At 69.3% G+C, this 55,264-nt stretch carries 55 protein-coding genes (2 of these 55 running past the window's edge); 32 read left to right on the plus strand and 23 right to left on the minus strand.

What is annotated here, in order from left to right:
- Both ACSG06_RS07860 and ACSG06_RS07865 read right to left on the minus strand, forming a co-directional pair.
- Window positions 1-527, minus strand: partial view of an NAD(P)/FAD-dependent oxidoreductase gene (locus ACSG06_RS07860; protein WP_440989710.1) — the 5' portion only. It extends 841 nt beyond the left edge of the window; only the first 527 of its 1,368 coding nucleotides appear in the window; its start codon is at window positions 525-527; its stop codon lies beyond the left edge, outside the window.
- Between the two features lie 60 nt (window positions 528-587).
- A complete protein-coding gene (locus ACSG06_RS07865) occupies window positions 588-1,388 on the minus strand; it encodes a mechanosensitive ion channel family protein (protein ID WP_440989711.1) in 801 nt (266 codons plus the stop codon).
- Window positions 1,389-1,704: 316 nt separating this feature from the next.
- On the opposite strand from ACSG06_RS07865, the gene ACSG06_RS07870 reads away from it, so the two are divergent.
- The 9 genes from ACSG06_RS07870 to hisD all read left to right on the plus strand — a co-directional run bounded on the left by ACSG06_RS07870 (window position 1,705) and on the right by hisD (window position 12,297).
- Window positions 1,705-3,681 (plus strand): ABC transporter ATP-binding protein, encoded by a 1,977-nt coding sequence (locus ACSG06_RS07870; protein WP_440989712.1) that lies wholly within the window; start codon window positions 1,705-1,707, stop codon window positions 3,679-3,681.
- Between the two features lie 156 nt (window positions 3,682-3,837).
- Complete coding sequence (locus ACSG06_RS07875; RefSeq protein WP_440989713.1) at window positions 3,838-4,482, plus strand: SRPBCC family protein; 645 nt, start codon at window positions 3,838-3,840, stop codon at window positions 4,480-4,482.
- Window positions 4,479-5,021 carry a (2Fe-2S)-binding protein gene (locus ACSG06_RS07880; RefSeq protein ID WP_440989714.1) on the plus strand — a complete coding sequence of 181 codons (543 nt, stop codon included), beginning with the start codon at window positions 4,479-4,481 and terminating at the stop codon, window positions 5,019-5,021. The genes ACSG06_RS07875 and ACSG06_RS07880 overlap by 4 nt, the downstream gene beginning before the upstream one ends.
- Before the next feature lie 11 nt (window positions 5,022-5,032).
- Window positions 5,033-7,489: a xanthine dehydrogenase family protein molybdopterin-binding subunit gene (locus ACSG06_RS07885; protein ID WP_440990301.1), complete on the plus strand. Its 2,457-nt coding sequence runs from the start codon at window positions 5,033-5,035 to the stop codon at window positions 7,487-7,489.
- Complete coding sequence (locus ACSG06_RS07890; RefSeq protein ID WP_440989715.1) at window positions 7,489-8,379, plus strand: FAD binding domain-containing protein; 891 nt, start codon at window positions 7,489-7,491, stop codon at window positions 8,377-8,379. The genes ACSG06_RS07885 and ACSG06_RS07890 overlap by 1 nt, the downstream gene beginning before the upstream one ends.
- 62 nt (window positions 8,380-8,441) lie before the next feature.
- Window positions 8,442-9,389 (plus strand): AAA family ATPase, encoded by a 948-nt coding sequence (locus ACSG06_RS07895; protein ID WP_440989716.1) that lies wholly within the window; start codon window positions 8,442-8,444, stop codon window positions 9,387-9,389.
- On the plus strand, window positions 9,386-10,702 hold the full coding sequence (locus ACSG06_RS07900) for a VWA domain-containing protein (protein ID WP_440989717.1): 1,317 nt from the start codon (window positions 9,386-9,388) through the stop codon (window positions 10,700-10,702). Before ACSG06_RS07895 ends, ACSG06_RS07900 begins: the two co-directional genes overlap by 4 nt.
- A gap of 71 nt (window positions 10,703-10,773) precedes the next feature.
- On the plus strand, window positions 10,774-10,983 hold the full coding sequence (locus tag ACSG06_RS07905) for a hypothetical protein (RefSeq protein WP_440989718.1): 210 nt from the start codon (window positions 10,774-10,776) through the stop codon (window positions 10,981-10,983).
- A gap of 42 nt (window positions 10,984-11,025) precedes the next feature.
- Window positions 11,026-12,297, plus strand: a complete 1,272-nt coding sequence (gene hisD, locus ACSG06_RS07910; protein ID WP_440989719.1) for a histidinol dehydrogenase — start codon at window positions 11,026-11,028, stop codon at window positions 12,295-12,297.
- A gap of 3 nt (window positions 12,298-12,300) precedes the next feature.
- Here the strand turns inward: hisD and ACSG06_RS07915 are convergent, their stop codons facing one another.
- Window positions 12,301-13,443 carry a PAS domain-containing protein gene (locus ACSG06_RS07915; protein WP_440989720.1) on the minus strand — a complete coding sequence of 381 codons (1,143 nt, stop codon included), beginning with the start codon at window positions 13,441-13,443 and terminating at the stop codon, window positions 12,301-12,303.
- 96 nt (window positions 13,444-13,539) lie between these two features.
- On the opposite strand from ACSG06_RS07915, the gene ACSG06_RS07920 reads away from it, so the two are divergent.
- Window positions 13,540-13,905: a HesB/IscA family protein gene (locus tag ACSG06_RS07920; RefSeq protein ID WP_440989721.1), complete on the plus strand. Its 366-nt coding sequence runs from the start codon at window positions 13,540-13,542 to the stop codon at window positions 13,903-13,905.
- Between the two features lie 249 nt (window positions 13,906-14,154).
- Here ACSG06_RS07920 and ACSG06_RS07925 read toward each other — a convergent pair whose 3' ends face one another.
- Genes ACSG06_RS07925 through ACSG06_RS07950 form a run of 6 tightly spaced genes read right to left on the minus strand, consistent with a single transcriptional unit; the run spans window position 14,155 to window position 20,493 of the window.
- A complete protein-coding gene (locus tag ACSG06_RS07925; protein WP_440989722.1) occupies window positions 14,155-14,355 on the minus strand; it encodes a dodecin in 201 nt (66 codons plus the stop codon).
- Between the two features lie 35 nt (window positions 14,356-14,390).
- A complete protein-coding gene (locus ACSG06_RS07930) occupies window positions 14,391-15,071 on the minus strand; it encodes a DUF2238 domain-containing protein (RefSeq protein ID WP_440989723.1) in 681 nt (226 codons plus the stop codon).
- Window positions 15,068-15,775, minus strand: coding sequence for a hypothetical protein (locus ACSG06_RS07935; protein WP_440989724.1), 708 nt, complete (start codon window positions 15,773-15,775; stop codon window positions 15,068-15,070). The genes ACSG06_RS07930 and ACSG06_RS07935 overlap by 4 nt, the downstream gene beginning before the upstream one ends.
- A gap of 49 nt (window positions 15,776-15,824) precedes the next feature.
- Window positions 15,825-16,790: a metal-dependent hydrolase gene (locus ACSG06_RS07940; protein ID WP_440989725.1), complete on the minus strand. Its 966-nt coding sequence runs from the start codon at window positions 16,788-16,790 to the stop codon at window positions 15,825-15,827.
- A gap of 58 nt (window positions 16,791-16,848) precedes the next feature.
- Complete coding sequence (locus tag ACSG06_RS07945; RefSeq protein ID WP_440989726.1) at window positions 16,849-17,430, minus strand: mechanosensitive ion channel family protein; 582 nt, start codon at window positions 17,428-17,430, stop codon at window positions 16,849-16,851.
- Window positions 17,431-17,490: 60 nt separating this feature from the next.
- Window positions 17,491-20,493, minus strand: coding sequence for an FAD-binding and (Fe-S)-binding domain-containing protein (locus ACSG06_RS07950; RefSeq protein ID WP_440989727.1), 3,003 nt, complete (start codon window positions 20,491-20,493; stop codon window positions 17,491-17,493).
- An 83-nt stretch (window positions 20,494-20,576) separates the two neighbouring features.
- On the opposite strand from ACSG06_RS07950, the gene ACSG06_RS07955 reads away from it, so the two are divergent.
- Window positions 20,577-21,758, plus strand: coding sequence for a pyridoxal-phosphate-dependent aminotransferase family protein (locus tag ACSG06_RS07955; RefSeq protein ID WP_440989728.1), 1,182 nt, complete (start codon window positions 20,577-20,579; stop codon window positions 21,756-21,758).
- Between the two features lie 27 nt (window positions 21,759-21,785).
- On the opposite strand, the gene ACSG06_RS07960 is transcribed toward ACSG06_RS07955, so the two are convergent.
- Window positions 21,786-22,109 carry a DUF7116 family protein gene (locus ACSG06_RS07960; protein WP_440989729.1) on the minus strand — a complete coding sequence of 108 codons (324 nt, stop codon included), beginning with the start codon at window positions 22,107-22,109 and terminating at the stop codon, window positions 21,786-21,788.
- A gap of 165 nt (window positions 22,110-22,274) precedes the next feature.
- Window positions 22,275-22,529, minus strand: a complete 255-nt coding sequence (locus ACSG06_RS07965) for a DUF5816 domain-containing protein (protein WP_440989730.1) — start codon at window positions 22,527-22,529, stop codon at window positions 22,275-22,277.
- A gap of 82 nt (window positions 22,530-22,611) precedes the next feature.
- Here ACSG06_RS07965 and ACSG06_RS07970 point away from each other — a divergent pair, with 82 nt between their 5' ends.
- The 4 genes from ACSG06_RS07970 to ACSG06_RS07985 all read left to right on the plus strand — a co-directional run bounded on the left by ACSG06_RS07970 (window position 22,612) and on the right by ACSG06_RS07985 (window position 27,336).
- Window positions 22,612-23,976, plus strand: coding sequence for a bifunctional metallophosphatase/5'-nucleotidase (locus ACSG06_RS07970; protein WP_440989731.1), 1,365 nt, complete (start codon window positions 22,612-22,614; stop codon window positions 23,974-23,976).
- A gap of 77 nt (window positions 23,977-24,053) precedes the next feature.
- Complete coding sequence (locus ACSG06_RS07975) at window positions 24,054-25,463, plus strand: bifunctional metallophosphatase/5'-nucleotidase (RefSeq protein ID WP_440989732.1); 1,410 nt, start codon at window positions 24,054-24,056, stop codon at window positions 25,461-25,463.
- 70 nt (window positions 25,464-25,533) lie between these two features.
- Window positions 25,534-26,895, plus strand: coding sequence for a bifunctional metallophosphatase/5'-nucleotidase (locus ACSG06_RS07980; RefSeq protein ID WP_440989733.1), 1,362 nt, complete (start codon window positions 25,534-25,536; stop codon window positions 26,893-26,895).
- A gap of 36 nt (window positions 26,896-26,931) precedes the next feature.
- Window positions 26,932-27,336 (plus strand): universal stress protein, encoded by a 405-nt coding sequence (locus tag ACSG06_RS07985; RefSeq protein ID WP_440989734.1) that lies wholly within the window; start codon window positions 26,932-26,934, stop codon window positions 27,334-27,336.
- Here the strand turns inward: ACSG06_RS07985 and ACSG06_RS07990 are convergent, their stop codons facing one another.
- Entirely contained in the window at window positions 27,337-28,389 is a 1,053-nt protein-coding gene (locus tag ACSG06_RS07990) for a mechanosensitive ion channel family protein (RefSeq protein ID WP_440989735.1), read from the minus strand.
- 95 nt (window positions 28,390-28,484) lie between these two features.
- Between ACSG06_RS07990 and ACSG06_RS07995 the strand changes: the two genes are divergently transcribed.
- Together ACSG06_RS07995 and trmB are read left to right on the plus strand one after the other, a co-directional pair.
- Window positions 28,485-29,228, plus strand: coding sequence for a proteasome assembly chaperone family protein (locus tag ACSG06_RS07995; protein ID WP_440989736.1), 744 nt, complete (start codon window positions 28,485-28,487; stop codon window positions 29,226-29,228).
- 83 nt (window positions 29,229-29,311) lie between these two features.
- Window positions 29,312-30,370, plus strand: coding sequence for an HTH-type sugar sensing transcriptional regulator TrmB (gene trmB / locus ACSG06_RS08000; protein ID WP_440989737.1), 1,059 nt, complete (start codon window positions 29,312-29,314; stop codon window positions 30,368-30,370).
- A gap of 1 nt (window position 30,371) precedes the next feature.
- On the opposite strand, the gene ACSG06_RS08005 is transcribed toward trmB, so the two are convergent.
- Window positions 30,372-31,223, minus strand: a complete 852-nt coding sequence (locus tag ACSG06_RS08005; protein WP_440989738.1) for an eIF2B alpha/beta/delta subunit family protein — start codon at window positions 31,221-31,223, stop codon at window positions 30,372-30,374.
- A gap of 95 nt (window positions 31,224-31,318) precedes the next feature.
- On the opposite strand from ACSG06_RS08005, the gene ACSG06_RS08010 reads away from it, so the two are divergent.
- Window positions 31,319-31,621: a DUF7969 family protein gene (locus tag ACSG06_RS08010; RefSeq protein WP_440989739.1), complete on the plus strand. Its 303-nt coding sequence runs from the start codon at window positions 31,319-31,321 to the stop codon at window positions 31,619-31,621.
- A 58-nt stretch (window positions 31,622-31,679) separates the two neighbouring features.
- Window positions 31,680-31,907: a hypothetical protein gene (locus ACSG06_RS08015; RefSeq protein WP_440989740.1), complete on the plus strand. Its 228-nt coding sequence runs from the start codon at window positions 31,680-31,682 to the stop codon at window positions 31,905-31,907.
- A 192-nt stretch (window positions 31,908-32,099) separates the two neighbouring features.
- Here ACSG06_RS08015 and ACSG06_RS08020 read toward each other — a convergent pair whose 3' ends face one another.
- The 3 genes from ACSG06_RS08020 to ACSG06_RS08030 form a co-directional block, all read right to left on the minus strand.
- Window positions 32,100-33,608, minus strand: coding sequence for an RtcB family protein (locus ACSG06_RS08020; RefSeq protein WP_440989741.1), 1,509 nt, complete (start codon window positions 33,606-33,608; stop codon window positions 32,100-32,102).
- A gap of 93 nt (window positions 33,609-33,701) precedes the next feature.
- Window positions 33,702-34,118 (minus strand): archease, encoded by a 417-nt coding sequence (locus tag ACSG06_RS08025; protein ID WP_440989742.1) that lies wholly within the window; start codon window positions 34,116-34,118, stop codon window positions 33,702-33,704.
- A gap of 10 nt (window positions 34,119-34,128) precedes the next feature.
- On the minus strand, window positions 34,129-35,112 hold the full coding sequence (locus tag ACSG06_RS08030) for a DUF502 domain-containing protein (protein ID WP_440989743.1): 984 nt from the start codon (window positions 35,110-35,112) through the stop codon (window positions 34,129-34,131).
- Between the two features lie 105 nt (window positions 35,113-35,217).
- On the opposite strand from ACSG06_RS08030, the gene ACSG06_RS08035 reads away from it, so the two are divergent.
- The 6 genes from ACSG06_RS08035 (at window position 35,218) to ACSG06_RS08060 (ending at window position 41,521) form a co-directional block, all read left to right on the plus strand.
- Complete coding sequence (locus ACSG06_RS08035) at window positions 35,218-35,703, plus strand: GNAT family N-acetyltransferase (RefSeq protein WP_440989744.1); 486 nt, start codon at window positions 35,218-35,220, stop codon at window positions 35,701-35,703.
- A 63-nt stretch (window positions 35,704-35,766) separates the two neighbouring features.
- The gene (priS, locus tag ACSG06_RS08040; protein ID WP_440989745.1) at window positions 35,767-36,939 is read left to right on the plus strand and encodes a DNA primase small subunit PriS; all 1,173 of its coding nucleotides are present in this window, start codon (window positions 35,767-35,769) and stop codon (window positions 36,937-36,939) included.
- Window positions 36,936-37,946: a hypothetical protein gene (locus tag ACSG06_RS08045; RefSeq protein WP_440989746.1), complete on the plus strand. Its 1,011-nt coding sequence runs from the start codon at window positions 36,936-36,938 to the stop codon at window positions 37,944-37,946. The genes priS and ACSG06_RS08045 overlap by 4 nt, the downstream gene beginning before the upstream one ends.
- A gap of 70 nt (window positions 37,947-38,016) precedes the next feature.
- Entirely contained in the window at window positions 38,017-38,514 is a 498-nt protein-coding gene (locus ACSG06_RS08050; RefSeq protein ID WP_440989747.1) for an MOSC domain-containing protein, read from the plus strand.
- Window positions 38,515-38,563: 49 nt separating this feature from the next.
- On the plus strand, window positions 38,564-39,022 hold the full coding sequence (gene bcp, locus ACSG06_RS08055; RefSeq protein ID WP_440989748.1) for a thioredoxin-dependent thiol peroxidase: 459 nt from the start codon (window positions 38,564-38,566) through the stop codon (window positions 39,020-39,022).
- A gap of 99 nt (window positions 39,023-39,121) precedes the next feature.
- Window positions 39,122-41,521 carry an amino acid permease gene (locus tag ACSG06_RS08060; protein WP_440989749.1) on the plus strand — a complete coding sequence of 800 codons (2,400 nt, stop codon included), beginning with the start codon at window positions 39,122-39,124 and terminating at the stop codon, window positions 41,519-41,521.
- A gap of 59 nt (window positions 41,522-41,580) precedes the next feature.
- Here ACSG06_RS08060 and ACSG06_RS08065 read toward each other — a convergent pair whose 3' ends face one another.
- Window positions 41,581-43,845, minus strand: a complete 2,265-nt coding sequence (locus tag ACSG06_RS08065) for a CDC48 family AAA ATPase (RefSeq protein WP_440989750.1) — start codon at window positions 43,843-43,845, stop codon at window positions 41,581-41,583.
- The gene (locus tag ACSG06_RS08070) at window positions 43,842-44,084 is read right to left on the minus strand and encodes a DUF7127 family protein (protein ID WP_440989751.1); all 243 of its coding nucleotides are present in this window, start codon (window positions 44,082-44,084) and stop codon (window positions 43,842-43,844) included. The genes ACSG06_RS08065 and ACSG06_RS08070 overlap by 4 nt, the downstream gene beginning before the upstream one ends.
- Window positions 44,085-44,232: 148 nt before the next feature.
- Between ACSG06_RS08070 and ACSG06_RS08075 the strand changes: the two genes are divergently transcribed.
- A complete protein-coding gene (locus tag ACSG06_RS08075; RefSeq protein WP_440989752.1) occupies window positions 44,233-45,006 on the plus strand; it encodes an alpha/beta fold hydrolase in 774 nt (257 codons plus the stop codon).
- Between the two features lie 3 nt (window positions 45,007-45,009).
- Here the strand turns inward: ACSG06_RS08075 and panB are convergent, their stop codons facing one another.
- The gene (gene panB, locus ACSG06_RS08080) at window positions 45,010-45,822 is read right to left on the minus strand and encodes a 3-methyl-2-oxobutanoate hydroxymethyltransferase (protein WP_440989753.1); all 813 of its coding nucleotides are present in this window, start codon (window positions 45,820-45,822) and stop codon (window positions 45,010-45,012) included.
- A gap of 348 nt (window positions 45,823-46,170) precedes the next feature.
- Here panB and ACSG06_RS08085 point away from each other — a divergent pair, with 348 nt between their 5' ends.
- Complete coding sequence (locus ACSG06_RS08085; RefSeq protein WP_440990302.1) at window positions 46,171-46,347, plus strand: DUF5822 domain-containing protein; 177 nt, start codon at window positions 46,171-46,173, stop codon at window positions 46,345-46,347.
- A gap of 11 nt (window positions 46,348-46,358) precedes the next feature.
- Here the strand turns inward: ACSG06_RS08085 and ACSG06_RS08090 are convergent, their stop codons facing one another.
- Window positions 46,359-46,883: an HAD family hydrolase gene (locus ACSG06_RS08090; RefSeq protein WP_440989754.1), complete on the minus strand. Its 525-nt coding sequence runs from the start codon at window positions 46,881-46,883 to the stop codon at window positions 46,359-46,361.
- 106 nt (window positions 46,884-46,989) lie between these two features.
- Here ACSG06_RS08090 and ACSG06_RS08095 point away from each other — a divergent pair, with 106 nt between their 5' ends.
- Together ACSG06_RS08095 and ACSG06_RS08100 are read left to right on the plus strand one after the other, a co-directional pair.
- Window positions 46,990-47,328: a cupin domain-containing protein gene (locus ACSG06_RS08095; protein WP_440989755.1), complete on the plus strand. Its 339-nt coding sequence runs from the start codon at window positions 46,990-46,992 to the stop codon at window positions 47,326-47,328.
- Between the two features lie 67 nt (window positions 47,329-47,395).
- Entirely contained in the window at window positions 47,396-47,977 is a 582-nt protein-coding gene (locus tag ACSG06_RS08100) for an MBL fold metallo-hydrolase (RefSeq protein ID WP_440989756.1), read from the plus strand.
- Here the strand turns inward: ACSG06_RS08100 and ACSG06_RS08105 are convergent.
- The gene (locus ACSG06_RS08105) at window positions 47,974-50,082 is read right to left on the minus strand and encodes a bacterio-opsin activator domain-containing protein (protein ID WP_440989757.1); all 2,109 of its coding nucleotides are present in this window, start codon (window positions 50,080-50,082) and stop codon (window positions 47,974-47,976) included. The two genes, ACSG06_RS08100 and ACSG06_RS08105, sit on opposite strands and share 4 nt — an antisense overlap.
- A gap of 234 nt (window positions 50,083-50,316) precedes the next feature.
- Between ACSG06_RS08105 and ACSG06_RS08110 the strand changes: the two genes are divergently transcribed.
- Entirely contained in the window at window positions 50,317-50,634 is a 318-nt protein-coding gene (locus tag ACSG06_RS08110) for a DUF7344 domain-containing protein (protein WP_440989758.1), read from the plus strand.
- 35 nt (window positions 50,635-50,669) lie between these two features.
- Here the strand turns inward: ACSG06_RS08110 and ACSG06_RS08115 are convergent, their stop codons facing one another.
- Both ACSG06_RS08115 and ACSG06_RS08120 read right to left on the minus strand, forming a co-directional pair.
- The gene (locus ACSG06_RS08115; protein WP_440989759.1) at window positions 50,670-51,473 is read right to left on the minus strand and encodes an ATPase; all 804 of its coding nucleotides are present in this window, start codon (window positions 51,471-51,473) and stop codon (window positions 50,670-50,672) included.
- Window positions 51,470-51,736 carry a DUF5827 family protein gene (locus ACSG06_RS08120; RefSeq protein ID WP_440989760.1) on the minus strand — a complete coding sequence of 89 codons (267 nt, stop codon included), beginning with the start codon at window positions 51,734-51,736 and terminating at the stop codon, window positions 51,470-51,472. The genes ACSG06_RS08115 and ACSG06_RS08120 overlap by 4 nt, the downstream gene beginning before the upstream one ends.
- Window positions 51,737-52,232: 496 nt before the next feature.
- Between ACSG06_RS08120 and ACSG06_RS08125 the strand changes: the two genes are divergently transcribed.
- Entirely contained in the window at window positions 52,233-53,960 is a 1,728-nt protein-coding gene (locus ACSG06_RS08125; protein ID WP_440989761.1) for a sensor histidine kinase, read from the plus strand.
- Window positions 53,961-54,070: 110 nt separating this feature from the next.
- Window positions 54,071-55,264, plus strand: partial view of a histidine kinase N-terminal 7TM domain-containing protein gene (locus tag ACSG06_RS08130; protein ID WP_440989762.1) — the 5' portion only. Its footprint extends 516 nt past the window's final position; 1,194 of the gene's 1,710 nt are visible here — the first part of the coding sequence; its start codon is at window positions 54,071-54,073; its stop codon lies beyond the right edge, outside the window.

Here is a 55,264-nt window from a genome sequence, read left to right on the forward strand (position 1 = left end):
CTGGAACCGGCTTCGGTCTCCACCTCGGCACCGGTGACCCTGCCGCCGGGCCGGTCGAGGCGGTAGTCGGTGACACGTGTCTCGGGCCGGACGGTGACGCCGTCGAGGTCGGCGACCCGCGAGCGGAGCAGCTGCTCGTACAGCGGCCGCGTCGCCGCGAAGTGCGGCAACGGGGTCGGGCCCGCCGCCAGGAAGTCACCCTCCGCGAAGAACGCGAGGTCGGTGGCGCTGTCGATCTCCAGGCCGCCGGCCGCCTGCAGGTCGGCACCGTACCCGGGGAACAGCGATTCGAGCGTGGCTCGCCCGGCCTCCAGCAGGACGTGGATGTGACGTGATTGCGGCACGCCTCGACGGGGGACTGGTCCCGTCGGGAGCTCGTCACGTTCGACGACCGTGACCGAGTCGAACGCGTCGGCGAGGACGCGGGCTGCGAGCAGCCCGGCCATGCCACCGCCGAGGACGACGGCGCGCCCGCTCCGTGCAGCTGGCCGGGTCGCGTCGTACTGTGGCGCGGTCGTCAACGTCATGGGTCGATGCGACAGGGTGCCCGGGGGCGGAGCAGCGGCCCGACGGCCGGTGTTGCGCGGTCAGTCCTCGCCGTCGTCCTCGCCGCCGTTGGTGACCTGGTCGGCGCCGCCGTCGGTCGCCTGGCCACCACCGCCGCCGCCGCTGCCGCTGCCGCCGGCGGGCATCGGGGCGGGACTCTGGCCGAGCCAGCCACCGATGTTGTTCGCGACGTAGTCCTTGCCGCCCCAGCCGAACGCGATGCCGAGGGCCAGCGCGATGCCGGCGGCGACGCCCCACGCTGCGGCCTGGGCGAACGTGTACAGGATGGCCACGTCGACACCCATCGTGTCGAGCCCGATCACGATGGCGATGAAGTAGAGGAAGATGCGGGCGCCGTCGGCGAAGAAGTCGGTGTACCGCGTCTCGGTGACCGTCTGGGTCCGGGCGATGGCGTCAGCGAGGAAGTCCGCGAGGACGAACCCGACGACGATGATCAGCAGGCCGACGACGAACGCCGGCAGGTACGAGACCGCGAGGCTGATCCACTCCGAGAGCAGCTCCACGGCGAGGACGTCGGCCGCCGCGAGGATGGCGAGCGCGTAGACGAACCACGCCCCGAGCCGGCCGAACGACCGCGAGACGGCGCGTTCGGTGCCGCCGAGCATCCGTCCGAGCGGCGTCGCGAGCACCAGCCGGTCGAGCTCGATACGGTCGGCGACCCGCGAGATGACCCGGAAGACGAACCTGCCGATGACCCAGCCGACGAGCAGGATGAGGAGCGCGCCGACTAGCCGTGGCGTGAACTCGACGACGCCTGCGAGGGTGTTCTCGAACGCCTCCTGGATGCTGGCCTGAAGTACGATGACTGGTTGTAGTGCCATGGGTAATGAGACGCGAATCGAGCGATTAGTTATAAAGGGATTAGCTCCAGTAAGCTCGGTGCCACGTTCGGTAACACCGTCTGACCGGAGCCGTCGGTCCCGACCGCGGCGACCAGTTCGGTCGCGATACCCTGGAAAGCCGGGGTTATCGCAAACCGGCGACCTCGAGGACGCGAACGGCCGAGCGCTAACCGAAGGTCAGTGCAGTCAGATGGCCGGTAAGCTACGTTCCACGGGCGGTTCGGGGCCGTGTCCCGGTCGGTGGCCCCCGTGACGACCGCACGGTACTTGCTCGTCGGTCGCCTACTCGGTTCGAATGGCGAGCGAGGAGGACGGTGAACGGCCGGCGTTCGCCACCGAGGGGTCGATGTGGCAGCTCTACGGCGAGTACGGCCGGGAGAACGTCCACCTCGCCGTCCTCGGGACGCTGATGGCGCTGCTCGCACGCGGCACCGGCCTCCTCCCGCCGCTGCTGCTGGGGCTGGCCATCGACGCGGTGCTGCTGGGGACGCGACCGTTCGCCCTCCCGGCTGTTCCGGACAGCCTCGTCCCGGCGACGGCCTCGGGGCAGCTCTGGCTCGTGGTGGGGCTGCTCGTCGGGGCGACGCTCCTCGGTGCCGTCGCCTCCTACGCGGGGAGCTACGGCTGGAACCGGTTCGCACAGAACGTCCAGCACCGACTCCGGGTCGACGCCTACGAGCGGCTGCAGGCGCTCGACCGGGCCTTCTTCGACCGGTCTCGTACCGGCGAGCTGCTCTCCGTGCTGAACAACGACGTGAACCAGCTGGAGTCGTTCCTGACCGACGGCGTCAACTCGACGATCCGGCTGCTCGCGCTGGTCGGCGGGGTCGGCCTCGTCCTCGTCCTGCTGAACCCGTGGCTCGCGGCGGTCTCGCTGGTCGCGGTACCGGTGCTGGTGGTGTTCACCGCGGTGTTCGTCCGCCGGGTGCAGCCGAAGTACGCCCGGATGCGTGCCAGCGTCGGCGATCTGAACGCCAGACTCGAGAACAACGTCGCGGGCATCGACGTCATCAAGACCGAGAGCGCCGAGGCCCACGAGGCAGAGCGCGTGCGGGAGGCGTCGTTCGCCTACTACGAGACCAACTGGGACGCCATCAAGACGCGGATCACCTTCTTTCCGGGGCTGTCGCTCGTCTCCGGACTGAGCTTCGCGCTGACGTTCGCCGTCGGCGCGTTCTGGGTGCTCGACGGCCCACCGGCGCCCGCCTCCGGCGTGGTGTCGCCCGGCGAGTTCGTCACGTTCATGCTGTACACCCAGCAGTTCGTCTGGCCGCTCGCGCAGTTCGGCCAGATCGTCAACAGCTACCAGCGCGCCAGGGCCTCCAGCGACCGGGTGTACGGGCTGTTGCAGGCGGAGGGGGCGGTCGCCGACGCGCCGGACGCAGTGGACCTGACCGACGTCGAGGGCGGCATCGAGTACGCGGACGTGACGTTCGGCTACGGTGGCCTCGACTATCCGGCCGACGACCACGACGAAGGTCCGAGCGATGGCGCTGACACCGGACCGGTCGCACCGGAGCCGGTGCTGCAGGGCGTCTCCTTCGACGTCCCGCCGGGCGGCACCGTCGGCATCGTCGGGCCGACGGGGAGCGGGAAGTCGACGCTCGTCAAACTGCTCGTCCGGCTGTACGACCCCGACGAGGGGACGGTGCGCGTGGACGACCACGACGTGCGAGACGTCACCAGGACGAGTCTCCGGCGCGCGGTCGGCTACGTCTCTCAGGAGCCGTTCCTGTTCTACGGGACGGTCCGCGAGAACATCGCCTACGGCACCTTCGACGCGACCGACGAGGAGATAGAGACTGCGGCGCGGCAGGCCGCCGCACACGAGTTCATCGAGAACCTGCCCGACGGCTACGACACGCTCGTCGGGGAACGCGGGGTGCGACTCTCCGGTGGGCAGCGCCAGCGCGTCGCCCTCGCCCGGACGTTCCTCAAGGATCCCGCCATCCTCGTGCTCGACGAGGCGACGAGCCACGTCGACACCGAGACCGAGGCCATCATCCAGCGGAGCCTGCGGGAGCTGGCGGCCGACCGCACGACGGTCGCCATCGCCCACCGGCTCTCGACGGTGAAGGAGGCCGACGAGATACTCGTACTGGAGGGCGGCCGCATCGTCGAGCGCGGCACGCACGAGACGCTGCTCGACGACGACGGCCTCTACGCGAACCTCTGGCGGGTACAGGCCGGTGACTTCGACGAACTACCCGAGTCCTTCTTCGAGGCGGCCATCGCGCGCCGGGCGGCCGTCGAGGGCGGCGAGTCGGACTGAACCGGTTGGCCCTGCGACGGAACCCACCGTAGGCTGCCGGTAACTACCGGGGATTGTTGGATGTCGTCTAGTACCATGGTAACTGTTTTACTGTCACGGACTATCATTTCACACGGCACAGCCTGTCATGGACTGGCACGAGGTGACCACACATACATGGAATTCAGCGGGACATTCGAACTCGAAGATACAACAGTAGACGAGGTATGGCTCGCGCTCTCGGACCCGGTACTCGTCCAGGAATCGTTGCCGGGCTGTACCTTCCTATTGCACGTCGAGGACGACGAGGTCGACTTCGACGAACTGCGCGAGCGGGCGGCGGGCCTGGAGCGGGAGCTCACCAACGACCCCGAGGTCATCGCGGAACGGGCGTTCCGGGAGGGGGAGCGCTACGCCGCCCTGATGCAGGTGAGTGTCGGCCCGGTCAATCCGACGTTCGAGACGGTCGTCGAGATAGACGAGCGCGACCGACCACGGATGCACGCCTCGGGCGAGGGGAGCTCGGGCGACAGCTCCTTCGAGATGTCGTCGTCGATGGCGCTCTCGGAGACCGACGACGGCGACGGCGTCGTGGTCGAGTGGGAGACGGAGGCCGACGTGTTCGGGAAGGTCGCGGGGATGGGACAGCGCGTCATCAACCCCGTCGCCAACCGCATCGTCAAGCGCTTCTTCTCCGCGGTGCAGGAGAAACTCCACGACCTCGGCGTGGAGGACGTATCGTCGTCCGACGAGGACGAGAGTGACGGCCGGAGCCTGGTCGACCGCGTGCTGGGCCGGTCGAAATCGACTGATTCTGAATGACTGAACACGACATCACACTCACGGTCAACGGGGTAGAGCACGACCTGACGGTCGAATCACGGACGCTCCTGGTCCACGCGCTACGCGACGAACTCGGCTACACCGGCACGAACATCGGCTGCGAGAGCAGCATCTGTGGGACCTGCACGGTCCACATGGACGGTGAATCCGTCAAGTCCTGTACCGCGCTGGCGGTGCAGGCCGACGGGGCGGAGATACGCACCGTCGAGGACCTCGGCACGCGCCACGACTTCCACCCGATACAGGAGGGGTTCCAGGAGGAGCAGGGCCTCCAGTGTGGCTACTGCACGCCCGGCATGATGATGACGGCACTCGACATCCTGGAGGAGAACCCGAATCCGACACGCGAGGAGATCCGGGAGGGACTCGAGGGGAACCTCTGTCGCTGCACGGGCTACCAGAACATCGTCAACGCCGTCCAGAACGCCGCCGAGCAGCTGCAGCCAGCGGCGGTCGCGGACGGCGGTGATGCGGACGACGACCCGACGCCGGCGACCGACGGAGGTGAGGAGCTGTGACCGTCGAGTCGATGGACCCGAAGGACGTCGACGCGGCGGACATCCTCGGCTCGGCCATCGAGCGCCGGGAGGACCCCGCGCTGCTGACGGGCAACGCGGAGTACACCGACGACATCCAGATCGACGGGATGCTCCACATGGCCGTCGTCCGTAGCCAGTACGGCCACGCGAACATCCTGGACGTGGACACCAGCGAGGCGGAGGCGATGGACGGTGTCCACGGCGTCTACACCTACGAGGACCTGACCAGCGACGAGACACCGGGAGCGGGCTCGTTCGCCCTGCCGACGGCGTGGCTGCTGGACAGTCTCAAGCAGGTACCACACCAGCTCCTGGCGACGGACAAGGTGCGCCATCAGGGCGATGGCATCGCGGTCGTCGTCGCCGAGGACCGCTACACGGCGCGGGACGCGGCCGGCGCGGTCGACGTGGAGTACGAGCGCCTCGACGCGGTCGTCCACCCCAGCGAGGCGTTCTCCGACGACGCAGAGCAGATACACGACGATGCGGAGGGGAACGTCGCGTTCGACTGGGAGATCGGCGACGCCGAGAAGACCGCCGACGCCTTCGCCGACGCCCCGCACACCGCGAGCATCGACCTGGAGAACCAGCTGCTCATCGCGAACGCGATGGAGCCACGCGCCGCGGTCGCCGACTACAACCCCGGCACGGACGAGCTGGACGTGGCGATGACCACGCAGAACCCGCACGTCCACCGGCTGCTCATGGCGGGCGTCATCGGGCACCCCGAGCACAAGCTGAGCGTGCGAGCGCCGGACGTCGGCGGCGGCTTCGGGAGCAAGATACACCACTACGCCGACGAGGCACTGGTCGCCTGGTGCTCGATGATGCACGAGGCACCGGTGAAGTGGGTCGCGACGCGCTCGGAGACGTACCTCACCGACGCACCCGGTCGGGGCCACGAGACCAAGGGCGAGATCGCGATGGACGACGACGGCAACATCGTCGGCCTCCGCGTGGACACGCAGGCGAACCTCGGCGCGTACCTCTCGACGTTCGCACCCTCGGTGCCGACGTACCTGTACGGCACCCTGCTCTCCGGCCAGTACGACATCCCGGCCATCTACTGCCACGTCAAGGGGGCGTTCACGAACGTCCCACCGGTCGACGCCTATCGGGGCGCGGGACGGCCCGAGGCGTCGTTCCTCGTCGAACGGCTCGTCCACCTCGGCGCGAAGGAGATGGACATGGACACCGTCGAGTTCCGCAAGCAGAACTTCGTCCCCGACGACGCGTTCCCCTACGAGACACAGGTCGCCGTCGTCTACGACAGCGGCGAGTACAACAAGCCGATGGACGAGGCCCTGGAGATGCTCGACTACGAGAACTTCCGCGAGCGCCAGGAGCAGGCCCGCGACGAGGGGAAGTACCTCGGCGTCGGCTTCTCCTGCTACATCGAGGCCTGTGGGCTGGCACCCTCGGAGCTCGCGGGCCAGCTCGGCGCACAGGCCGGGCTCTGGGAGTCCAGCCTCGTCCGGATGCACCCCTCGGGCACGGTGACGGCGTACTGCGGGACCTCCGGCCACGGCCAGGGTCACGGGACGACGTACTCCCAGATTGTCGCGAACGAGCTCGGCGTCCCCTACGACGACGTGGAGGTCGTCGAGGGCGACACCGACGAGATTCCGCAGGGGATGGGCACGTACGGCTCGCGCAGCGCCGCCGTCGGGGGCAGCTCGCTCGTCAAGAGCGCCCAGAAGGTCGTCGAGAAGGGCAAGCAGATCGCCGCCCACCAGCTGGAGGCCGACCCCGAGGACATCGAGTTCGAGAACGGCCAGTACAGCGTCGCCGGTGCGCCGGACCGGAGCCTGTCGATGGCCGACGTCGCCGGGGCGGCCTACCTCGCTCACGACATCCCGGACGATATGGAGCCCGGGCTGGAGGCGACCAGCTTCTACGACCCGGAGAACTTCGTGTTCCCGTTCGGCACGCACGCCGCCATCGTCGAGGTCGACCCCGACTCCGGCGAGATAGAGATCGAGCGCTACGTCGCCGTCGACGACGTGGGCAACCAGATCAACCCGAAGATCGTCGAGGGCCAGATCCACGGCGGCATCGCCCAGGGCGTCGGGCAGGCGCTCTACGAGGGCGCGGAGTACGACGAGAACGCGACCCTCCTCACGGGGTCGATGCAGGACTACGCGGTGCCGAAGGCCGAGCACGTCCCCGAGATGGAGACCGAGTCGACCGTGACGCCGAGCCCGCACAACCCGCTCGGCGTGAAGGGCGTCGGCGAGGCCGGCACCATCGCCGCGCCGCAGGCCATCGTCAACGCCGTCGCGGACGCGCTGGAGCCGTTCGGCGTCGACCACATCGACATGCCGATGGACGCCGAGTCGGTCTGGAGTGCGGTCCAGGCCAACGCCACCGCCGACGGCGGCACGGAGTCGGGCGACGGGAGCGGAACGGACCCCGACACCGCCGCGGACGACGGGGGTGAGCGCTGATGTTCCCCGACGAGTTCGACTACTACGAGGCGACGAGCGTCTCGGAGGCCATCGACCTCATGGAGGAGCACGCCGGCGCGGAGACAGAACTGCTCGCCGGCGGACACAGCCTGCTCCCGGCGATGAAGTCCGGGCTCTCCAGCCCCGACGTGCTCATCGACATCGGCGACGTGGACGAGCTCCACGGCGTCAGCGCAGACGGCGACACGCTCCGCATCGGCGCGATGACCACCTACAGCGACTTCATCGGCGACGACGCGTCCGCGGAGCACGCGCCGGCGCTCTACCACGCCGTCCGGCAGGTCGGCGACACGCAGGTCCGCAACCGCGGGACGCTCGGGGGCAACCTCGCCCACGCCGACCCCGCCTCGGACCTGCCCGGCGCGGCGCTGGCCTCGGACGCGACCATCGTCGTGACCGGCCCGGACCGCGAGCGCCGCATCTCGGCGGACGACTTCTTCTTCGGGATGTACGCGACAGACATCGGACCGGCGGAGCTCGTCACGCAGGTCGAGGTGCCGTCGGCGGCCGACGCCGTCGGCGCGTACGCCAAGAAGCCGTCGCCGTCGTCCGGTTACGCGATGGTCGGCGTCTGCGTGCAGGCCATCGTCGACGGCGGCACCGTCACGACGGTCCGTGTCGGCGCGAACGGCGTCATGGACCACGGCGTCCGGCTGGAGGGCGTCGAGGACGAACTCGCCGGCGAATCGCTCGACGACGACACCATCGAGGCCGCGGCTGGCCGGGCCAGCGAGGGGCTCGACACCGCGATGATGATGTCCGATCTGCAGGCGTCGGCGGAGTTCCGCGAACAGCTCGTCGGCACCTACACGAAGCGCGCGCTCGACCGGGTGCTCGACCGGGCCGCGACGCCCGCCGCAGCCGACTGAACCGCACGTCCCGCCGGGGACGTTTTCGTGCTACAGCCGTTACTCCACCCAGAGACGACGACATGAGCGAGACAGACGGATTCGACGACGTGACCGAGGCCGACATCCGCGCGGCCTTCGACGAGCAGTCGTACGTCGCGGACGACGACATCGTGACGACGGTCCTGCTCGCCCTGCGGCTCGGCCGCCCGTTGCTCATCGAGGGCGAACCCGGCGCGGGCAAGACCGAGCTGGCGAAGGTGCTGGCCGGCGGCTTCGACGCCGACCTCGTCCGCCTGCAGTGCTACGAGGGCCTCGCCGCCGAGAACGCGCTGTACGAGTGGAACTACACGAAGCAACTGCTCGCCGTGCAGGCCGGCGAGGGCGGCGTCGACGGCGGCGGCACGGACGCCGACGACGGCCCAGACGAGTCCGTCTTCTCCGAACCCTACCTGCTCGAACGGCCGCTCCTGAAGGCACTCCGTGGCGAAGGCCGTCGCGTCCTCCTCGTCGACGAGGTCGACCGGGCCGACGAGGCGTTCGAGGCGCTGCTGCTGGAGGTGCTCTCGGACTTCCAGGTCTCGGTGCCCGAGCTCGGCACCATCGCCGCGAGCACGCCGCCGATCGTCGTCGTCACGTCGAACCGGACACGGCCGCTGAGCGACGCGCTCAAGCGTCGCTGCCTCTACCTGCACGTCTCGCCGCCGAGCTTCGAGAAGGAGCGAGAGATCCTCTCACGCAAGGTTCCAGAGCTGCACGACGCCGTCGCCGCCGAACTCTGTGGCATCGTGGGCCGTCTCCGCGAGGAACCCCTCAGGAAGCCGCCGGGTGCGGCCGAGACCATCGACTGGGCGCGTGCGGTCGCCACGCTCAGGGAGAACGGCGGCCCCGATTCGCTCTCCCGCGACGAGGTCCGGCGGACCCTCGGCGCGGTGCTGAAGGAGGTCGAGGACGTCGAGCGCGTGGACGACGACCTGCTCGACTCGCTCGTCGAGGCGGCACGGGCCGCGCGGGAGGCCGCCGAGTCGTGAGCGACGACACAGCGGAGCCCCGCGAGCCGGTCGACGGCGAGACCGTCGCTCGCGCCACCGACCACGTTCGCGACGAGCTGGTCAGGTTCGCCCGCGCGCTCCGACGAGCCGGGGCATCGGTGCCCGCGAACGCGGCGACGACGGCCGCCCGGTCGCTCGTCGTGGTCGGGTTCGCCGACGAGGACCGCGCCAGGGCGGCGATCCGGGCGACACTCGTCACCGACCCGCGCGACGCCGACGCGTTCGACCGCATGTTCCCCGAGTTCTGGCGACGGCTCACCGCCGGGCTGGGCGAGACCGGGCCGGCGGAGCGGTGGGACGACCCGCCGGAGGGTGCTCTGGCACCGCTCGGCGGCGAACCGGGCGACGGCGAGGAGCCCGAGATGGCCGACGAGACCGCGGCGGAGCCCGACGACGACAGCGAGCGCGGCGGCGCGTGGCGTTCCGCGTCGCTCGCGTCGCACGTCGAGGACGATGACGACGACCCCCTGGCCGTCTCGCGGTACAGTCCGACCGGCTCGCCCTCGCCCGTCGAGGGGGTCCCGCCGCTCGCCCCGCACGACGAGCTCGACAGCGCGGTGGACGAATTGACGGCCGCACTCGCCACCCTCCGGGGACGGGCGTGGGACACAGCCGGCGACCGCCGAGCCGACGCGCGCCGCGCGCTCCGGGCCAGCGTCGGCACCGGCGGCACGGTCGTCTCGCTCCCGACCCGGGACCGGAAGCGGAGCGAGGTCCGGGCGACCTGGCTGGTCGACGTGAGCCGGTCCGTGCTGGACACGATGGACCGGGGGTTCCTGCTCGACACGCTCGGTCGGACCCGGACGGCGTGGCGCGACTGCCGCGTGTTCTTCTTCGACGAGGATGTCCGCGAGGTCACGTCGGCGTTCGACGAGGGCACCGCCGGCGGCGCTACCACCGCACTCGCCGACGCGGAAGCCGAGTGGGGCGGCGGTACCCGCATCGGCGACTCGCTCGCGGAACTGCGCGCACGGTCTCCGGACGCGGTCGACAACCGCACCGTCGTCTTCGTCGTCAGCGACGGGCTGGAGATGGGCGACGTGTCGGCGCTGGAGCGCGAACTCGCGTGGCTCTCTTCGCGTGCCGCCGCCGTCGTCTGGTGCAACCCGCTCGCCGCGTCCCCGGGCTTCGAGCCCACCGCCCAGGGGATGGCCGCCGCACTCCCGTTCGTCACCGGCCCGTTCGCGTTCGCCGACCCCGACGACGTTGCCGAGCTCGCCCGCCAGCTGCGGGCACAGGGGCCGGGCGGCCGCGTCGGCTACGAGTTCGACCCACGGCGCGAGGACGCCTGACCCGCGGGCAACGGCTCGCGCCGGCCCGACCGTTCCAAAACGGGTTAGACGTCGGAGCACGGACTCCGGGTATGGACCGGGACCGGTACGTCACGCTCGCGCTCGTCGCCTTCGGGCTCGTCCTCGTCGGCTTCGTGCTGCTGGGCTTCGGCCGCATCTTCCTCGGCTACCACACCGCACAGCTGCTGTCGGCCCCGTTCGGGCTCACCGGCTTCGCGCTCGTCGTCGTGCTGTTCCTCGACGGCATCCGGACGGTCGCCCGGGGACGCGCCGGCGAGTGACCGAACGCAACCGTTTTTCGCACACCGTCCGAAGCCGCGTCCATGAACGTACGAGCAGTCGCCGACCTCGGCCCCGACGAGCGCCGCGCGTTCTTCGAGCGCGACGCGGGCGTCGACGCCGTCCGGAGCGACGTTGCGGCCATCGTCGACCGGGTGCGCGAGGAGGGCGACGTGGCGGTCCGTGAGTTCTGCGCCGAGTTCGACGACGTGCAGGTCGCGAACCTGGACGTGACAGACCAGTGTGAACGGGCGTACGAGGCCATCGACGACGAGGTCCGCGAGGCCGTCGAGACGGCGGCCGCGAACGTCCGCGAGTTCCACGAGGCGCAGGTCCCCGAGGACTGGCGCGACGACTTCGACGGGCGCGAGCTGGGTCGGCGATTCCGCCCGCTCCAGCGCGTCGGCGTCTACGCACCAGGCGGGACCGCCGCGTACCCGTCGTCGGTCATCATGGGCGTCGTCCCGGCCGTCGTCGCGGGCGTCGAGGAGGTCGTCGTCTGTACGCCCCCCGCCGACGAGCTGAATCCCGTCACGCTGGCGGCTATCCACGTCGCCGGTGCCGACGAGGTGTACTCCGTCGGCGGCGCGCAGGCGGTCGCCGCCATGGCCTACGGCACCGAGTCCATCCCGGCGGTCCAGAAGGTCGTCGGGCCGGGCAACCGCTGGGTGACCGCCGCGAAGGCCGCGGTGCAGGGCGATGTCGACATCGACTTCCTCGCCGGCCCGTCGGAGGTGCTGGTGCTCGCCGACGAGACGGCCGAACCCGCGTTCGTCGCCGCCGACCTCGTCGCGCAGGCCGAACACGACGAGCACGCCTCCGTCGTCTGTGTCACCGACGACGAGGCCGTCGCCGAGGCCATCACGGCCGAGGTCGAGTCACAGGTCGCCGACGCCGACCGCGAGGACGTGGCCCGCGAGGCGCTCGAACGCGACGCCTCGGGCGTGCTCGTCGCCCGGTCGATGAGCGAGGCCATCCTCTTCGCCGAGGAGTACGCGGCGGAACACCTCTCCATCCAGACCGACGACGAGGAGGCCGTCCTCGACCGCATCGACAGCGCTGGCAGCGTGTTCCTCGGGCCGTACACGCCGGTCGCGGCCGGCGACTACGCCTCCGGGACGAACCACGTGCTACCGACCGGCGGGGGCGCGAAGCGTCACGGCGGGCTCTCGGTCGACCACTTCCTGCGCTCGACCACCGTACAGCGCCTCGACCGGGACGCGCTGGACGCGCTCTCGGACACCGTCACGACGCTCGCCGACGCGGAGGGCCTGGGCGCACACGCCGACAGCGTGCGTCGGCGGTTCGAGAAGTAGCCGTCACCCGTCCTCGTCGATACCGACCCCGATACCGCAGATACCGATGGCCTCGCCGTCCTCGTCGGTCAGCAGCGACGCGCTGATGCGCCGCAGGTCGAGCTCGCCGGACTTCTTCTTCATCCGCGCCTCGTAGGTCACCGTCTCGCCATCGAGCACGCGCTCGACCACGGCCTCCACCTTCGGGACGTCCTCCTCGGCGAATATCTCGTCGATCTCGATGTCCCGGAGCTCCTCGCTCGAGTAGCCGCTCACCGCCTCGAGCTCGCGGTTCCAGCGCCAGCCCGAGCCGTCGAGGTTCGCGACGTAGAACACGTGGGGGAGCGCGTCGAGCGCGGCGTCGAACAGCTCCTCCTCCTCGCTGAGACGCTGTTCGGCCTCGACGCGCTCGGTCACGTCCCGCGTGTTGATGACGAACCCCTCGATGGCCGGGTGGTCGAGTCGGTTCGCGCCCTTCGACTCCAGGTGGCGCCACTCGCCGTCGGCGTGCTGCAGCCGATAGCTGACCGATGGCGTCGCGCTCGGGTCCGCGACCATGCGGTCGAACGCGTCGGTCACCGTCGACCGGTCCTCGGGGTGGACCATGTCGAACGAGGGTTCGCCGATGAGCGCCTCGGGCTCGTAGCCGAGCACGTCGCGCGTCGACGGGCTGGTGTACTCGAAGTACCCGTTCTCGTCGAGGACGGTGACGAGGTCCGAGGAGTGCTCGATGAGCGCCTGGTACCGGTTCCGGGTGTGGGTCCGCTCGCGTTCGGCCCGCCGCTTGGCCACGGCGTTCTCGATGCGGTTCGCGAGGACCGTGTACTGGTCGGTGCCCGCACCCTTCTGGAGGTACTCCGTCGCGCCGGTCGAGAGTGCCCGACTCGCGATCTCCTCGCTCCCCTTCCCGGTGAACAGGACGAACGGGAGCTCCGGGTCGTGCTCTCGGACCCGCTCCAGCAGGTCGAGGCCGTCCATCTCGGGCATCTCGTAGTCGCTGACGATGCAGTCGACGTGGCCGTTCTCCCGTAGACAGGTCAACGCTTCCGACCCGGATTCGGCGCTCTCGACCGCGATGTCCTCCCCCTCCCGTTCCAACAACGTCCTCGTCAGGTCGAGCAACGCGTCGTCGTCGTCAACGTGGAGGACAGTGATTGTCCCCGACATCTACCGGCGAGAGACGCGGCGGTAGCTTGAAACTACCGGCAGAACCACCCCCAGTGTGCAACAGGGTTAACATCCCACGGGACCGTACGGGGATGTATGAGCACGGGCACCGCGGACGGGGAGTCCTCCCCGCGCATCGAGGTGACGGAGACGGCCGCCGACGAGGCCCTCTCGTTGCTCGACGGCGAGGGGCTCGACACCGACGAGGCGGGCCTGCGACTGTTCGTCCAGCAGGGCGGCTGTGCCGGCCTCTCCTACGGGATGCGCTTCGACGACGAGCCGGAACCGGACGACACCATCTACGAGCACCACGGCCTGCGCGTCTTCGTCGACCCGTCGAGCCTGAACTACGTCGAGGGCAGCGTCCTCGACTTCGAGGGCGGACTGCAGGGCGCCGGCTTCCACGTCGAGAACCCGAACGTCGTCTCGGAGTGCGGCTGCGGCGAGTCGTTCCGGACGTGAGCGCGTTCCCGGCGGCCTCGCTCGTCTAGCGGCAGCATTCTACGTCGTCTCCCGAGCGCAGCGATGCGTCTCCCGCCGCCTGTGCCGTATCGTCCGTCAGGTCGCGTGACCTCGTCATGGACGAGTCGCTGCTCGAGGCAGGTGCTCGAATCCGTCCTGTGGGAAAAATTCGGTCCTGGGCGGCTGGTGTGTCCCCGTTCGACGACGACGAACGGTCACGGGACCATCTACCGGTGAGACGTCGTCGCTCTACCCGTCCAGCTCGAACGCCACCGTCACCTCCGCCTGGTACTCCCGGTCCGACACCGACGCGATCTCGACGCCCAGCTCCTCCACCTCGACCCAGTGGACGTTGTCTATCGTGTCCTGGGCGCGGTCGATGGCGTCGTCCGCGGCGTCCTCGAAGCTCTCCGAACTCGTCCCGATGAGCGTGATCTTCTTGAAGACCATATCCGTGTGGTAGCACGGGGCATGCAAACTTAAAGCTACGTCGCGCCGCCGGCCGATTCGTCGTCCCGGCGGTCGAGTCGGTCCCGGAGCGCACCCGCCACGTCGGTCAGGTACGCCTGCCCCCAGACCGCGACGACGAGACCGCCCGCCGTGTTGAACAGCAGGTCGAGCATCGTGTCTTCCACGCCGAACTGGATGAGGAAGCCGTCGCTCCCCGTCCACGCGGTGACGATGCCGATGCCGAACTCGAGCAGCTCCCAGACGACGCCGAACGCCATCACGAACGAGAGGATGAACACGAACATGAACCGGGACGGGATGTCGATGTCCGGGTTGTGCTCGTCGAGCGCGCGGACCGTGGTGTAGCCGACGGCGGCGACCAGCGACGACGAGAGCGCGTGGGTCATGTGGTCCCACCAGGTGGTGCTCCGGTAGGGCGTGGTCCCGGTGCCGGGGATGCCGACGGTTCCGAACGCGTGGAGGAACGCCGCGGTGGTGATCCACAGTGTGAGGCCCGCGTCGAGGGAGATGCCGTAGTCGCGTTCGAGCAGCGACGGGAGCTGGGTGACCCCGAGGCCGAGTAGCGTGTTGACGACGATACCCGGGTTCCCGCGTTCGACGCCGATGAACAGCAGGCCGACGAGGCTGAGCTGCATGGCTCGGGTCAGGCCGCGCTGGTGGCGCTCCGTGATGCCGACGCGGTCGCGCAGTCTCACTTCTCACGCACCTCGAGGTCGAACTGTTCCTGGAGTTCGTCCGACACCTCCTCGACCATCGCGAGCGACCGGCGCGCGGTGTGGTCCTGCCGGCGGAAGTACGCCTCGAACGTGATGCCGGCGAGGATACCCGCGGCGGCGGAGTAGACGAACTCGAGCATCAGCGGGTCGAGCTCCGTGTAGAAGCCCGTGCCGATGTAGATGTGCGCGAGCCACCTGACGACCGCCCAGACACCAGCCGCGGCCAGTGTCAGCACGACGACCGTGAGGACGGCGAACCCCGAGGTGAGCTTGACCGGGGTGAACACGTGCAGTTCGACGACGACGATGAGTGCGAAGGCGGCCACCGAGACGTACGCGGCCGTACTGGACACCGGCGAGGTCGAGAGGAACTCCTGTACCGCGGGCATCGTCGCGAGCACGAGGTCGTTCACCAGCCCGCGGAACAGCGCGGTCCGGCCGAGAACGGGCAGCGCGGCGAGCAGCAACACCTCCCAGGGAAGCATCACGAGCCAGCGTCGATGTGTCAGTGGCGGGAGGACGGCGACGGCGGCGACCGCCAGTGCGAACACCGTCCAGAGCCAGTCACCGAGGACGACCTCCTCGATGGCTGCCAGGACGACGATGGCGACGAGCAACCACGAGAGAACGGCGTTCAACCGGTGTTCCTCGAACAGTCGATCCAGGTCCCGTCGTTCCGTCATACGGTAGCACGTGGGGCCGGGGGTACAAGAGTCTGTATTCGCCGGCGACTCACACGAACACGTAGAGCGTGCCGTAGGCGAGGAGCGCCAGCGTGACCGCCGCGAGCCCGGTCGTGACGGAGCTGACGCCGTGGTCGGCGACCGACCGTCGCAGCGTGTCCAGTGCCACGCTCGTCCTGGTCGGTGCGGCGACGGGCACCGCCAGCACGGTCCCCACCGCGACGATGGAGAACACGAAGTGGTAGGAGACGTCGAGCGTCGGCGGTGGGAGCAGGAAGAAGACGCCCCCGTAGGCGAGGCCCGCAGCCGCCCGGGGCTGTACTCGTGGGCGACGGTCGGTCACCCAGCAGAACGCAAGCAAGGCGGCCCAGATGACCGCCAGCTCCAGTGCGAACGCGCCGAGCAGGTGGAGCGTCGGGTCGGCCGAGAGCGCGACGCGACCGGTGAGGACCGTGGCGTCGAGCGGCCAGAGCATCGCCGGCGGCTCGCCCGTGAACAGGTCGCCGAAGGGGTGCGAGGCCAGTCCGGCGAGCGCCACCGCGAAGGTCGTCCGTCCGTCGAGCTGGCTGCTCTCGCGGACGACGGCCGCGACGGCCACGCCGGCGAGCGAGAACGCGCCGAGGACGACGAGCCCGAGCAGTCCGTGGAGCGCCGTGGCGACGACGGTCACCCCGCCGAGCAGGACGAAGCCGGCGACCGTCGCGCGGGTCGCGTGGCGGCCGCGCACCACGACGAGCGCGAACGCGAGGGCCGCGACCGGGGCGACGACGAGCGAGTGGGTCATCGAGCGGTGGACGACGGTGCTGGCGGACCAGAACGCGGTCGTCACCGAGAACACCCCGTCGATCTCCGCGCCGGCGAGGCCGGTGAGCGCGTACACCATGTCCACGTCGGGCACCGCGGCGAACGCTCCCGCGGCGGCGCCGGCGGCCAGCGCGCGCCTCGGTGGCGCGTCGAGAGCACGTGCGAGCGTCGCGACGAGTGCGAACGCCAGCAGCGAGTGCCCGAGCATCATGTCAGGTTCTGTACGCCGCGGCGAGGCATAAGTCACTCGCCGAGCGTGCGAATCCGTCTCAGTCGTCGGCCACGCTCGCGTCGCTCGGCTCGCCCCGCTTCGTCCACTTCTTCTCGATCTCGGCGTTGCCGCGGACGACGGTGTCGCCGTCGACGGCGAACCGGGTCTTGCGGAGCTCGATGGTGGTCACCTCGCCGCTGACGTCGCCGACGGTCACCTCGTCGCCCGGGTTGAAGTCGGGGTCCCGGAGCAGGTAGACGCCGGCGACAGCGTCGGCGATCATGCCCGAGAGCGCGTAGGAGACGCCGAGCGCGATGAAGCCGGCCGAGGTACCCAGTGCGGCGGCGAGCTCGGACAGCCCCACCACGGAGAGGAACGAGAGCGCGACCGCGAACCAGAGCACGACCGCGACGACGGTCGAGAGGAACTGGCGATACACGGGTGCCTCGCCGGGGAGCGCCCGCACGAGCACCCGGCGCACCACGAGCATGACGAGCTTCACGAGCAGGCCCGCGATGACGAGGAACACGACGCCTGCGAGCACCTTCGGGAGTGCCTCGGTGATGTCGGTGACGAACAGGTCGAGCGAGCGTTCGACGAGCTCGAGCACGCCGCTCGGTGGGTCTGGCTGGTCCTGCATGGCCCGACCCTGGGCTCCCGGGATGGTAAATCCACGTCCAGCAGCGGTCGTAGCCGGTGCTCACTCGTCGTCGAGCGCGTCGGCAACGGCCTCGATGGGATGCTGTGGCCGCTCCGCGTCGGGCCTGTCGCCGAGCTGGGTCCGGCAGGACGCGCCGGGGGCGACCGGCCGGCCCGCGGCTGCATCGACCTGTTCGAAGAGGATGCGGCCGATGGCCCGCGAGAGCTCGTGGTGCTCGGCCTCGTAGCCGAAGCTCCCCGCCATGCCACAGCAGCCGGAGTCGAGCGGTTCGACCGCGTAGCCCGCCCGCCGGAGCACGCCGACGGCGTGGTGGTCCGTGCCGAGCGCCTTCTGGTTGCAGTGGCCGTGATAGACGAGGCGGTCGTCCGGCGCGTCCGTCGGCAGCTCCTCGACGAGCCGGTTGCGGTCGAGGTACTCGCAGACGCCGTAGCTCGCGTCGGCGACGGTCGCCCGGCCCGTCGAGTCCGGCAGGAGGTCGGCGTACTCGTCGCGGAGCATCGACGCGTCGCTGGGTTCGACGAAGGCGACAGCCCAGCCGTCCGCGACGAGCGGTTCGAGCGTCGAGACGGTCGCCGCGGCTCGCTCTCGCGCCTCGTCGAGGAAGCCGAGCGAGTACGCCGGGCGCCCGCTCGGGCCGAGGTCGTCCGGGACCGCGACGTGGACGCCGGCGGCCTCCAGCACCCGGACCGCGGCCCTGCCGACAGCTGGCTCCGTGTAGTTCGTGTAGGTGTCCGGGAAGAGGACGACCCGCCGGTCTGCGTCGGGCGGCACCCCCGGCCCGCGGGCGTCGAACCAGTCGACGAGGCTCTCGCGCTCGAACGTCGGGAGGTCGCGTTCGGCGGCCACGCCGAGCAGCCGTTCGCCGACGGCGCGCGAGCCGGGGAGCTTCGTCGCCCAGTTCGACAGCGGCGCGAGCGTGCTCCCGACGCTCGCCCAGCGGTCGATGTCGCGGAACAGCCGCTCTCGGAGCGAGGCGCCGTCGCGTTCGTGGTGCTGGTGTTTCAGCTCCGCCTTCAGCTTCGCGAGGTCGACGCCGGTCGGGCAGTCGCTCGCACAGCCCTTGCAGCCGACACAGAGGTCGAGCACCTCCGACTGGAACCGGTCGGAGTACAGCTCCTCGTCGTCGAGCTCGCCGCTGATGGCCGCCCGGAGCAGGTTCGCCCGGCCCCGGGTCGACTGTATCTCCTCCCGGCTGGCGCGGTAGGTCGGACACATCGTGTCCTGGCCGGTCTGGCGGCAGGTGCCACAGCCGTTGCAGAGCTCGACGAGGTGGGCGAAGCCGCCGTCGTCGTCGAAGTCGAGGGCGGTCTGTGGCTCGACCGCGCTGTACTCGGCGCCGTAGCGCAGGTGCTCGCGCATGTCCGCGCCGACGCCGCGCCCGTTCGGCGGGCCGTTGTCCGCCGGCGAGTCCCGGTAGACGACGTTGCCGGGGTGGAGCTGCCACGCCGGGTCGAACGCGGTCTTCACCCGCTTGAAGGCGTTCCAGAGGTCGGGACCGTACAGCTTCGGCGTGAACTCGGTGCGCGCGAGCCCGTCGCCGTGTTCCCCGGAGAACGCGCCGTCGTACTCGAGCACGAGGTCGGTCACGTCCTCGGCGATGGCGTGCATCGTCTCGACGCCGTCCTCCGTCTTCAGGTTCAGGATGGGCCGGATGTGGAGGGTGCCGACGCCGGCGTGAGCGAAGTACGCCGCCGAGGTGCCGTGGCGGTCCAGGACCGCCTCGAACTCGGTCACGTAGCTGGCGAGCCGCTCCGGGGGGACGGTCGCGTCCTCGATGAACGGGTACGGCTTCGGGTCGCCGTCCATCGACATCAGCAGCGGGATGGCCGCCTTCCGGAGCTTCCAGAGGTCGGCCTGGTCCGCGGGGTCGAACGCCTCGAGGTGCTCGGTGGCCGCCCCCTCGCGCTGGAGGGTGTCGGTGACCTCGTCGATGGCCGCCACGAAGTCGTCGTGCAGTTCCGAGTCGAACTCGACGAGCAGGAACGCGGCGGCGTCCGTGGGGAACGGCTCGGCGTACTCGCTGTACTCCGGGGCGTCCCGGGCCATCGCGACCACCCGGTCGTCGACGAGCTCGACCGCGCTCGCGTCGTGGGAGAGCGCGTCGGGGACGGCCGCGAGCGCGTCGACGAGGTCGTCGTACGCGAACACCGCCAGCGCGGTGGATTCGGGTCTGGTCACGAGGTCGAGCTCCGCGGCGGTGACGACACCGAGCGTGCCCTCGCTCCCGACGACGAGCTTCGCGAGGTTCATGACGCGCTCGCCGTCCTCCTCGCGGACCACCTTGTGGAGGTTGTAGCCGGAGACGCAGCGCTTGAGCTCGGGGTAGCGCGCCTCGATCTCGGACTGGTGCTCCTCGACGACCGTCCGGACCGTCCGGTGGAGGTCGGCGACGCGGTCGTCGCGGGCGAGGAGTTCGTCCCACTCGCGCGAGTCCAGCACCACGTCGCCGAACGTCGCCTCCAGGCCGTCACCGAGCACGACGTCGACGGACCGGACGTAGGCGTCGGTGATGCCGTAGCGGACCGAGTGCGCGCCGGTCGAGTTGTTGCCGATGCCGCCGCCGACGGTCGCACGCGCCGAGGAGGCCGGGTCCGGTGCGAACTGGAGTCCGTGGGGTTCGAGGACGGCGTCGAGGTCGTCCTGCACGACGCCGGGCTGGACGCGGGCGGTCTGTGCGTGGGGGTCGACCTCGAGCACCGCGTCCATGTGCACCGAGCAGTCGAGGACGACACAGCCCTTCCCGACGCCCTGCCCGGCCAGCGAGGTGCCCGCCCCGCGTGGCAGCACCGGGACGCCGTGGTCGGCCGCCGTCCGGACAGCCGCCTGCACGTCCGCGGCGTCCCGTGGTTCGACCACGCCAGCGGGCCGGGCCTGGTAGATGCTCCCGTCCGTGGCGTACAGCACCTGTGCGTACTCGTCGAACCGGACGTCACCGCGGACCGACGACCGGAGGTCGACGGCGAGTTCGGCGTAGGACTCGTCGTCCGGGTGTGCGAACCCGAGGGAGTCGTGACTCGTGCGGGCGGAGTCGTCCGTGGCCATCGTGTTACGTGACGGCATACCACGGTAAATGCCTTCGCCACGCGCGAGATACCTTTTTCCCGCGAGGTGCCGATTGCCCGGACATGCAGGACACACCACAGGTCGGCGAACTCACGCCGCCGAACCGCACGCTGATGGGGCCCGGGCCGAGCGACGTCAACCCCCGGGTGCTCCGCGCGATGAGCACGCCCCTCGTCGGACACCTCGACCCCTCGTTCATCGAGGTCATGAACGAGGTGCAGGAGCTCCTGCGCTACACGTTCCGCACCGACAACCAGTGGACCATCCCGGTGTCGGGGACGGGGAGCGCCGCGATGGAGGCCGCCATCGGGAACGTCGTCGAGCCCGGGGACACGATGCTCGTCCCGACGAACGGCTACTTCGGCGGGCGGATGGCCGAGATGACCCGTCGCGCAGGCGGCGAGGTCGTCGAGGTCGACGCACCGTGGGGCGAACCGCTCTCGCCGGCGGACGTCGCCGACGCGTTCGACGAGCACCAGCCCGACGTGTTCGGGTTCGTCCACGCCGAGACGAGCACCGGCGTCCGCCAGCCCGAGGTGTCCGAGCTGACACGCATCGCCCACGAGCACGACGCGCTCGTCGTCGCCGACACCGTCACCAGCATCGGCGGCGTCGAGCTCCGCGTCGACGAGTGGGACATCGACGTGGCGTACGCGGGCCCGCAGAAGTGCCTGTCCTGTCCGCCCGGCGCGTCGCCGCTGACGCTGAACGACGACGCGATGGACAAGGTGCTCGCCCGCGAGGAGCCGGCCCGCTCGTGGTACCTCGACCTCTCGCTGCTGGAGGGCTACTGGGGCGAGGAGCGCGCCTACCACCACACCGCACCAATCACGAACGTCTACGCGCTCCGCGAGGCGCTGCGGCTCGTCGCCGAGGAGGGAATCGCGAGCCGCTGGAAGCGCCACGAGCGCATGGCCGGCGCGCTGAAGGCCGGCGTGAAGGCGATGGGGATGGAGATGAACGCTCCCGACGACTACTGGCTCCCCAGCCTGAACGCGGTGCGGGTGCCCGCCGGGGTCGACGACGGCGAGGTCATCTCGCGGCTGCTCGACGAGTACGACCTCGAGATCGCCGGCGGGCTCGGTGACCTCTCGGGCGAGATATTCCGCATCGGCTGCATGGGTCACTCCGCGCGGCCGAAGAACGTCACCTACCTCGTCAACGCGCTCGGGAGCGTCCTGGAGGACGAGGGCGCGGCCGTCGACGCGGCCGGTGGTGCTGAAGCGACCGCAGAGAAGCTGTAGCAGGCCAGACGGCGGTCTGCCGTCCGGTCAGATGGCCGGGGGCGCGCGCTCGACCTGGTAGTCGGCCTCGTCGTCGACACCGATGACTGCCCACTCGTACTCCGGGTCGGTCTCGCGGACGCGCCGACGGACCGCGTCGGCGTGCTCCGTCCGGGTGACGAAGCAGCGATACGAACCGGGGGAGGAGGACTCCGGCGGATTGTGTAGCTCCTCGGTGGCGGTCACGTGGACGACCTTCCAGTCTCGTTCTGCACGGACTTCGTCGCCGTCGGTCGTGACGGTGTAGCCGAGGCGGCTGAAAATCGACTCCGCTTCCTCCCGCAAGTGCCGGTTCGTGTTAACGGGGCACATTCGGTAACTAATACCACAGCCACCCTAATAAACGTTCACCCAAACTAACCATCGGAAACCTCTGTCGACGGCTGCTGAAACGGTCGAAATCGGTCAGGTGTCGTCCCGAGGTCGTTCACTCGTCGACAGACCTGTCCGTCGACTCGTCGGCGGCGGACGTGGCACTCACTCGTGTGCCGCGTCCCACTCGGTCGCCTTCCGGAAGTTCTCGCAGACGTTGCACTGGATGCGCCCCATCGAGTCCATCGCGTTGTCCACCGTCTCGCAGTTCGCACAGAACCAGCCGTACTTCCGCTCGCGGTCCGGCGTCCGGTAGACGACGAAGAAGGGAGCCTTCGAGCCGCGGTCGCCCTCCAGCCGGTCCACGTACACCGTCTCGCCCTCCGCAGTGCGCAGTTCCTCCAGCGCGTGGTCGCTCATGCAACCGCGTTGGGAGTCGCGTCGCTTAGGTCTGTTCGTCTCCGGAGGAACGTTCTTGCCGACGCGCGAGCAACGGCGGCACGTGACCCTCCGACTGCTGCACTACGCCGACCTGGAGGCCGCCTACGACGTGCCCGAACGGGTGGGTCGGCTCGCGACCGCGATACGCGAGCGCCGCGACGACCGGACCGTCGTGACCGGCGGCGGCGACGACACCGGTCCCTGCGTGCTCGGCTTCGAGGCCGACGACGACGGGCACGCCGTGGCGTTCTTCGACGCGGTCGAACCGGACGTGGAGACGTTCGGCAACCACGAGTTCGACGGGCCGACCGAACGTGCCCGCCGGTTCGCCGCGGAGACGTCCCCGACGTGGCTCTGTGGGAACCTCTACGAGGGCGGAAGGGGAGACGGTGACCGGTTCGCAGCTGACGCGACCGAACCGTGGACGACCATCGACACCGCGGCCGGTCGTGTGGGGCTCTTCGGCGTGACGACGCCGGCGCTACCAGACATCAAGCCAGACGTGGAACTCGACGCACGGGACCCGATCGCGGCGGCCCGCGAGGCCACCGCTTCCCTCCGCGACGCCGGTGCGGAGTACCTCGTCGGCCTCTCGCACTGCGGCGACGACGCGCCGATCGCCAGATCGGTGGACGTCGACGTCGTCCTCGGCGGGCACGACCACACGGTCCGCGACGAGGTCGTCGCCGGGACCCGGCTCGTCAGGCCCGGCCCGGCCGGCCAGCGACTCGCCGAGGTCCGCGTCGACCCGGACGGTGACGCGACAACCGAGTTCCACGACGTACCCACCCACGAGCCCGACACCGAGCTGACCGCGACCCTGCGCGACAAGCTCGCGGCCGTCGAACTCGACGACGTGGTGGCCCACGTCGAGGGTCGCGTCGACCGCGCCGTTCGCGAGCCCTCGCCCGTCGGGACGTTCGTCGCCGAGGCCCTCCGTCGGGCGGACGACGCGGACGTGGGACTGATCAACAGCATGACGATGCGGGACTGCGGCGTCCCGCTCTCGGGCGCCGTCCGGCAGGTCGACCTCCACTCGCTCGTCCCGTTCCCGGCCGAACTGGTCACGGTCGAGCTGGACGGGGCCGACCTCCGCGCAGTCGTCACCGAAGCCGGGGGCGGGCACGTGGACCGAGACGGTCCGCCGTGGAACGGGCAGTTCGCCGGCATCGACGTCGTCTGGGACGCCGAGCGCGGACGTCCGGCGGACCTGACCGTCGACGGCGAGCCGGTCGCCGCCGACGCGACCTACCGGCTGACCACCATCGAGTACCTCGCGGCCGAGGACGTCGAGTTCCCGACCATCACCGAGAATCAGATCGTCGCCGAACCGGGCAGGGTCCACGAGGCGATGGTCGCCCACGCCGAGACGGCCGGCATCCCGACCGGACCAGTGGACTGGTTCGAGCAGAACGGGGCCCCGTGACGGGCTGGCGCCACGACCGTGCGCCCACCTGACAGGGAAGGCGAACGTTCATGACCCGGTGGGCGCACCGATGTACCATGCCCCTCCGCATCCTCCACTACGCGGACGTCGAACGAGCACCGGACGACCCGGAGCTGCTCGCGAGACTCGTCGGTCTCGTCCGCGAACGTCGCGACGAGGAGACGCTCGTCTTCGGCGCTGGCGACAACCTCGGCCCGGGCGTGCTCTCGCTCGTGACCGACTGCCGCCACGCGCTGGACTTCTTCGAATGCGTCGAACCCGACGGCGACACGTTCGGCAACCACGACTTCGACCGGGGTCCCGAGGTGACCCGCGACGTCGTCGCCGACTCGCCGATGCCGTGGATCTGCGCGAACGTCCGCACGGACGACGGCGACGACGCCGACCTGTTCGCCACCGACCAGGGCGTCGTCCCGTGGACCGTCTGCGAGGCGGGCGAGCACCGCGTCGGCGTCACCGGGGTCGCCAGCCCGACCACGGCCGACATCAACCCCTCCGCGTCGCCCCTGACCTTCCGTGACCCCGTCGACGCCGCGGGCGACGCCGTCGCGGAACTGCGCGAGCGCGACGTGGACCACGTGGTCGTCCTCTCGCACTGCGGCGACGACACGCCGCTGGCCGAGGACCTCGACGTGGACGTCGTCCTCGGCGGGCACGCCCACGAGGAGTTCCTCGATGTCGTCTCCGGCACGCTGCTCGTCCGGGCCGGCTCGAACGCATCGGGACTCTCGGAGGTCGTCTTCGAGGACCGGCCGCGAGGCTATCGGCTCCCGACCCGCGACGCACCGGTCGCCGAGGACCTGCTCGACGCGCTCGAGAGTCGCCGCCGCGAGGCCGGACTGTCCGACGTGGTCGCCACGCTCGACGAGCCCGTGACGGTCGACCGCAACGACACCAAGCAGGGCGAGAGCCGCGTCGGCAACCTCGTCACCGACGCGTACCGCTACGTCGCGGAGGCCGACATCGCGGTCCACTCCTCCGGCGGCCTCCGGACCACCGACCCGCTCGCCGGCGACGTGACACCCGCCGACCTCGTCGGGCTCTGCCCGTTCGAGAACGAGCTGGTGTCGGTCCAGATAACCGGCCAGCAGGTCAGAGAGACGGTCCACGATGCGTCGCTCGCCCAGTACGGCGACGAGGTACCGACCCACTGGTTCGGCCACCTCAGCGGCGTCTCGGTCGTCTGGGACGACGTGACCCACGAGGCGCGGGAGATACTCGTCGACGGCGAACCGCTCGAACACGGGGCCACCTACCGGCTCGCCACGAGCGGCTACTACGTCGAATCCTCGCACCTGTTCGAGGCGTTCGGTCCCGAGGACGTGGTCGACAGCCACGGCCAGCAGTTCGACGCCATCGTCGAGTACGTCCGCGAGCAGGGTCTGGACCCGCGGATAGAGGGGCGCGTTCGGCGCCCCGTGCTGGACGAGGTCTCCGACGCCACGCCCGACGACGTCTCCGGGTGAGGCGACGGGCCGACCGGGAACGCCTGCCGGAACGACACGTTCATCTGCGAACCACGGCTACGCAGGGTGTATGTCTCCCCGTCTGCTCCACTACTCCGACGTCGAGAACGCCTACGACGACCCCGACCGGATCGGGCGGCTCGCCGGCACACTGGCCGCGCTCCGCGACGACGACGCGCTCGTCGTCGGCTCCGGCGACAACACCTCCCCCGGCGTCCTCTCGCTCGTGACCGAGGGCCGGCAGGCGCTCGACTTCTTCCACGCCGTCGACACCGACGTCGAGACCTTCGGCAACCACGACTTCGACTACGGCCCCGCAGCCACGCACGACATCGTCGCCGACTCGCCACAGACCTGGGTCAGCGCGAACGTCAGGGACGGCGACGGCCGGTTCGCACCCGACCTGACGGAGCCGTGGACGATCCGGGAGGTCGACGGCGCGCGTGTCGGCTTCTTCGGCGTCACCGACCCGAAGACGCCCTCCATCAACCCCAACGCGACCGAACTGCACTTCACCGAGCCCATCGCCGCGGCGGAGGACGCCGTCGACGCGCTCCGGGACGCCGGCGTGGACCACGTCGTGGCCGTCTCGCACCTCGGACAGGGGGACGAGGAGCTCGCCGTCTCGGTCGACGTGGACGTCGTCCTCGGCGGGCACGTCCACAGCGTGGTCGAGGAGTGGATCGACGACACGCTCCTCCTGCGTCCCGGCGTCAACGCCGCCGCGGTCTACGAGGTCGAACTCGGCCCGGACGGCCCCGAGGCGACCCGACACGACCCGATGAACGGGAACCGCGACGAGGCGCTCGCGGACACCCTCCGCGACCGGATGACGGCGGCCGACCTCGACGAGGTCGTCGGGCACGTCGACGAGCCCATCGAGCGGACGAACTCGGCTGCGTTCCGCGGCGAGAGTCGTATCGGCAACTTCGTCGCGGACGCCTACCGCTGGGCGACCGAGGCGGACGTTGGCCTCCAGAACTCCGGCGGCATCCGCGAGGGCGACGCGCTCGACGGCGAGGTCACCATCGCGGACCTCGTGAGCGTCGTTCCGTTCCAGGAGCCCGTCGCGGTTGCAGAGGTCACCGGTGCCGAGCTCCGCGCGGTCTTCCGCGAGGCCAGCGGCGCGAACCTCGCGTTCGGCGAACTCGACTGGTGGCACGCCCACATCAGCGGGGCCTCGGTCACCTGGGACCGGAGCGACCACGAACTCGTCGACGCGACCGTCGCCGGCGAGCCGGTCGACCCCGAGGCGACCTACACGGTCGCGACGACCGACTACCTGTTCCACACCGACCACGAGTTCCCGACGCTCGACGAGGACCACCGCGTCGCGCTCCACGACACGCAGTACGAGGTGCTCGCGTCGTACGCCCGCTCGGTCGGGGTCGACCCGAGCGTCGACGGCCGCGTCGTCTGGCGGCGCGATTGAGAAGTTTTACCCGCACACATCCACTTGCTTCACGCGATGACTCGCGTCGTCGTCCCCGTCCGATATCCACTCAGCAAGCACTCCAGAGCGACGCTCGAGTCGGCCATCGACATCGCGAAGGACCGCGACGCGGCGCTGACCGTCCTCCACGTCAACCTCTACCAGAACGGAAAACGCGTCTCCCGGGCAGACCTCAAGCGGGCCACCGAGCGCGCGTTCGGGACCGTCCCGTACGCACGGTACGTCGTCCGGCGCGGCTTCCTCGTCGAGGAGACCATCCTGGACGAGGTGGCCGCCGAGGAGGCCGACGTCGTCGTCATCGGCTCGAAGCAGGTGGGCCGCTGGCGGCGCATGCTCCAGAAGGTCGTCGACGAGCCGGACATCGACGACTACCTCCGGCGCAACCTCGACTGCGAGGTCGTCACGGTCGAGGCCGAGTAGTCACTCCTCGCCGTCCTCGGGCCACTCGCCGGCCCGTCGTGCGGGTCCGGGTTGCTCCCCCCCGCGCTGCATCTCGACCGGGAGCGAGCCGCTCGTCTCGTCGAAGACGACGTGCGAGTGCGGGTACGGGATGTGGACGTCGGCGTCCTCCAGCCGGTCCCACACCGCCTCGTTCACCTCGGAGCGGACCCGCATGAGCTTGAACGGCTCCTTGGCCCAGTAGCGCAGCACCAGCTTCACCCCGTGGTCGGCGTACTCGTCGATGAAGCAGGTCGGGGCTGCCGGGTACCGCGCCGACCCGATGCGGATGTCCGGCCCCCCCGTGATGACGCCGTCGACCCCCTTCGCTGCGTCCTCCATCAGCTCCCGGGCCTCCGCGAGGTCGCCCTCGTAGGTGACCGTCAGTGCGAGGGACAGCCGCGTCCGCTCGTCCTCCGCGGAGTAGTTCACGATGTCGCGGTCCCGGATGGACGAGTTCGAGATGACGATGAACGTGTTGTCGAGCGTGAATATCTTCGTGTACCGGATGGTGATGTCCTCGACGAACCCGCGGGTGTTGCTGTCGGAGATCTCGATCATGTCGCCGATCTCGTACGGCTGATCCGCGAGGACGAACACGCCGTTGATGATGCTCCCGACGATGGGGGCGAGCACGATACCGAGCACTGCCGAGAACACACCGACCGAGAGGAGGATGTCGCTCCCGCGGAAGCCGACGATGGAGAGGGAGAAGGCGACTGCGACGAGCATGATCGCCAGCCGGACCGACCGGAGCACCGTCTGGGTGATGCTCGGCCGCTGGATGCGCCGGGCGATGGTCCGCCCGAACAGCCGGATGACCAGCTTCGAGACGTACCAGCCGGCGATGAGGACGAACATCGCAGCCCCGAGCTCCACAGCCACGTGTGGCACCGCGTCGGGCAGCAGTCCGTCGATGAACTGGATGCCCTGCTCGGTCGACCCGTTGGTCGTCGTCGTTCCCGGCGCCTGCGTCGTGGTCCCGTTCCCGGCGGTCGTCGTACTGCCGTCCTGCGTGACCGACCCGGGTGTCATATTCCTGCCGTCTCACTGCCCCGAGATAAGGGTTGGGACCCCGGTCGAACGCGAGTCGGTGCCGGTTTTATCGCCCTGAAAGGCGTACGTCAGGTATGGCCACTCAAGCGACCGAGGACGTTCGATTCGACGTGACACACGACGAGGCGGTGTCCGACGTGGTCGTCGCCGGCTTCTCGCAGTTCGGTCTCGCCGGGCTCACGGCCGTCGACTACCTGGTCGAGCAGCTCGACCTCGAGGAGACCGGCCACATCGTCGCGCAGGACCTCCCCTCCATCACCCCGTTCAACGACGGCACGCCCCGGTACAGCACCCGACTGCTCTCGCGGGACGACCTGAACCTGACTGTGCTGATGTCGGAGCTGTTCGTCCCCGTCTGGGCCGCCAAACCGTTCGCCCGCGCCGTGCTCGACTGGACCGAGGCGAACGCGGTCGAGGAGGTCGCCGTGCTCTCCGGCGTCCCGGTGCCGCACGGGCCCGAGGACCACCGGAGCTTCTACGTCGCGACCGAGGACTACCGACGGCGACGGCTCGAGGGGAGCGAGATTCCACCGATGGGGAGCGGTTTCCTCGACGGCGTGAACGCGGCACTCGTCGAACGCGGGATGGACTCGTCGCTCGCGGTCGGCGTCTACGTGACGCCGGTGCATGCACAGGCCCCCGACGTGGAGGCCGCTGTGAACCTCCTCGAAGCCGTCTCCACGGTGTACGAGCTCGACCTCGACACGGGTCCGCTGGAGGAGTTCGCGGAGAGCGTGGCCCTCTACTACTCGGAACTCGCCCAACGGCTGGAGTCCGTCCCGGAGCGCGAAACGCCTGACGACAGGATGTACATGTGATAGTGTGACAGGAGCGCGTTTCGGAACAGGGTGCTACTCGAATTTCAGTAAATGATTTAACGGTCGCCCAGAGTTGATACGGTATGCCATCCGACGACCTCCGTGGGACGATGGAGCGGGTTGGGGACCGGTTCAATCTCGGGGAGTACGAGATCGACGCCTACCTCACTGTGCTCGAACACGGGCAGCTCACCGCATCGGAGATCGCCGACCGGACGGAGATCCCACAGCCTCGCGTGTACGATACGGTCCGGAGCCTCTCGGACCGCGGACTCGTCGAACTCCGCGAGTCGCGACCGATGAAGATCATCGCCGTCGACCCCGACGACGCGTTCTCGGACCTGGAGTCGTCGCTGTCGGAGCTCGTCGACGAACTGAACGCCCGCTACACCGCCCCCGCTCGCGACACGGAGGCCGTCTCTCTCGTCAAATCTCGCTCGACCATCCTTCGCTATCTGGAGGAGGTCATCGATGCCGCCGAATACGAGCTGGCGCTGTCGCTCACACCGGACCTGCTCGAACGCTTCGAGGACCTGCTGGCGACCCGGCACCACCAGGGCATCAGCATCGAGCTGCTGGTGACCCCCGCCGCCGGCGCGCCGGACCCCGACGAGTTCGACTACGAGCGCATCGCGACCACGGTCCGTGTCCGCCGCGGTATCACAACGCCGGTCATGGCCGTCGCCGACGGGTCCTACTCCATCTACGCGACGCAGGACGCGCTCCGGGACGATCAGGACCGCTACGGCGTCATCTTCAACCGCTCCGCGCTCGGCTTCCTCGTCTCCGGCTTCTTCGGCACGGTGCTGTGGACGACCGCCGACGAGGTGTTCGCCGACGGCGAGAACCGGCCGTTCCCGCGCCGCTACTCCTCCATCCGTCGCGCAGTGAAGGACCTCATCGACGAGGGTGGCGAGTTCTACGCGACCATCGAAGGTCGAGACGTCGAGACCGGGACGCCACGGCTGATCCGCGGGCTGATCACCGACATCTCCTTCGAGATGACAGAGGAGGTCGCCGGGCTCACGCTCGAGACCGAAGACGGCGTCGTGACCGTCGGCGGCCAGGTCGCGGCCTACGAGGACGTCGAGGCCCACGAGATAACCATCGGTCGGGACGAACCGCCGGCGGCCGACCGGTAGCTCAGAACTCCATCACGCCGTCGTCCGTGATCGCCCGCTCCAGCAGCGACACCGGCGTCGCATCGTACGCCGGATTCTTGACGTCGAACCCCTCCGCGGGCTCGCGCATGACCTCGCTTGGCGACCGGAACTCGTTCTCGAAGACGAACCCGCTCTCGATGACCTTCGAGCTGGAGCCGACGACGCTCACGGGGACGTCGCAGTGGGCGGCCGTCGCCGCGATGGTGTACGTCCCGACGCGGTTGTAGAGCGTGTCGCCGACGATGCAGTCCATCCCGACGAACACCTCGTCGCAACCGTCGAGGTAGTACCCCGACGCGGCGTCGGTCAAGAGGTGCGTCTCGACGCGGTCGTTGCCGGCGAGCGTGCGGGCCGTCTTCCGACCGAGGTAGCGCGGCCGCGCCTCCGTTACGTACATCTCGACGTGGGCGCCGTCGCGCGTCGCGAGCTCGATGGCCTCGAGCACCGTGGAGGAGTAGTCGTGGGTGAGGATGGTGCTCCCGTCCTCGATGTGCTCGGCCGCGCGCTTCGCCGCGCCGCCCTTGCCGTGTTCGACGGCATCGACGACGCGCTCGACTGCCTCGCTCGTCGTCGCCTTGGCGTCGTCGACGTCCTCGCTCTCGGCCTCGTTCACCGTGTCGACGACCTCCCGCATGGCGTTGTACAGGGAGGCGTGGGAGGGGTTCGCGCGCTGGAGGGCCTTGGCGTTCCTGTCGAGTGCGCGCTCGTACTCCTCGACGGTCGCGAACTCCCGTTCGAGCAGTTCGAGCAGCGCTCGGGTCGCCTTCACGGCGACGACCGAGGAGGAGTGGGTCTGCATCTCCTCGATCTCCTCGACGGTCTCGTCTATCATGGTGGACACGTCGCCGGTCGGCGGCAAAGACCTTTCCACTGCGGAGGGGGCCGGTCAGCCGCGTAGCTAAGACGGTCCAGTACCAAGGTACGGTCATGGTCTCCGTCACCTACTACTGTCCCTACTGCGGGGCGCTGACGAGCCTCGAACGCGACGCATACATGGCCGACAAGTGCGTCACGAAGGAGCCACTGGAGGGCTGGGAGTACGCGTCGACGACGGAGGAGTTCGAGGACGCCGACGGCGTCGAGTTCGTCTGTCTGGGCGACGCAGACGACGAGCCGGACGCTGGCTGTGGCCGCACGTTCTACCTCAGCTTCGTGCGGTACGAGGCGGGCGAGCCGGTCGAGCACCGCGTCCCCGACATCGACCGGCCCCGGTTCGACTTCCTGCACTGACGAGTCGGCATCGCCGCCAGCCGGACGCTTTTGTGTCACCACCTCCGATACCGGGGTGATGGACGACGAGATACTCGACGAACAGCGCGAACTCGTCCGCGTGCTCGAGGCCCATGGCTGGGACGTCACGGAGTCGGAGCTGTCGGTGTACGAGAGCCCGTGGGAGGACGACGACACGCCCGAGGCGACGATCACGCTCACCGCGCGACGGCAGTTCCCCGAGAGCGACGTCCCCGAGGGCGCGGGCGAGGACGGCGACGACGACAACCCCTACCGGCTGAAGTAGCTGCCGCTGGTCGGCGTGCCGACGGGCTCGATGGGGTGGCGAACAGGCGGCACCTGCAGGAGCGCATCCGGCGTGCCGCGCGACCGCCCGGACCGGGATGCGGCGTGGCTCAGACCACGCCCGCTCTGGCCCCGGCATCGCACTTGAACGGTCGGCAGCTGGGAGCGGATGGTGGTCGGCTCTCGGCCGGTCTCAGCCCTTGATGTTGCAGACGGGGAACGTCCGCGCCACCCGGTCGCCGATACCCAGCGCGTCGCTGACGCGGACGACCTCGTCGACGTCCTTGTAGACACCCGGAGCCTCCTCGGCGACGGTCGCGCCGGACTGTGCCTTCACGTAGATCTGGTTCTGCTCGCGGAGGTCGGTCTGCACGTCGCCGCCCCAGTACTCCTTCTTGGCCTGCGTGCGGCTCATCAGGCGGCCCGCACCGTGGGCGGTCGACCCGAACGTCTCCCGCATCGAGTGCTCGCCGCCGCGCAGCACGTAGCTCCCGCTGCCCATGCTGCCGGGGATGATGACGGGCTGGCCGACGTCGCGGTAGGCCGGCGGAACCTCCTCCCGTCCGGCCGGGAACGCCCGCGTCGCGCCCTTGCGGTGGACGTAGAGCTCTCGCGTCTCGTACTCGACGGCGTCCGCGTCGTCGGTGACGACCTCTCCGGTGGCGTCGACGCCGACCTGATGACGCTCCTTCTTCGCGATGTTGTGGGCGACGTCGTACAGCAGGTGCATCTCCATGTCCCGCCAGTCGCGGTCGAACACCCGCTCGAACACCTGCCGGGTGCGGTGCATGATGAGCTGGCGGTTCACCCAGGCGAAGTTGATGGCGGCGCACATCGCGCCGTAGTACTCCTCGGCGAGCTGCGAGCCCGCCGGAGCCGCCGCCAGCTCCCTGTCCGGGAGGCTGTCGAGCAGGCCGGCGTGGGTCTTCTCGATGCGCCGGAGGTAGTCGTTGCAGGTCTGGTGGCCCAGCCCCCGGGAACCGCAGTGGATGAGCACGACGATCTGGTCCGCCGCGAGGCCGAACGAGTCCGCGACCGCGTCGTCGTAGACGTCCGTGACGCGTTGCACCTCGAGGAAGTGGTTGCCCGAGCCGAGCGAGCCGATCTGGTTCTTGCCCCTGTCCTTCGCCTTCTGCGAGATTGCCGACGGGTCGGCGTCCGGGCGGAACCCCTCGTCCTCGCAGTGTTCGAGGTCCTCGGGGACGGCCCAGTCGTTCCGGAGCGCCCACTGGACGCCCTCCTCGAGGATGGCGTCGACGTCGGCGATGTCGCCCTCGAAGACCCCGCCGCCGCCGAGGCCGCTCGGGACGTTCGCGAACAGCGCCTCGACGAGCTCCTGCTCGCGGCCCTGCAGGTCGTCGTAGGTGAGGTTCGTCGTCAGCATCCGGACGCCGCAGTTGATGTCGTAACCGACTGCTCCGGGCGAGATACAGCCGTTCTCGGCGTCCATCGCACCGACGCCACCGACGGGGAAGCCGTAGCCCTGATGACCGTCGGGCATGCAGATGGCGTACTTCGTGATGCCGGGGAGGTGGGTCGCGTTCCGGAGCTGTTCGAGCGTCTTGTCGTCGCCGATCTCGGAGAGCAGTTCCTCGCTGGCGAACACCCGTGCCGGGACGCGCATGTCGCCCTGCTTCGGGATCTCCCAGACGTAGTCACGGACCTTCTGGAGCGTGACGTCGCCGGCCTCGTAGGTGGTCATGGTTCGAGATTCGACGGCCCGACCGGAATAGATTGTGACTGGGTACTGTCGGGTTGGCAATCGTCCGGTGGGCCGTCGGGCGTCGATGCGGCGCTACACGTCGAAGACGACGTAGGCGTGCCATCCGTCCTCGACCTCCTGGACGGTCATCTCGGAGTAGGTGACGGCCTTGATCTCGCGGGCGTCGACTGCGTCGAAGGGGACGCCGCGCGCGCTCGCCTCGACGAGCCAGCCACCGTCGGCGGCCTCGTGGACGCTCGCCTGGTGGTCCGCAGGGAGGACACTCCGCACGTCGCGTTCGTAGACGAGTTCGTCCAGGTAGTCGAACAACAGGCTCTCCAGCGTCTCGCTCTCGACGGTCAGCTCGAAGCGCTCGCCGACGCCGTCGGGCACGTCGTCGCACTGTGCGGCGGTCAGTCCCTCGGCGACGGCTGCGAACAGCGCGCCGAGTGTCTCCCCGCTGGCGTCGACGGCCACGTCGGCGGTGTGGTCGCGGAGTTCGAAGCTCATGGTGTGACGGTCACGGTGTGTTCTCGTCCGTCATGTCTGCCTCTGTCTGGCGGTCACCGTCGTCCTCGTCCGTGCTCGTGGTGGCGTCCCCGCCGAGCTCGCGCTCCTCGCGTGCACCGGCCTCTCGGCGGGCGCCGGTCTCGAGGTCGAGGTCCCCGTCGGGGACGATCTCCGAGTCCTCCTCCTGTCGCTCCCCATCCTCGGAGGTCTCCTGGTCGAGCACGTCGGGTTCGACCTCCGGCTCGGCGTCGGTCCCCACGTCGTCCTCGGCCTGCTCGAACGCCGCCATCTGGCTGAGCTCGGCCTCGGTGAGGTTGTCCGGCTCGTTCGGGTCGCCGCCGGTCGCGACGCCGGTGGTCACGATGGTTCGGAAGCCCTCCTCGACGGTCATCTCGACGTCGACGACGCGGTGTTCGGGCACGTGGACGAGGTTGCCGCCCATGACGGGGTTCGGCGCGAGCGGGAGGAACAGCGTCACCATGTCGTTGCGACCGACGGCCTCCTGGAGGGGTTGCGGGGTCGAGGTCGTCAGGAACCCGAGCGTGTACGTCTCCTCCTGCGGGAACTCGACCAGTTTGACGTCGCGGAAGTTCCGCTCCTCGCTCTGGACGATGACCTCGGACATCTCACGGAAGCTGTCGTAGATGGAGCCGAAGCCGGGGATGCGGGCGACGAAGCCGTCGACGTAGTCGATTGCTGCCTCGCCGTACCGGAACCGCGTGAGGAAGCCGATGGCGAGGACGAGCAGCAGGACGAACGCGATGGTCAGCGACTGCACGACCATCACGGAGACGCCCTGGCTCAGCCCCACCTCTCCGAGGGCGACCACGACGGCGTCGAGGAAGGTGAAGAGGTACCCAGCGAGGACGTTCAGGACGAACAGGGTGACGAGCAGCGGAACGACCACCGCGAGGCCCGCGACGAACGCATCCTGGAGCACGTTCAGCGGCGAGAATCGGCCCTCTTCGACCGCTTCGTCCACTGGCGGACTCATTTTATACTCGCAGGGGAGGCGCTCGGGAAAACCTTTCCCCAAACCAACTCGGGAGTGGCCGACTGCCGGTGGAATTATATCGGCGTGTCCCGGAGTTTCACGACAGTGAGCGTCAACGTCGACACGCGCGTCGTCTCCCCCGGAAGCGACGAGTACGTCGAGGATGCGTGGCGCCTGAAAGAGCGCATCCGCCGCGATGAGGACGTACTCAAGCAGCGAAAGAGCTTCTTCACCGACGCGTATCGCCGGTCGAAGGTCCACCTCTTCCTGGACGAGGGGGCCGACCAGCCGGTCATCGGGTTCGCCGCGGTCCGCCGCGACGGCTACATCCTCTTTCTCGCCGTCGATCCGGGCTATCGCGGCGAGGACATCGGGAAACGGCTCGTCGCCCGCGTCGCCGAGGAGCATCGGACGGTGACGTGCCACGCACGCACCAGCAACGAGAACGCGCTGCGGTTCTACGAGCACCTCGGCTTCGACATCAAGCGACGCATCGACAACTACTACGAGGACGGCGGCGACGCGTACTACCTGAAACTCGGCGACGACGTGAGCATCACGGGCCGACTCTCCGAGTTCATGCGTCGCTGACGGTCGGCGGCCCGCGCCGACTCCGCAAGGTTTGTACGACCCCCTTCCGAACCAACGAGAGCCATGAACGAGCGCACCCGACGATACCTCCGCGGTCGCTTCGGCGACCACTACCGGGGGACGGAGCTCTCGCCCCCGCCCGAGCCGAACGAGCGCGAGTGGGGGTACATCACCTGGTCGTCGGGTGGCACGACGATGATCCGACACCACTCCTGGCTGGAGGTCGGCGACCTCGGAACGTTCCTCACGGACGAGCGGCCGCGACACGTCTACTTCTCCGCGGGCCGCTACGACGACCCCGGTGCCAGCTCGATGTCGGACAAGGGCTGGCGTGGGTCGGACCTCGTGTTCGACCTCGACGCCGACCACCTGCCGGGGGTCGACCCGGACGCGGACAGCTATGCGGAGATGCTCGCGGTCTGCAAGGAGGCGCTGCTGCGGCTGCTCGACCTGCTCGAGACGGACTTCGGCTTCGAGGACCTGACCGTCGTCTTCTCCGGCGGGCGGGGCTACCACGTCCACGTCCGGGACGAGGGCGTAGAAGAACTCGGCCGGGCGCACCGGCGGGAGATCGTCGACTACGTGATGGCCGCCGACGTGGACTTCGACTCCCTGGTCAACCGGGAGTCGGTCGCCGGGCTCGGGCTCAAGAACCCGACCGACAAGCGGAGCCTCGACACCACCGGCGGCTGGGGGCGGCGCGTCCACGAGCGCCTGCTCGCGTTCGTCGACGAGGTGCGGGAACTCCCGGCGGAGGAGGCACGCGAGCGACTGCAGTCGTTCGAGGGCATCGGCGCGGGCCGCTCGAAGAAGCTCGTCGAGGTGCTCGACGACCGCTACGACGAGCTGGCGGCGGGCAACCTCGACGTGCATCCGACCGTCGTCCGGCTCGCGGACATCTTCGCAGCGGAGACGTTCGACGCCGAGACGGCACCCATCGACGAGCCGGTGACGACGGACATCAACCGACTCATCCGGCTCCCGGGCAGCCTGCACGGCGGAACCGGGCTCGCCGTCACACGCATCCCCCGGGACGAGGTGGAGAGCTTCGACCCGCTCCACGACGCCGTCCCGGGGACGTTCGTCGGGAACGACATCGAGGTCACGGTCGAGGAACCCACCACGGTCGAGCTCGGCGGCGGTAGCTTTACGGTGGAGGCAGGCACACAGACTGTACCGGAGTACGTGGGCGTGTTCTTGATGGCCCGCGGCCGCGCCGAGAAGGGGAAAGAATGAATCTGGACGAACTGCGCTCTGCGCTCGACACGGAACGACAGAAGGGAGGCCTCCAGGGGTTACGCGACTCATTCTACCAGGAGGTCGCGGAGTTCGTCGAGGAGCTGAAAGCGGAGCGCGAGCAGCTCGCGGAGCAGTCCGACGACCCGTTCGGCTCGTCCGATGTCCAGCGGCTCACCGACGAGATAGACACCGCGCGCTCGACGGCGGAGTCGCTGTACGAGCGCCGGCTCGGCAAGCTGGTCAAGCAGGCCAGCCTCGCAGCGGCGGACATGGCGAGCCCGGACCAGGTCGAGGGCCTCACGGACGAGGAACGCGCCCTGTACGAGGACCTCGTCGAGCGCATCGAAGGGAACAAGGACCACATGTTCGACGTCATCGCGGGCGAGTCGACGACGACGCCGGCCGTCGCGGGCGACGACGCACCGACGCACCACCCCGAGGACGGGATGGGCGCGGGTGCGAACCCGTCGGGTGTCGCTTCGGACCAGGGCTCGGGGGAACCCGGGTCCCCGACATCCACGACGGAGACGGAGGAGGGCTCCTCGACACCATCGGCGGACGCAGATGAGCCCGGCACCGACCGTGCGCCCGACGTTTCGGCCGCCGAGGCGAGTGCGATCGCGGGCGCCGACGACCAGGAGGCAGGCGACGAGGGCGTCAGTGCGGCGGACGTGATGGGCGACGCACCGGAGACGGACGAGAAGCCATCGCCGGGCGACCCGGCGACGGACGGCTCGGGCGTCGCCTCCCAGGCGACGGAGACGGCCAGCGAGCCCATCCCCGCCGGTGGCGCGGCCGACAAGACGGAGGCCGGCGGACACTCGTCCGCGGCGGGACGTGCCGACGACGTGGAGCGGACGACCGTCCGTATCACCGACGACGTCGGGGAGATCTTCGGCGTCGACCAGCGCGAGTACAGCCTCGGCACCGACGACGTCGTGACGCTGCCGACGGCGAACGCAGAACCCCTGCTCGACCGCGAGGCCGCAGAGCGACTCGACTGATTCTCCCGGCCGCGACAGCGACTCACACGCCCCCAGTAGCTTCTTCCCCCGGAGCGTCGTAGCCGCAGCCATGACCGACGGCACGGACGCGACGGAGCGGGAGCAAACGGCGACCACCGGTACGGTGGAGGCGATCCACATCTCGCCAGAGTCGGGCGAGCCGGTCGAACCCGTCGAACGGGTCGAGGCCGTCGCCGAGACCGGGCTGCGTGGCGACCGCTACTTCGACGACGGGGGCACGTTCTCCGACGGGACACCGCGTGGCATCACGCTCATCGAGGCGGAGGCCATCGAGGCGGCGGGATCGGACTACGACGTCGACGTCAGCGACGGCCGCCACCGCCGGAACGTGACGACACGCGGCGTCGCGCTGAACCACCTCGTTGGTGAGACGTTCCGCGTCGGCGACGCGGTCTGCCGGGGCGTCGAGCTCTGCGAGCCCTGCTCCTATCTGGAGGGGCTCACCGAGGACGGCGTCGCGCGCTCGCTCGTCCACCGGGGCGGCCTGCGGGCGACGGTCGTCGAGTCCGGCGCGCTGGCGGTCGGGGACACCGTCTCGCCGGAGTGAGCGTGCCGGAAACGAAATCCGTTTTACCCGTCGTTTCCTTCCCGTGTCTATGCTCGACGTCGGCGCGGAAGCTCCGGACTTCGAACTGCCGGACCAGAACGGTGACCTCGTATCGCTCTCCGACTACCGCGGCCAGACGGTCGTCCTCTGGTTCTATCCCCGCGCGAACACGGAGGGCTGCACGATGGAGGCCTGCTCCTTCCGCGACAACTGGGACCTATACGAGGAGCGCGACATCGCCGTCCTCGGCATCAGCGACGACGAGGTCGCCGACCTGAAACAGTTCGAGGCGGACCACGACCTGCCCGTCACGCTGCTCTCCGACCAGCACGGCGAGGTCGCCACCATCTACGAGTCCTACGGCGAGAAGCAGATGTTCGGCAACACGTTCGACGGCGTCTTCCGGAACACGTACGTCGTCGACGAGGACGGCGAGATCGAACTCGTCTACGAGGGTGTCGACCCGGAGGAGCACGCCGAGGAGATCCTCGCGGACCTCGACGAGTAGCGCAGGGCCGTAGGCTGGACTCGACGACACGGCTCAGCGCCTCGTCTCACAGCCCGTTTTGGCGTGGATTTTAAGCGGCTTTCCTGGGGAGATAGGACCATGGTCGAGCGTACGCGCTCACTCGGATTCAGGGTCGCCTTCGCGATGGGGCTCGGGACGATGATCGCAGCCGGCATCTTCTCGCTGTCCGGCTCCGCGGTCTACGCCATCGGTTCCAGTGCGGTCATCGCGTTCGTCATCGCCGCGTTCGTCGCGGGGGTCACCGCGGCGTCCTACTCCGAGTTCGCGTCCATCTACTCCGAGAACGGCGGCGGCTACCTGTTCTCCTCGCGCACCTTCGAGAACGAGACGCTGATGTTCGCCGTCGGGGCGTCCCTGTTCTTCGGCTACACGGGGACGACCGCGTTCTACCTCGCGACGATGTCCGAGTGGTTCCAGCTGTTCATCATCCCCGACGCGTGGCCGGTCCCGACCGGCACCGTCGGCATCCTCACGGCGCTCCTCCTCGGCTACCTGAACGCGCAGGGGACCGAGGAGTCGGGGTCGGTGCAGGTGCTCATCACGGCCGCGAAGGTGGCGGTGCTGCTCGTGTTCATCGCCGGCGCCATCGCCTACGCGGGCATCTCGAACGCGGCCATCGAGTTCTCCCAGAGCTTCCAGTACGAGCCGGTCGGCATCGTCTCGACCGCCGGGACCGCTTTCATCACGTTCTTCGGGTTCTCCGCCATCGCCGCCAGCGCGGGCGAGATCATCGAGCCGCGCAAGACGGTCCCGAAGGCCATCGCCGCGAGCATGCTGACCGTGACCGTGCTGTACATCTTCGTCATCGTCGCGCTCGTCAACACCCCGCCGGCCGACGCCCAGATCCTCACGCAGGGCGAGACGGCGATGGGTGCCATCGCACAGGTGTTCCTCGGGCCGCTGGGTCAGTGGCTCATCGTCGCCGGAGCGGTCTTCTCGATGATCTCGGCGTCGAACGCGAGCATCCTCGCGGGGTCGGGCATCGGCTACCTGATGGGCAAGCAGGGACAGGCCCCACGTAGGTTCTCCCGCATCCACCCCGAGACGGAGACGCCGTTCTGGAGCGTCACCGCCGTCACCGGGACCATCGTCGTCCTCATCACCGTCTTCATCGCGGTCCTCGGCCACGGGTCGCCCGTCCCGCTGGGCCTCCACGGGTTGACGAACTTCGCGACGTTCAACCTGCTCGCACCGCTCGCGGTGGTCAACGCCGCGCTCATACTCTCACGCCGCAAGTTCCCCGACATCGACCGGCCGTTCTCGGTGCCGGCCGGCGCCGTCCTGCCGGTGGTCGGTATCGTCGCGAACATCGTCCTCATCGTCTTCATCGCGTACAAGGGACTGGCGATCGCCCCACCCTCGGCGCCGGAGGCGTACATCGTCCAGCTCCCGCTCGGGGAGCCCGTGTACGTCGGCCCGGAGGCCGGCGGCGTCGTGGCGGGGCTGCTCGTGGTCGGCGTGTTCGTCGTGGCCTACCGCGTCTGGGGCGGGCAGCCCGACGTCGACGAGCTGGTCAGGGACGTCGGCGCCCCAGAGCAGGTCGGAACGCGTGCCGAGAGCGCCGAGGCCGAGGGGAAGTACACCGTGCTCGTCCCCGTCGCGCTCCTCCCGAACGCCGACCGGTTCGGGCGCATCGCCGCCAGAATCGCACGGCTCTCCGACCCGGACCCGCACGTCAAGTTCCTCACCGTCACGGAGGTCCCGGAGCAGACGCCGACCGACGCGGTCGAGGACGTCGCCAGCAAGCGCGCGGACCGGCTGGCGAGCGTCGTCGACGAGGCGGGACTCGACGTCGACTACTCCGTCGACGCCCACGTCTGCCAGGACCTCGCGTTCGACATCCTGCAGACCGCCCGCCAGCACCGCGTCGACCGCATCCTGATGGGCTACCCGGAGGAGCACCGGACGGTGGCCGAGGAGGTCGAGCACAACGCCCCGTGCGACACCATCTTCCTCTCCGGCCTCGGCGACGAGTCGGACCTCGACACGGTGACTGTCGGGGTCGGCGGCGGCCCCCACCACGAGGCGATGCTGTCGCTCGCCGCCGCGCTCGGCGAGGCGGGGGCGGACATCCACGTCGTCAACGTCCGGCCGGGGGCCGAGGGGACCGCGGAGTCGTTCGACACGACGCTGGAGAGCCTACCGGACGACATCGACACGCAGCTCCACAAGGTCACGTCGAGCGACGTCGCAAGCGCGCTCGTCGACGCAGCGGCGGCACACGGCGGGGTGCTCCTCATCGGGGCGTCACGCGACCGGCAGCTCCGCCGCTGGGTGTTCGGGAGCACGCCCGACCGGGTGGTCGACCTCGCAGCAGCGCGCGACGTCCCGGTCGCGGTCTTCGCCAGCCAGACCGGGTTCGCCGACCGACTGGAGGAGTACTCGTTCCCCCTCTACCGGTTCGCACGCAACTGGCTCGGGGGCGACGACCGACCCGACGGGGACCGGAGCGTCGACACCGGCCAGTCGGCGGACTGACGGTCGAGCACCCACTCCTGCGGTGGTGAGACAGAAGAAGAACGCCGTCGGACGTCCCGTTACTGGAACGTCCGGCCGATCTGCTGTTCCTCGCCCGGGACGTCCTCCCGGCCGAAGCGCTGTTCGATCTCCTCGTAGCGCTGCTTGACCTCGTCGGTGACACTCGCGGTCACCTCGTCCATGGCGTCCTCGAAGTGGTCGGCGGTGATGCGGACGTTGCCGACGGACTCGGCCATCTGCTCCGGTTCGACGGAGTTGATGAACTCCCGGGTCGCGGCGAGCGAGGCCTCGCGGCAGACCGCCTCGATGTCGGCGCCGACGTAGCCGTCGGTGCGCGAGGCGAGGTCCTCGAGGTCCACGTCGTCCGCGAGCGGCTTGTTGCGGGTGTGGACCTCGAAGATGCGCTTGCGACCCTCCTCGTCGGGCACCGGGACGTGGACGTGGCGGTCCAGCCGCCCGGGGCGCAGCAGCGCGTCGTCGATGAGGTCCGGGCGGTTCGTCGTCGCGATGACGACGACGTCCTCCAGGTCCTCGAGCCCGTCGAGCTCGGTCAGGAGCTGCGAGACGACGCGCTCGCCGACGCCGGAGTCACCGGTCCGGGTGCCGCGTTCGGTCGCGATGGAGTCGATCTCGTCGAAGAAGATCACGGTCGGTGCGTTCGACCGTGCCTTCTCGAACACCTCGCGGACGCCCTTCTCGGACTCGCCGACGTACTTGTTCAGCAGCTCCGGCCCCTTGATGGAGATGAAGTTGCTGTTGGCCTCGTTGGCGACGGCCTTCGCGAGCAGCGTCTTCCCGGTGCCGGGCGGACCGTACATCAGCACGCCGCGGGCGGCCTCCAGGTCCATGGCCTCGAACACGTCGCCGTAGTCGAGCGGCCACTGGATGGTCTCGCGGAGGCGCTCCTTGGTGTCGTTCAGGCCGCCGACGTCGTTCCACGTGACGTCGGGCACCTCGACGAACACCTCGCGCATCGCCGACGGCTTGACCGACTTCATCGCCTCCTTGAAGTCGCCCTCGGTCACCTTGAGGTTCTCGAGCACCTCGGCGTCGATCTCCTCCTGTTCGAGGTCGAGCTCGGGGCGGATGCGCCGGAGTGCGTTCATCGCCGACTCCTTGGTGAGGCTGGCGATGTCCGCGCCGACGAAGCCGTGCGTGTTCTCGGCGTACTGCTCCAGCTCGACGCTGTCCGAGAGGGGCATCCCGCGGGTGTGGACCTGCAGGATCTCCAGGCGGCCACCGGTGTCGGGGACGCCGATCTCGATCTCGCGGTCGAACCGGCCGCCACGGCGGAGCGCGGGGTCGAGCGCGTCGACGCGGTTCGTCGCCGCGATGACGGTGACCTGGCCGCGCTCCTCGAGGCCGTCCATCAGCGAGAGGAGCTGGGCGACGACGCGGCGCTCCACGTCGCCGGAGGCCTCGCCGCGCTTGCTGGCGATGGAGTCGATCTCGTCGATGAAGACGATGGCCGGGGCGTTCTCCTCCGCCTCCTCGAACACCTCGCGGAGCTGCTCCTCGCTCTCGCCGTAGTACTTCGACATGATCTCCGGGCCGGAGATGGTGTGGAAGTGGGCGTCGATCTCGTTGGCGACGGCCTTGGCGATGAGCGTCTTCCCGGTGCCGGGCGGGCCGTGCAGGAGCACGCCCTTGGGCGGGTCGATGCCGAGCTGCTGGAACAGCTCGGGGTGGCGCATCGGGAGCTCGATCATCTCGCGGACCTGGTCGAGCTCGTCGTCCAGGCCGCCGATGTCCTCGTAGGTGACGTTCGGGACGCCCTCGGCGTCGCCCTCGCCGGCGGGGCCGACCTGCTCGGCGGGCGTCTCGGAGATCTGGATGTCCGTCGAGTCGGTGATGATGACGGTCCCCGACGGGTCGGTCGAGGCGATCTTCAGCGGGACGGACTGGCCGCTGCCGCCCATGGGACCGAACGAGAGCGAGAACGGCACCGTCTGGCCGCTGGTGACGGCCTGCCCGCTGAGTTTGTCGCGGACGAGCGGGCCGATGTTCCCCCGGATACGCAGGTTCTGCGGGAGTGCGACGGTGACGCTCGTCGCGGGCTTCACGTCGGCCTTCTCGACCTCGACGCGGTCGTCGATGCCGACGTTGGCCTGCTGGCGGAGGCGCCCGTCGATGCGGACGACGCCCTGGCCCTGGTCCTCCGGGTAGCCGGGCCAGACGCGGGCGACCGTCGTCGCGTCCTGTTTGCCGACGATGCGGATGTAGTCGCCGTTCTCGAGGCCGAGTTCTGCCATCGAGCCTCTGTCGATTGCGGCGAGCCCACGACCTGCATCCTTCTGCTTGAGGGGTTTGACGGTGAGTTTCATGCGTCGACCTCCATCTCGATAGTGAGGACGCCGTTTCTGATAAACGCTTGCGAGACGCCGGGGACGTCCAGCTCGTACTGCTCGTCACCCTGCCCGACGACGATGACCGTCTCGCCGATGACGTCCACGGACCCGCCGGCGAACGCCTCGCCGAGGTCCACTGCCACGACGCTGGCGTCGTCGTACGCGTACTGCCGGACGAACCGCTCGTCCTCTGCAGTGAAATCTTGGATATTCATGAGTTCAACTAACCTAAGGTTAGTCGCAATAGTATATAAATTCTTCGTCGACGGAACCACCAGACGGTAACGGGTTCTACTGTGTACGATGTATCTGCGGTTCACGACAGACTTAGGCTTTATGCCCTCGGGCGGGCAACTCCGAGTCATGCAGCAGGTCAGTCACCACGGCCGGACGACGACGTTCGAGGAGTTCGACCGTGGCGGGTCCGGGGAGACAGTACTGTTCGTACACGGGAGCGGTGGGAGCCGACGGCTCTGGAAGTCGCAGGCTCGGCTCGCCGACGAGTTCCCCGTGGTCGCACTGGACCTCAGCGGCCACGGCGGCGCGAGCGACACCGACGCCAGTGCCGGCTTCGAGTCGCTGTCGGCGTACGCCGACGACGTGCTCGCCGTCGCCGCGGAGACGGACGCGAGCGTGCTCGTCGGCAACTCGCTCGGCGGAGCCGTCGCGCTCCACATCCTCCTCGAACGCGACGCCGAGTTCGACGGGGTCGTCCTCGCCGGCACGGGCGCGAAGCTGGCGGTGCTCGACGACCTGCGTGACTGGCTCGCCGAGGACTTCGAGCGAGCCATCGAGTTCCTCCACGCCCCCGACAGACTGTTCCACGACCCCGACGAGCGACTCGTCGAGCTGTCGAAGGAGAGCATGCGTGCCTGCGGTCGGGCCGTGACCGAGCGCGACTTCCTGACCTGCCACGAGTTCGACGTGCGTGGCGAACTCGGTGGCACCGACGTACCGACGCTGTGCATCGTCGGCGAGTACGACCAGCTGACCCCGCCCAGATACCACGACTACCTCGCCGATGCGATGGACGGCCGCGTCGCGGTCGTCGAGGACGCCGCCCACCTCGCGATGCTCGAACAGCCGGAGGCGTTCAACAGCGCCCTCGCCCGGTTCGTCGACCGGGTCCAGGGGTAGTTCTCAGTAGATGCCGTCGAGCTCGTCCTCGACGTGGCTGTGCTCGTCGGCCGGGAACTCGCCGGACTCGACGGCGTCGCGGTAGGCGTCGACCGCGTCGGCCATCGCCGCGCGAACGTCGCCGAACTCCTCGACGAACGACGGCGTCCACGACGAGAGGCCGACGGCGTCGTCGACGACGAGCACCTGGCCGTCGCAGTCCGGGCCAGCGCCGATGCCGATGGTCGGCATCGACACCGTCTCGGTCACCTCGCGGGCGACGTTCGCCGGCACGTGCTCCAGCACGAGCGAGAACGCCCCGGCCTCCTCGTGGGCGACCGCGAGGTCGAGCATCTCCGCGGCGGCCTCCTCGGTGGTGCCCTGTCGCGCGTAGCCGAGCTGGTTCACGCGCTGGGGTGTCAGTCCCAGGTGGGCCATCACGGGGATGCCGAGCTGGCTCATCCGCTCTGTCAGCTCGACGGTGTGCGGGCCCGATTCGAGCTTCACCGCGTGGGCGCCGGCCTCCTTCAGCATCCGGCCGGCGTTCTCGATGCTCTCCTTCTCGTCGTGCCCGTAGCTCAGGAAGGGCATGTCTGCGACGACCAGGGCGTCCTCCGTCGCCCGCGAGACGGCCGCCGTCGCGCTCGCCATCTCGTCCACCGTCACCGGCAGCGTCGACTCGTGGCCGAGCTTCGTGTTCCCGATGCTGTCTCCCACCAGGATCACGTCGACGCCCTGCTCGTCGACGATCTCCGCCGTCACCGCGTCGTACGCGGTCAGCATGGTGATCGGCTCCTCACCGGCCTTCTCTCGCACGTCACGCACCGTGGTTCGCATGTCCCGACGTATGCTCGGCATCGGTCAAACGCCTGCCGGTTCCGGGACGGGTCCTGTTCACATGCAACGGTGGTGTCTCCCCGCGGGTCGAGACCCCGCATTCGAGTTCGAGCGCGGGACGGGGCCGGCGAGGTCCGCAGAGCGGCCCAGTGGCTGGCCGAAGCTGCAGCACGTGGAACGCTCCACCACGAAATCGGCAGACCTTACCCGCTGGCAGGGGGAGGACCGTCCGTGAGCGACGCAGACGCCGCGGAGGAGGACGAGGACCCCGTCAGCAACCCCGAGCAGGCGGTCGACGCGGCCGTGGACGGAACCGACGGGGACGAGGCCGTCGACTACGCGTGGGTCATGCGGACCACGTTCGTCGTCACCATCCTCGTCGGGGTGCCGCTGGTGACCCTCCTCTCGGTTCCGGTCTCGCTGCCGACGTGGAATGCGCGGGCGGAGTTCGCGGTCCGGGTCGGTGCCGTGGTCTGGTTCGTCACCGCCATCGGGGTCTACGTGTACGCGTCACGGCGGCGCTGAGCCGCCGGCGGTCACTCGACCCACCGGAACTCCGTGCCGGCGCGTTCGGCCGTCACCGCGTCCCGCTCGGAGTCGCCGACGAACAGTACGTCCTCGGGCGAGAGTCCCAGTCGGTCGACCGCGTGGAGCAGCGGCTCCGGGTCGGGTTTCCACGTCGAGACGGTGTCGCGACCGACCACCGGGCCGACGTGGTCGGCGAGGTCGTGCGTCCGGAGCGCGACCCGACAGGACGCCTCGCAGTTCAGCGAGCAGACGGCGGCGGGGCGGTCCTCGCGGGCGAGTGTCGTGGCGTATGGGAGGCGGTTCGACTCCCGGGCACCCTCGCGTTCGTGCGCCGCGATGGCCGCCTCGACGTCCTCGTAGAGGCCGTGCTCGCGGGCCTGGCCGAGCATCGTCCAGAGGTCGCTGTCGTCGGGACTGATGCCAGCGTCGGCGTACACCGCCTCGACGTCGCTTGCGACGGCGTCCCAGTCGACCACCAGTTCGACCAGCGTCCCGTCGAGGTCGTACACCACGCCGGCGTGCTCGCTCGTCATCGCCGGAGGGTTGGGTCGAGTCGCGGTTGAGCGTGTCGGTTCGTGTCGTGTGGCGTGTCCCCGTAGAACATACCTTCTTGGCCGACGCGGCCCAACGCCGACGTGTATGTCCTACACGATAGCCAGTACGGACGACGTGGACTCGGTCGTCCCCGAGGAGTACGGCGGCATGTGGTTCCTCAGGGACGCCCTCGACACGACGGCACTGGGCGTGACGATCCTCGAACTCGAACCGGGTGCGAAGGGCAAGGAGCACGACCACGCCGGTGACGGGCAGGAGGAGGTGTACGTCGTCGTCGCGGGCGAGGTCGCCGTCGACCTCGGCGACGAGACCGTCCACGTCGGCGAACACGAGGCCATCCGGCTGTCGGCCGACCAGACGCGCCAGATACACAACGACGGCGACGAGCGCGCCCAGCTCGTCCTCGTGGGAACGAACCCGTAGCCTGCGCGACGTCGCCGTTCCGACCGGCTCCGCAACCGTCAAACCCGTCGCCCGGGTAGGGACGGCCATGATAGAGAACCTCGCGGCCGGCGTCCGGGCGTTCACCAGCAACGCCTTCCTCGTCGAGGGCGACCGACGCGTGCTGGTCGACACCGGCGCGAACTTCGACATCACGGAGCCGCTGGCCGAGCACGGCGGCATCGACGCCGTCGTGATGACCCACACGCACCCGGACCACGTCGGCAACCTCGCCGACGTGAAACGCGAGTTCGACGTGCGGGCGTGGGGCTTCGACACCGACGAGCCGGGCATCGACGACCCCATCGGGGACGAGGAGACGGTCCGCATCGGCGACCACGACTACGTCGCGCTCCACACGCCGGGCCACAAGAACGACCACCTCTGCTTCTACAGCGAGGACGCCGGCGTCCTGTTCGCCGGCGACCTCGTCTTCCAGAACGGGAGCTTCGGTCGCACCGACCTCGCGGAGGGTGACCACGCATTGCTCGTCGAGAGCATCGACCGGGTGCTCGACGTCGTCGACGAGGACCTCGACGAGCTACACGTCGGGCACGGACCGTCGATGACGGACCGGCCGTACAGCCACATCGAGCTCGCGGCCCGGATGGCGCGGTCGCCCGGCCCCTAGACGTCCGCGAACGCCGACGTGGTCAGTTTCCGCATCGCGGCGCGGAGGTGCTCGTGGAACGTCGCCGTCGAGATGTCCATGGTGTCGGCGATCTCCGCGCCGCTCTGTCGACGTGGCTGGTCGAAGTAACCGCCGCCGTGGGCGGCCATGAGGACGCTCCGCTGCCGGTCGGTGAGCCGCTGGAGGGCGTCGTCTGACCGCGGGCCCGTCGCCTCGGAGCGCGTGAACTGTCGACGACGGATCAGCTCGGTGGTGTTGAACGTCTCGTCGATGACCTCGATGACCGGTCTCACACCGGTTCCGGGGTCGGTGTGGACGACGAACTGCGCCATGTCGTCTGCGAAGACGACCTGCTGGATGCTTCCGCCGAACGCGGCGATCTTCGCACTGACGGGCGGTTCACTGAGACGGACCTGGAGGTGGTGCACGTCCGGACCGGCCTCGAGGAGGTCGACCGACTCCCAGTGGTCGAGCGCCGACTCGGCCGCCTCGACGATCTCGACACCGGCGTCGTTCGCGGTGGCGTAGACGAGGAACTCGTCGCCCCCGAGCGGGATGGTCTGGCCGATCTCGACCCGGCCGTCCGCCGGCATCTCGATGCCGAGCAGGGAACCCAGATTCGACAGACGGAACTCCAGTTCGACGACCTCGTCGCTCATCAGCGCCCGTTTGCGCTCGATGGAGGCGATGGCCTGCCCGACGACCTCACCGAGTCCGTCGACCACGTCGCGCTCCGCCGCCGAGAACGCCGCTTCTCGCTCCGTGTAGACACAGAGGATGCCGTACAGCGTCGCCTCGTGGACGACCGGGATGACGGCTGCCGACCGGAACGCCCCGGTGTCGGTGTGTGCATCCCACCCGTCCGGCGGCGTGATGGATGCGGGACTGGTCGTCACCTGGAGCGTCCCGGTGTGTGTGGCTCGCCTGATCGGTCCTGTGGACAGCGGGTCGGAGACCAGCGACTCCGTGGCGGCCGTGGTCGGCGCGCTGATGTGAGGGGTGACCGTCCCGGAGGCCCGGTCGACGTCGCCGACCCACGCCAGCGAGTACGACTCCGAGCCGGCGAGGACCTCGCAGACGGCACGTTCCACGTCCTGACGCGTGGACTGCTCGATGACGGAGTTCGTCACCTTCCGGGCGACCGTGTTCAGGCTGTCGAGCGCGGCGAGCTCCCGACGCTGCCGTTTCAGTGTCCGTTCCCTGCGGAGGCGGTCGCTCACGTCACGCACCACCCCGACCCGTTCCACCTGTCCGTCGGCGTCGGTCAGGACCGCGAACGTCGCCTCTGCCCTGACGGTTCCCCCGTCCTTCCGCACGAGGTCCGCCTCGATCCGCCCGGTCTCGCGGTCGCCAGCCCGGAGCAGTTCGTCGTACTCGCTGGCGGTCTCGACGGTCTGTTCGTCGGCCACGAGCGAGACGTGCGCCCCGAGCAGTTCGTCGCGGTCGTAGCCCGTCATCGCCGCGTACGCATCGTTCACCATCGTGAAGTGCCCCGTCTGGTCGACGAGGTAGATACCGTCGTCGACGGCCTCGGCGATCAGTTCGTAGCGCTCGAGGCGACGTTCCCGCACCATCCGTTCGGTCACGTCACGGAGTGACAGCCCGAGGCCGGACTCGGTGGGGGCGAGCCGGTACTGGAGCCAGCAGCCGAGACGGGCGGACCGGAGCTCTGCCGACGTGGTCGTTCCGTCGACCATCGCCTCGTCGATCTGTGGCACCAGCTCCGCTGCGTCGAACTCGGGGATGCACTCCCAGACCGTCGAGCCGAGCAGCGGCTCGGCCGGGAGCGAGAGCAGCTCCACCGCCGGTTCCGAGACGTAGCGGACCCGGCCATCCGGATCGAGGGTCAGGAACGCGGCCTCGGCCAGCTGGTCGACGAGGGCCGCCGACCCGACCGGCAGCCACCAGACGCGGCCGCGTGCCCCAACCGCCTTCGTGGCGACGTAGCCGCCGTCGGCGAGCCGGTCCAGCTTCTCGAAGGTACTCCGTCTGCCCGAGTCGAGTTCGGTCGCGACCTCCGTGGTCGTCAGCGGCGTGCCCGGTCTCTGCCTGTCGAAGACGGCCAGCGTCTCCCGCAACGCGTCCGTCACCACGAACGACGACATGGCTACTACTCACGACTCGTCTTATTGAACCCTCCGTCGACGGAGTGCAGATCGTCCGTAACCGGTCACCAGACGACCGCGTTCGGCCGGTACACTCGATACGGTCGACGCATCCCGCCACGCGGAACGGGCTGGCACGCCAGACGGCCTGCTGGCTGCCCTGATATCTCAGGGGGAGCGCCTACACCCGTACAGCCTGAGACTGAGGGTACGGCCCTCGCGGGCTGAGAATCCATGAGTACCGAAACGACAGGTCCGTTGTCGCCGGGACAGCTCGACCACTATCATCGCACACTCTCGCACCGATGGCGACGCATCGTCGTCTCGGTGCTGGACCGACGACGAGCGGTTCGTCGCGGCGAGCTCGCGGCGGAGATCGCGGGCCGGCCCGAGGTCGACTGCTCGGTCGACCGGGTCGAACTCGCACTGCACCACTGCCACCTGCCGATGCTCGCCGACGCCGGCGTCCTCGAGCTCGACGGGGAGACCGTGCGGCGGCGGGACCCGGGGTTCGCCAGGCTCTCGGAGTTGAACCGGCGGCCGACCCTCTGAGGCGTCGTCGCGACGACGGCGTCGAGGGCGACGGGTCAGGAGAGCGCGGCCGTCACGAGCGCCTCGTAGGCGACCTCGTACGCGTCGGCGACCGTCGCGGGATGGGAGCGTTCGTCGCTCGAGAGCGCGGGGAGCGTACAGGTCGCGAGCGGGTCACAGAACGACAGCACGTCCTCGACACGTTCCTCCAGCCGCCCCTCTCGCGGACTCCCGCTGACGGCTTCGCAGGCACGTCCGTAGCGACCACCGTCGTAGACCCGTGCCCGTTCGGGCTCGACGACGGCGACGGCGTCGAACGCGACGTCCTGGAGCGGAAGCGCGATGTCCGCGTAGGACTCCACGACCGCCCGGTCCGCTCGCTCGACGGTCTCGCGGACCTCCGCGAGCGCCGGGGCGTGCAGCCGCTCCATCACGGAGTTGAGCTCGTCGAGCGACTGCACCCGGTGAGCGTCCGCGAGCGGCAGATGCGTCCGGGCGTCGTCAGGCACGTCGGCACGCTCGTTCACCACGAACTGGTCGCCGACCCGGTCGAGCACGAACTGGCGGTGGCTCGCACCGATGATGCCGGTGTCAGACCCCGGTGCGGGCCGCCAGAGCCGGTGGAGTGGGTTCAACGCCTCGGGGTCGAGGTCGCCCGGGCTCGCCGACGCGAGCCGCCTCGCGTCCTTGCCGTACAGCCGGCCCTCGGTGACGGCGGCGAGGTAGTCGTCGTGGTCGAACCAGTGGTCGTTGCCCGCACGGGGCTTGAACCCGGGGGCATCGAGGTACTCACAGAGGCCGGTCGAGAAGGTGGTCTTCCCGGCGTCGACGCGGGCGTCGCCGGCGACCAGGAGTCTCATGTGTCGAGGCCGTAGTACCCGGGCTCGTCGTCGGACCGTGGGGTGGCGACCACGAGGTCGTCCGCGTTGCCGATTATCCACGGGATGGCCCAGTCGAGGAGCACGTCCTCCGTCTCGCGGTCGAGCTCCGCGTCGGTTTCGAGCCCCTGCAGGAGGCGGGCGATCTCGTAGACGGTGTACATCTGGCCGGGTTCGAGGAGCTCCGCCGGCTCGTAGAAATCACACGGGTGGAGGTCGTCGAACTCGGACTTCGAAACGGGCATGGGCTTCCGTAGGACGGTGTCCGACCTAAAGCGTACGGTCGAGAGTCGTCGCTGACGGGGAGAAGACGGTCGAGACGGAACCGGGGCACAGACTCCCGGTCCGCTCGACACAGGGACGGCCCGGCGACCGACAGGATGACAGGCGGTCGTGCGTGGCGCGCGGGTCGACGGGCCTGGGTGCAGTGTGCGAGTGTGTCCGCTCGCGGTGGTGGTGGTGGTGCTGCGTTCGGCTATCGGGTCGCCGCCGGTGATGGCGGCCAACGGAGACCGCAGTGGCACGGGTCGACTGCGGCGTATCGCAGCACGAGAAGCTACCGCCCCCCGGTGGGTAAAGCTATCGGATTTAATATATATTCTTCTCTGAGGAGGGTGGTGGTCTCGGGAGCGATACGTAGCTCTCGATAGGGGGCGTGTCCCTCGCCCGGATCGACACTGCGTGTCAGTGGCAGCCGCGGGGGCCGGGCAACCTAAGTGGACGGCAGGACTGACTCCGGTAATGCTCGGTGGGCTCTCGGTCACCACCCTCTACCAGACGACGCTCCTCGGCACGACAGCGCTGGCACTCCTCGTCGCTGGAGTCGCCTGGCGGAACCGCCCCAACACGGGCGCCCGATATCTCGCCCTGAGTGCCGTGGGCGTCGCGATCTGGACCGCGCCGTCGCTCCTGCAGAGTCTGACCGTCTCGCTGGTCGCAGACGAGCTGCTCAGCCGGGTCGCCTACGTGGGCGTCACCCTCACGATGCCGTCCTGGTTCCTGCTGGCGGCCGAGTACACCGGACACGAGCGGTTGCGGACGAGACAGGTGCGCTTCGTCCTCTGGGGGGCCTCGCTCGCGATGCTGGTCGTCGTGCTGTCCGGGTTCCTCGTCGACCACGGACTCATCTACACCCGGCTGTTCGAGAACCCGGGGACGCTGACCGGACTCGGTGTCGACCACGGAGCGGTGTTCTACCTGTGGACCGTCTTCGGCTACGCCCTCTCGCTCGGTGCCCTGGCGATGTTCCTCGGGTTGTTCTACCGGTCGGCCGACCTCTACCGCAGACAGGCCGCCGTCGTCATCCTGTCGGCGTTCGCCCCGTTCGTCGGGAACGTGCTCTACGTCACCGAGGCCATCGCGGTGGACGGGACGCCGTTCGGCTTCGGCCTCGGGAGTGCGGCGCTGGCGTTCGGCGTGTTCGAGTTCGGCCTGACCGACGTGACGCCGGTTGCCCGCGAGTCGCTGATGGCGAACATCAGGGACGGCGTCCTCGTCCTCGACGACGAGGGTCGCATCACGGACGCGAACCCGGCCGCCAGACGGCTGCTTGGACTGGACGCTGCGGGGATCGGACGCGAGGTGACCGCCGTCCTCGACGGTCCGGTCGGCGACATCGCGGCCGAGGTCGGCGACGAGGAGTCCCAGACCCTCGTCACGCTCGACTCCGCCACCGGGCAGCGATTCGTCGACGTCCGGGTCTGGCCGCAGTCCGACGACCGCGGCCGCTCGCTCGGCCACCTGTTCTACCTCCGCGACGTCACCGAACGCGAGCACCGGGAACGCGAACTGGAGCGCCAGAACGAGCGGCTCGACCGCTTCGCGAGCCTCGTCAGCCACGACCTCCGGAACCCGCTCTCCGTCGCTGCGGGGTACGTCGAGCTCGCCAGGGAAACCGGGGACGTCTCCCATCTGGACGACGTCGTCGTCGCCCACGAGCGCATGGAGGAGCTCGTCGAGGACGTGCTCACGATGGCGCGCGAGGGGGAGACGGTCACGGACCCGGAGCCGGTCCGCGTCGACGAGGTCGCGGCAGACGCCTGGCACACCGTCGAGACGAACGGTGCCAGACTCGAGAGGCGCACCGACCGCACGGTGCTCGCGGCCCCGACACGGCTGCGCCGTCTGTTCGAGAACCTGTTCCGGAACGCGGTCGAACACGGCGGCTCCGACGGGGGACCGCTGACCGTCACCGTCGGGGACATCCCGGACACCGACGACGACGGGCCGGGCTTCTACGTGGCCGACGACGGCGTCGGCATCCCGGCAACGCGACGCGAGGAGGTGCTCGACGACGGCTACAGCACCAACGAGGCGGGAACCGGTCTCGGGCTGTCGGTCGTCCAGTCCATCGCCGACGCTCACGGCTGGGCCGTCCGGGTCACCGAGAGCGAGTCCGGTGGCGCGCGGTTCGAGTTCGTCGGTACCGCGGCGGGGATGCCGGCGACGCCGCCGTCCCCCGGTACCTGACCGGGAGCCGAGAGGAACACACCGTCAGCAACGCCACTGAACCCCGAGACAGTTTCTTTCCGCGGCTCCGGCCGTGGGATATTTACCCTTCCTCGTCGAACGAGGGTGACATGGCACTCGCCGAGACAATTTACAACGCTTCGTTAGTTCTCTCGATACTGGTCAGCCTGGTCGCGCTGTTTATCGCCTGGCAGTACAGCGACCGACGGGAGTCGAACGCCATCGTCGCGCTGGTCGTGGGTTCGATCGCCTGGGCCAGCTGCTCCCTCTGGTACGCCGTCGCGACGACGGACGCGACACGCATACTCGCCTCGAAGGCGGCCTACTTCGGCATCACGCTCACGGTCGCGGCCTGGGTCGTCTTCGCGCTGCTGTACACTGGCCGGGAGCACCTCGCCAAACCCAGCACGTACGCGCTGCTCGCCGTCGAGCCGGTCATCGCGCTCGCGCTCGTCTGGACCGGGTATCGGAACCTCTGGTGGAGGGATATCATCCGCGAACCTGCGGAGGCGGGGCTTGCGATCAAGATGACGTCCGGCCCGGCGTTCGTCGCCCACAGCGTCTACTCCTACGGGCTGATGCTCGCGGCTGCGTTCCTCGTCCTGCGGCACGTCTACCGCTCGCACTCCATCTACCAGCGACAGGCCGCGGCCATGCTCGTCGCCATCATCACACCGCTGGTCGGCAACGCGCTGTTCATCACCGGCCTCGTCGAGACGGGCGGGCTCGACCTGACACCCATCACGTTCGCCGTGAGCGGCATCGCCATCACGGTCGGCATCACCCGCTTCGGTCTGACGGACGTGGCACCGGTCGCCCGCGATACCGTCCTCGACAACATCTCGGACGGCGTGTTCGTCCTCGACGACTCCAACGCCATCGTCGAGATCAACCCGGAGGGCAAGCGACTGCTCGGCGTCGAGGGCCAGCAGGTCGTCGGCTCGGCCATCGAGGAGGTTCTCGACGCCGAGGACCCGCTCTACCGGCGCTACAGCGACATCGACGAGGCACAGGAGGAGATCGCCGTGGACACCGACGAGGGGCGGCGCTGGTTCGACGTGGACGTCGACCAGCTCGAGAGCGACGAGGGCGAGGACGTCGGTCGCCTCTTCCTCGTGCGTGACGTGACCGAACGAAAACGTCGCGAACAGGAGCTCGAACGGCAGAAGGAGCAGCTCGAGCGGTTCACCACCATCGTCTCGCAGGACCTCGACGAGCCGCTGGACGTCGCCGAACGGTCCGTCAATCAGGCACTCAAGACCGGCAAGGGTACACACCTGAAGACGACGCGACAGGCGCTCCGC

It is taken from the genome of Haloarchaeobius baliensis (assembly GCF_052060055.1).
GTDB lineage: Archaea > Halobacteriota > Halobacteria > Halobacteriales > Natrialbaceae > Haloarchaeobius > Haloarchaeobius baliensis.

Excerpts from the sequence above, each read along its gene's own strand:
- ACSG06_RS07980 (WP_440989733.1), top strand. The coding sequence starts at position 25,534 with ATGTCTCCCCGTCTGCTCCACTACTCCGACGTCGAGAACGCCTACGAC.
- ACSG06_RS08015 (WP_440989740.1), top strand. The coding sequence starts at position 31,680 with ATGGACGACGAGATACTCGACGAACAGCGCGAACTCGTCCGCGTGCTC.
- ACSG06_RS07950 (WP_440989727.1), bottom strand. The coding sequence starts at position 20,493 with ATGGCCACGGACGACTCCGCCCGCACGAGTCACGACTCCCTCGGGTTC.
- ACSG06_RS08100 (WP_440989756.1), top strand. The coding sequence starts at position 47,396 with ATGATAGAGAACCTCGCGGCCGGCGTCCGGGCGTTCACCAGCAACGCC.
- ACSG06_RS08120 (WP_440989760.1), bottom strand. The coding sequence starts at position 51,736 with ATGCCCGTTTCGAAGTCCGAGTTCGACGACCTCCACCCGTGTGATTTC.
- ACSG06_RS07875 (WP_440989713.1), top strand. The coding sequence starts at position 3,838 with ATGGAATTCAGCGGGACATTCGAACTCGAAGATACAACAGTAGACGAG.
- priS (WP_440989745.1), top strand. The coding sequence starts at position 35,767 with ATGAACGAGCGCACCCGACGATACCTCCGCGGTCGCTTCGGCGACCAC.
- ACSG06_RS08090 (WP_440989754.1), bottom strand. The coding sequence starts at position 46,883 with ATGACGAGCGAGCACGCCGGCGTGGTGTACGACCTCGACGGGACGCTG.
- ACSG06_RS07925 (WP_440989722.1), bottom strand. The coding sequence starts at position 14,355 with ATGGTCTTCAAGAAGATCACGCTCATCGGGACGAGTTCGGAGAGCTTC.
- ACSG06_RS08060 (WP_440989749.1), top strand. The coding sequence starts at position 39,122 with ATGGTCGAGCGTACGCGCTCACTCGGATTCAGGGTCGCCTTCGCGATG.
- ACSG06_RS07990 (WP_440989735.1), bottom strand. The coding sequence starts at position 28,389 with ATGACACCCGGGTCGGTCACGCAGGACGGCAGTACGACGACCGCCGGG.
- ACSG06_RS07945 (WP_440989726.1), bottom strand. The coding sequence starts at position 17,430 with ATGCAGGACCAGCCAGACCCACCGAGCGGCGTGCTCGAGCTCGTCGAA.
- ACSG06_RS08045 (WP_440989746.1), top strand. The coding sequence starts at position 36,936 with ATGAATCTGGACGAACTGCGCTCTGCGCTCGACACGGAACGACAGAAG.
- ACSG06_RS07895 (WP_440989716.1), top strand. The coding sequence starts at position 8,442 with ATGAGCGAGACAGACGGATTCGACGACGTGACCGAGGCCGACATCCGC.
- ACSG06_RS08075 (WP_440989752.1), top strand. The coding sequence starts at position 44,233 with ATGCAGCAGGTCAGTCACCACGGCCGGACGACGACGTTCGAGGAGTTC.
- ACSG06_RS07935 (WP_440989724.1), bottom strand. The coding sequence starts at position 15,775 with ATGACGGAACGACGGGACCTGGATCGACTGTTCGAGGAACACCGGTTG.
- ACSG06_RS07885 (WP_440990301.1), top strand. The coding sequence starts at position 5,033 with ATGGACCCGAAGGACGTCGACGCGGCGGACATCCTCGGCTCGGCCATC.
- ACSG06_RS07915 (WP_440989720.1), bottom strand. The coding sequence starts at position 13,443 with ATGTCGGGGACAATCACTGTCCTCCACGTTGACGACGACGACGCGTTG.
- hisD (WP_440989719.1), top strand. The coding sequence starts at position 11,026 with ATGAACGTACGAGCAGTCGCCGACCTCGGCCCCGACGAGCGCCGCGCG.
- bcp (WP_440989748.1), top strand. The coding sequence starts at position 38,564 with ATGCTCGACGTCGGCGCGGAAGCTCCGGACTTCGAACTGCCGGACCAG.
- ACSG06_RS08050 (WP_440989747.1), top strand. The coding sequence starts at position 38,017 with ATGACCGACGGCACGGACGCGACGGAGCGGGAGCAAACGGCGACCACC.
- panB (WP_440989753.1), bottom strand. The coding sequence starts at position 45,822 with ATGCGAACCACGGTGCGTGACGTGCGAGAGAAGGCCGGTGAGGAGCCG.
- ACSG06_RS08085 (WP_440990302.1), top strand. The coding sequence starts at position 46,171 with ATGCGGACCACGTTCGTCGTCACCATCCTCGTCGGGGTGCCGCTGGTG.
- ACSG06_RS08025 (WP_440989742.1), bottom strand. The coding sequence starts at position 34,118 with ATGAGCTTCGAACTCCGCGACCACACCGCCGACGTGGCCGTCGACGCC.
- ACSG06_RS08065 (WP_440989750.1), bottom strand. The coding sequence starts at position 43,845 with ATGAAACTCACCGTCAAACCCCTCAAGCAGAAGGATGCAGGTCGTGGG.
- ACSG06_RS08010 (WP_440989739.1), top strand. The coding sequence starts at position 31,319 with ATGGTCTCCGTCACCTACTACTGTCCCTACTGCGGGGCGCTGACGAGC.
- ACSG06_RS07870 (WP_440989712.1), top strand. The coding sequence starts at position 1,705 with ATGGCGAGCGAGGAGGACGGTGAACGGCCGGCGTTCGCCACCGAGGGG.
- ACSG06_RS07995 (WP_440989736.1), top strand. The coding sequence starts at position 28,485 with ATGGCCACTCAAGCGACCGAGGACGTTCGATTCGACGTGACACACGAC.
- ACSG06_RS07880 (WP_440989714.1), top strand. The coding sequence starts at position 4,479 with ATGACTGAACACGACATCACACTCACGGTCAACGGGGTAGAGCACGAC.
- ACSG06_RS07955 (WP_440989728.1), top strand. The coding sequence starts at position 20,577 with ATGCAGGACACACCACAGGTCGGCGAACTCACGCCGCCGAACCGCACG.
- trmB (WP_440989737.1), top strand. The coding sequence starts at position 29,312 with ATGCCATCCGACGACCTCCGTGGGACGATGGAGCGGGTTGGGGACCGG.
- ACSG06_RS08125 (WP_440989761.1), top strand. The coding sequence starts at position 52,233 with ATGCTCGGTGGGCTCTCGGTCACCACCCTCTACCAGACGACGCTCCTC.
- ACSG06_RS07985 (WP_440989734.1), top strand. The coding sequence starts at position 26,932 with ATGACTCGCGTCGTCGTCCCCGTCCGATATCCACTCAGCAAGCACTCC.
- ACSG06_RS07865 (WP_440989711.1), bottom strand. The coding sequence starts at position 1,388 with ATGGCACTACAACCAGTCATCGTACTTCAGGCCAGCATCCAGGAGGCG.
- ACSG06_RS07920 (WP_440989721.1), top strand. The coding sequence starts at position 13,540 with ATGAGCACGGGCACCGCGGACGGGGAGTCCTCCCCGCGCATCGAGGTG.
- ACSG06_RS07890 (WP_440989715.1), top strand. The coding sequence starts at position 7,489 with ATGTTCCCCGACGAGTTCGACTACTACGAGGCGACGAGCGTCTCGGAG.
- ACSG06_RS08070 (WP_440989751.1), bottom strand. The coding sequence starts at position 44,084 with ATGAATATCCAAGATTTCACTGCAGAGGACGAGCGGTTCGTCCGGCAG.
- ACSG06_RS07940 (WP_440989725.1), bottom strand. The coding sequence starts at position 16,790 with ATGATGCTCGGGCACTCGCTGCTGGCGTTCGCACTCGTCGCGACGCTC.
- ACSG06_RS08105 (WP_440989757.1), bottom strand. The coding sequence starts at position 50,082 with ATGTCGTCGTTCGTGGTGACGGACGCGTTGCGGGAGACGCTGGCCGTC.
- ACSG06_RS07965 (WP_440989730.1), bottom strand. The coding sequence starts at position 22,529 with ATGAGCGACCACGCGCTGGAGGAACTGCGCACTGCGGAGGGCGAGACG.
- ACSG06_RS07960 (WP_440989729.1), bottom strand. The coding sequence starts at position 22,109 with ATGTGCCCCGTTAACACGAACCGGCACTTGCGGGAGGAAGCGGAGTCG.
- ACSG06_RS08115 (WP_440989759.1), bottom strand. The coding sequence starts at position 51,473 with ATGAGACTCCTGGTCGCCGGCGACGCCCGCGTCGACGCCGGGAAGACC.
- ACSG06_RS08020 (WP_440989741.1), bottom strand. The coding sequence starts at position 33,608 with ATGACCACCTACGAGGCCGGCGACGTCACGCTCCAGAAGGTCCGTGAC.
- ACSG06_RS08095 (WP_440989755.1), top strand. The coding sequence starts at position 46,990 with ATGTCCTACACGATAGCCAGTACGGACGACGTGGACTCGGTCGTCCCC.
- ACSG06_RS07975 (WP_440989732.1), top strand. The coding sequence starts at position 24,054 with ATGCCCCTCCGCATCCTCCACTACGCGGACGTCGAACGAGCACCGGAC.
- ACSG06_RS08005 (WP_440989738.1), bottom strand. The coding sequence starts at position 31,223 with ATGATAGACGAGACCGTCGAGGAGATCGAGGAGATGCAGACCCACTCC.
- ACSG06_RS08030 (WP_440989743.1), bottom strand. The coding sequence starts at position 35,112 with ATGAGTCCGCCAGTGGACGAAGCGGTCGAAGAGGGCCGATTCTCGCCG.
- ACSG06_RS08110 (WP_440989758.1), top strand. The coding sequence starts at position 50,317 with ATGAGTACCGAAACGACAGGTCCGTTGTCGCCGGGACAGCTCGACCAC.
- ACSG06_RS07905 (WP_440989718.1), top strand. The coding sequence starts at position 10,774 with ATGGACCGGGACCGGTACGTCACGCTCGCGCTCGTCGCCTTCGGGCTC.